At 65.3% G+C, this 56,536-nt stretch carries 54 protein-coding genes and 1 tRNA gene (2 of these 55 cut by a window edge); 25 read left to right on the top strand and 30 right to left on the bottom strand.

Annotation, left to right across the window (positions count from 1 at the left end):
* The 3 genes from ybaK to fumC all read right to left on the bottom strand — a co-directional run.
* Positions 1-413 carry the 5' portion of a Cys-tRNA(Pro) deacylase gene (ybaK, locus tag CEY05_RS25890; RefSeq protein ID WP_088600156.1) on the bottom strand. 79 nt of this gene lie to the left of the window's left edge, so the window shows 413 of its 492 coding nt (coding positions 1-413); its start codon is at positions 411-413; its stop codon lies off the left edge, out of view.
* 147 nt (positions 414-560) lie between these two features.
* On the bottom strand, positions 561-1,535 hold the full coding sequence (locus tag CEY05_RS25885; protein WP_088600155.1) for a tripartite tricarboxylate transporter substrate binding protein BugE: 975 nt from the start codon (positions 1,533-1,535) through the stop codon (positions 561-563).
* Between the two features lie 352 nt (positions 1,536-1,887).
* Positions 1,888-3,279: a class II fumarate hydratase gene (gene fumC, locus CEY05_RS25880; RefSeq protein ID WP_088600154.1), complete on the bottom strand. Its 1,392-nt coding sequence runs from the start codon at positions 3,277-3,279 to the stop codon at positions 1,888-1,890.
* Between the two features lie 158 nt (positions 3,280-3,437).
* On the opposite strand from fumC, the gene tsaE reads away from it, so the two are divergent.
* Together tsaE and CEY05_RS25870 are read left to right on the top strand one after the other, a co-directional pair.
* The gene (gene tsaE / locus CEY05_RS25875) at positions 3,438-3,959 is read left to right on the top strand and encodes a tRNA (adenosine(37)-N6)-threonylcarbamoyltransferase complex ATPase subunit type 1 TsaE (RefSeq protein WP_088600153.1); all 522 of its coding nucleotides are present in this window, start codon (positions 3,438-3,440) and stop codon (positions 3,957-3,959) included.
* The gene (locus CEY05_RS25870; RefSeq protein ID WP_143220652.1) at positions 3,905-5,296 is read left to right on the top strand and encodes an N-acetylmuramoyl-L-alanine amidase; all 1,392 of its coding nucleotides are present in this window, start codon (positions 3,905-3,907) and stop codon (positions 5,294-5,296) included. The genes tsaE and CEY05_RS25870 overlap by 55 nt, the downstream gene beginning before the upstream one ends.
* Positions 5,297-5,404: 108 nt before the next feature.
* On the opposite strand, the gene CEY05_RS25865 is transcribed toward CEY05_RS25870, so the two are convergent.
* Positions 5,405-6,070, bottom strand: a complete 666-nt coding sequence (locus CEY05_RS25865) for a VTT domain-containing protein (RefSeq protein WP_088600152.1) — start codon at positions 6,068-6,070, stop codon at positions 5,405-5,407.
* Between the two features lie 153 nt (positions 6,071-6,223).
* Here CEY05_RS25865 and mutL point away from each other — a divergent pair, with 153 nt between their 5' ends.
* Positions 6,224-8,572, top strand: a complete 2,349-nt coding sequence (mutL, locus tag CEY05_RS31845) for a DNA mismatch repair endonuclease MutL (protein ID WP_233161708.1) — start codon at positions 6,224-6,226, stop codon at positions 8,570-8,572.
* Positions 8,573-8,684: 112 nt separating this feature from the next.
* Positions 8,685-9,740, top strand: coding sequence for a tRNA (adenosine(37)-N6)-dimethylallyltransferase MiaA (miaA, locus tag CEY05_RS25850; RefSeq protein WP_088600151.1), 1,056 nt, complete (start codon positions 8,685-8,687; stop codon positions 9,738-9,740).
* A 112-nt stretch (positions 9,741-9,852) separates the two neighbouring features.
* Here the strand turns inward: miaA and purM are convergent, their stop codons facing one another.
* A complete protein-coding gene (gene purM / locus CEY05_RS25845; protein ID WP_088600150.1) occupies positions 9,853-10,902 on the bottom strand; it encodes a phosphoribosylformylglycinamidine cyclo-ligase in 1,050 nt (349 codons plus the stop codon).
* Between the two features lie 93 nt (positions 10,903-10,995).
* Here purM and hda point away from each other — a divergent pair, with 93 nt between their 5' ends.
* Genes hda through CEY05_RS25825 form a run of 4 tightly spaced genes read left to right on the top strand, consistent with a single transcriptional unit; the run spans position 10,996 to position 14,242 of the window.
* Positions 10,996-11,700: a DnaA regulatory inactivator Hda gene (gene hda, locus CEY05_RS25840; RefSeq protein WP_088600149.1), complete on the top strand. Its 705-nt coding sequence runs from the start codon at positions 10,996-10,998 to the stop codon at positions 11,698-11,700.
* On the top strand, positions 11,697-12,398 hold the full coding sequence (locus CEY05_RS25835) for an HAD family phosphatase (RefSeq protein WP_088600148.1): 702 nt from the start codon (positions 11,697-11,699) through the stop codon (positions 12,396-12,398). Before hda ends, CEY05_RS25835 begins: the two co-directional genes overlap by 4 nt.
* A 6-nt stretch (positions 12,399-12,404) precedes the next feature.
* A complete protein-coding gene (gene pcnB, locus CEY05_RS25830; RefSeq protein ID WP_088600147.1) occupies positions 12,405-13,763 on the top strand; it encodes a polynucleotide adenylyltransferase PcnB in 1,359 nt (452 codons plus the stop codon).
* On the top strand, positions 13,760-14,242 hold the full coding sequence (locus CEY05_RS25825; RefSeq protein WP_088600146.1) for a 2-amino-4-hydroxy-6-hydroxymethyldihydropteridine diphosphokinase: 483 nt from the start codon (positions 13,760-13,762) through the stop codon (positions 14,240-14,242). Before pcnB ends, CEY05_RS25825 begins: the two co-directional genes overlap by 4 nt.
* Before the next feature lie 123 nt (positions 14,243-14,365).
* Here the strand turns inward: CEY05_RS25825 and CEY05_RS25820 are convergent, their stop codons facing one another.
* Both CEY05_RS25820 and CEY05_RS25815 read right to left on the bottom strand, forming a co-directional pair.
* Positions 14,366-15,889 (bottom strand): fumarate hydratase, encoded by a 1,524-nt coding sequence (locus CEY05_RS25820; RefSeq protein ID WP_088600145.1) that lies wholly within the window; start codon positions 15,887-15,889, stop codon positions 14,366-14,368.
* Positions 15,890-15,999: 110 nt separating this feature from the next.
* Positions 16,000-16,767, bottom strand: a complete 768-nt coding sequence (locus tag CEY05_RS25815) for a crotonase/enoyl-CoA hydratase family protein (RefSeq protein WP_088600144.1) — start codon at positions 16,765-16,767, stop codon at positions 16,000-16,002.
* A 201-nt stretch (positions 16,768-16,968) separates the two neighbouring features.
* Between CEY05_RS25815 and glyQ the strand changes: the two genes are divergently transcribed.
* From glyQ to CEY05_RS25775, 8 genes are all read left to right on the top strand, one after another.
* Positions 16,969-17,880 (top strand): glycine--tRNA ligase subunit alpha, encoded by a 912-nt coding sequence (glyQ, locus tag CEY05_RS25810; protein WP_198952907.1) that lies wholly within the window; start codon positions 16,969-16,971, stop codon positions 17,878-17,880.
* A 26-nt stretch (positions 17,881-17,906) separates the two neighbouring features.
* Entirely contained in the window at positions 17,907-20,057 is a 2,151-nt protein-coding gene (gene glyS / locus CEY05_RS25805) for a glycine--tRNA ligase subunit beta (protein ID WP_088600179.1), read from the top strand.
* On the top strand, positions 20,054-20,593 hold the full coding sequence (gmhB, locus tag CEY05_RS25800; protein ID WP_088600142.1) for a D-glycero-beta-D-manno-heptose 1,7-bisphosphate 7-phosphatase: 540 nt from the start codon (positions 20,054-20,056) through the stop codon (positions 20,591-20,593). The genes glyS and gmhB overlap by 4 nt, the downstream gene beginning before the upstream one ends.
* A gap of 3 nt (positions 20,594-20,596) precedes the next feature.
* The gene (locus CEY05_RS25795) at positions 20,597-21,325 is read left to right on the top strand and encodes a 1-acyl-sn-glycerol-3-phosphate acyltransferase (protein ID WP_088600141.1); all 729 of its coding nucleotides are present in this window, start codon (positions 20,597-20,599) and stop codon (positions 21,323-21,325) included.
* Positions 21,312-22,352: a M48 family metallopeptidase gene (locus CEY05_RS25790; protein WP_088600140.1), complete on the top strand. Its 1,041-nt coding sequence runs from the start codon at positions 21,312-21,314 to the stop codon at positions 22,350-22,352. Before CEY05_RS25795 ends, CEY05_RS25790 begins: the two co-directional genes overlap by 14 nt.
* An 82-nt stretch (positions 22,353-22,434) precedes the next feature.
* Positions 22,435-22,830, top strand: a complete 396-nt coding sequence (gene gloA, locus CEY05_RS25785; RefSeq protein ID WP_088600139.1) for a lactoylglutathione lyase — start codon at positions 22,435-22,437, stop codon at positions 22,828-22,830.
* A gap of 1 nt (position 22,831) precedes the next feature.
* On the top strand, positions 22,832-23,365 hold the full coding sequence (gene def / locus CEY05_RS25780) for a peptide deformylase (RefSeq protein WP_088600138.1): 534 nt from the start codon (positions 22,832-22,834) through the stop codon (positions 23,363-23,365).
* A 29-nt stretch (positions 23,366-23,394) separates the two neighbouring features.
* The gene (locus tag CEY05_RS25775; protein ID WP_088600137.1) at positions 23,395-24,621 is read left to right on the top strand and encodes a nucleoside recognition domain-containing protein; all 1,227 of its coding nucleotides are present in this window, start codon (positions 23,395-23,397) and stop codon (positions 24,619-24,621) included.
* A gap of 16 nt (positions 24,622-24,637) precedes the next feature.
* Here the strand turns inward: CEY05_RS25775 and pyk are convergent, their stop codons facing one another.
* Positions 24,638-26,080, bottom strand: coding sequence for a pyruvate kinase (gene pyk / locus CEY05_RS25770; RefSeq protein WP_088600136.1), 1,443 nt, complete (start codon positions 26,078-26,080; stop codon positions 24,638-24,640).
* 125 nt (positions 26,081-26,205) lie between these two features.
* Here pyk and CEY05_RS25765 point away from each other — a divergent pair, with 125 nt between their 5' ends.
* Positions 26,206-27,513, top strand: a complete 1,308-nt coding sequence (locus CEY05_RS25765) for a glycerate kinase (RefSeq protein ID WP_233161707.1) — start codon at positions 26,206-26,208, stop codon at positions 27,511-27,513.
* Between the two features lie 17 nt (positions 27,514-27,530).
* Here CEY05_RS25765 and CEY05_RS25760 read toward each other — a convergent pair whose 3' ends face one another.
* The 4 genes from CEY05_RS25760 to CEY05_RS25745 are packed head-to-tail and all read right to left on the bottom strand — an operon-like array spanning position 27,531 to position 32,686.
* Positions 27,531-27,776 (bottom strand): hypothetical protein, encoded by a 246-nt coding sequence (locus CEY05_RS25760; RefSeq protein WP_088600135.1) that lies wholly within the window; start codon positions 27,774-27,776, stop codon positions 27,531-27,533.
* Positions 27,773-28,591 (bottom strand): 16S rRNA (adenine(1518)-N(6)/adenine(1519)-N(6))-dimethyltransferase RsmA, encoded by an 819-nt coding sequence (gene rsmA, locus CEY05_RS25755; protein WP_088600134.1) that lies wholly within the window; start codon positions 28,589-28,591, stop codon positions 27,773-27,775. Before rsmA ends, CEY05_RS25760 begins: the two co-directional genes overlap by 4 nt.
* A gap of 19 nt (positions 28,592-28,610) precedes the next feature.
* Positions 28,611-30,185, bottom strand: coding sequence for a peptidylprolyl isomerase (locus CEY05_RS25750; protein WP_088600133.1), 1,575 nt, complete (start codon positions 30,183-30,185; stop codon positions 28,611-28,613).
* Entirely contained in the window at positions 30,182-32,686 is a 2,505-nt protein-coding gene (locus tag CEY05_RS25745) for an LPS-assembly protein LptD (RefSeq protein WP_369825990.1), read from the bottom strand. The genes CEY05_RS25750 and CEY05_RS25745 overlap by 4 nt, the downstream gene beginning before the upstream one ends.
* A gap of 187 nt (positions 32,687-32,873) precedes the next feature.
* On the opposite strand from CEY05_RS25745, the gene CEY05_RS25740 reads away from it, so the two are divergent.
* The 3 genes from CEY05_RS25740 (at position 32,874) to CEY05_RS25730 (ending at position 35,545) form a co-directional block, all read left to right on the top strand.
* Positions 32,874-33,914, top strand: a complete 1,041-nt coding sequence (locus CEY05_RS25740; protein ID WP_088600131.1) for an aminoglycoside phosphotransferase family protein — start codon at positions 32,874-32,876, stop codon at positions 33,912-33,914.
* 18 nt (positions 33,915-33,932) lie between these two features.
* The gene (gene murU, locus CEY05_RS25735) at positions 33,933-34,634 is read left to right on the top strand and encodes an N-acetylmuramate alpha-1-phosphate uridylyltransferase MurU (protein WP_088600130.1); all 702 of its coding nucleotides are present in this window, start codon (positions 33,933-33,935) and stop codon (positions 34,632-34,634) included.
* A gap of 212 nt (positions 34,635-34,846) precedes the next feature.
* Complete coding sequence (locus CEY05_RS25730) at positions 34,847-35,545, top strand: DUF6776 family protein (protein WP_088600129.1); 699 nt, start codon at positions 34,847-34,849, stop codon at positions 35,543-35,545.
* Between the two features lie 108 nt (positions 35,546-35,653).
* On the opposite strand, the gene CEY05_RS25725 is transcribed toward CEY05_RS25730, so the two are convergent.
* From CEY05_RS25725 to hrcA, 12 genes are all read right to left on the bottom strand, one after another.
* A complete protein-coding gene (locus CEY05_RS25725; protein ID WP_088600128.1) occupies positions 35,654-36,202 on the bottom strand; it encodes a cytochrome b in 549 nt (182 codons plus the stop codon).
* Positions 36,203-36,335: 133 nt separating this feature from the next.
* Positions 36,336-37,292 (bottom strand): tripartite tricarboxylate transporter substrate binding protein, encoded by a 957-nt coding sequence (locus tag CEY05_RS25720; protein ID WP_158219429.1) that lies wholly within the window; start codon positions 37,290-37,292, stop codon positions 36,336-36,338.
* Between the two features lie 214 nt (positions 37,293-37,506).
* Entirely contained in the window at positions 37,507-38,505 is a 999-nt protein-coding gene (locus CEY05_RS25715) for a tripartite tricarboxylate transporter substrate binding protein (RefSeq protein ID WP_158219428.1), read from the bottom strand.
* 122 nt (positions 38,506-38,627) lie between these two features.
* Positions 38,628-39,563, bottom strand: a complete 936-nt coding sequence (locus CEY05_RS25710) for a tripartite tricarboxylate transporter substrate binding protein (RefSeq protein WP_255407787.1) — start codon at positions 39,561-39,563, stop codon at positions 38,628-38,630.
* A gap of 215 nt (positions 39,564-39,778) precedes the next feature.
* On the bottom strand, positions 39,779-40,666 hold the full coding sequence (locus tag CEY05_RS25705; RefSeq protein WP_088600124.1) for a tripartite tricarboxylate transporter substrate-binding protein: 888 nt from the start codon (positions 40,664-40,666) through the stop codon (positions 39,779-39,781).
* 293 nt (positions 40,667-40,959) lie between these two features.
* Entirely contained in the window at positions 40,960-42,087 is a 1,128-nt protein-coding gene (gene dnaJ / locus CEY05_RS25700; protein ID WP_088600123.1) for a molecular chaperone DnaJ, read from the bottom strand.
* 158 nt (positions 42,088-42,245) lie between these two features.
* The gene (gene dnaK / locus CEY05_RS25695) at positions 42,246-44,171 is read right to left on the bottom strand and encodes a molecular chaperone DnaK (RefSeq protein ID WP_088600122.1); all 1,926 of its coding nucleotides are present in this window, start codon (positions 44,169-44,171) and stop codon (positions 42,246-42,248) included.
* A 92-nt stretch (positions 44,172-44,263) separates the two neighbouring features.
* Positions 44,264-44,677 (bottom strand): co-chaperone YbbN, encoded by a 414-nt coding sequence (locus CEY05_RS25690; protein ID WP_088600121.1) that lies wholly within the window; start codon positions 44,675-44,677, stop codon positions 44,264-44,266.
* A gap of 12 nt (positions 44,678-44,689) precedes the next feature.
* On the bottom strand, positions 44,690-45,256 hold the full coding sequence (gene grpE, locus CEY05_RS25685) for a nucleotide exchange factor GrpE (RefSeq protein ID WP_088600120.1): 567 nt from the start codon (positions 45,254-45,256) through the stop codon (positions 44,690-44,692).
* A gap of 249 nt (positions 45,257-45,505) precedes the next feature.
* The gene (locus CEY05_RS31530; RefSeq protein WP_198952906.1) at positions 45,506-45,676 is read right to left on the bottom strand and encodes a hypothetical protein; all 171 of its coding nucleotides are present in this window, start codon (positions 45,674-45,676) and stop codon (positions 45,506-45,508) included.
* Positions 45,677-45,728: 52 nt separating this feature from the next.
* Positions 45,729-46,811 (bottom strand): ferrochelatase, encoded by a 1,083-nt coding sequence (hemH, locus tag CEY05_RS25680; RefSeq protein WP_088600119.1) that lies wholly within the window; start codon positions 46,809-46,811, stop codon positions 45,729-45,731.
* A 57-nt stretch (positions 46,812-46,868) separates the two neighbouring features.
* Positions 46,869-47,873 carry a heat-inducible transcriptional repressor HrcA gene (hrcA, locus tag CEY05_RS25675; RefSeq protein WP_088600118.1) on the bottom strand — a complete coding sequence of 335 codons (1,005 nt, stop codon included), beginning with the start codon at positions 47,871-47,873 and terminating at the stop codon, positions 46,869-46,871.
* A 118-nt stretch (positions 47,874-47,991) separates the two neighbouring features.
* Here hrcA and CEY05_RS25670 point away from each other — a divergent pair, with 118 nt between their 5' ends.
* Positions 47,992-48,891, top strand: coding sequence for an NAD kinase (locus CEY05_RS25670; RefSeq protein WP_088600117.1), 900 nt, complete (start codon positions 47,992-47,994; stop codon positions 48,889-48,891).
* Positions 48,892-48,904: 13 nt separating this feature from the next.
* The gene (gene recN / locus CEY05_RS25665; RefSeq protein WP_088600116.1) at positions 48,905-50,548 is read left to right on the top strand and encodes a DNA repair protein RecN; all 1,644 of its coding nucleotides are present in this window, start codon (positions 48,905-48,907) and stop codon (positions 50,546-50,548) included.
* 27 nt (positions 50,549-50,575) lie between these two features.
* Here recN and fur read toward each other — a convergent pair whose 3' ends face one another.
* Positions 50,576-50,995 carry a ferric iron uptake transcriptional regulator gene (fur, locus tag CEY05_RS25660; RefSeq protein ID WP_088600115.1) on the bottom strand — a complete coding sequence of 140 codons (420 nt, stop codon included), beginning with the start codon at positions 50,993-50,995 and terminating at the stop codon, positions 50,576-50,578.
* Positions 50,996-51,155: 160 nt separating this feature from the next.
* Here fur and CEY05_RS25655 point away from each other — a divergent pair, with 160 nt between their 5' ends.
* Positions 51,156-51,704, top strand: coding sequence for an outer membrane protein assembly factor BamE (locus CEY05_RS25655; RefSeq protein WP_088600178.1), 549 nt, complete (start codon positions 51,156-51,158; stop codon positions 51,702-51,704).
* 25 nt (positions 51,705-51,729) lie between these two features.
* Positions 51,730-52,521 carry a 4-hydroxy-tetrahydrodipicolinate reductase gene (dapB, locus tag CEY05_RS25650; RefSeq protein WP_088600114.1) on the top strand — a complete coding sequence of 264 codons (792 nt, stop codon included), beginning with the start codon at positions 51,730-51,732 and terminating at the stop codon, positions 52,519-52,521.
* 154 nt (positions 52,522-52,675) lie between these two features.
* Here the strand turns inward: dapB and murB are convergent, their stop codons facing one another.
* Entirely contained in the window at positions 52,676-53,842 is a 1,167-nt protein-coding gene (gene murB, locus CEY05_RS25645) for a UDP-N-acetylmuramate dehydrogenase (RefSeq protein WP_143220648.1), read from the bottom strand.
* A 51-nt stretch (positions 53,843-53,893) separates the two neighbouring features.
* Here murB and CEY05_RS25640 point away from each other — a divergent pair.
* Positions 53,894-53,969: transfer RNA gene (locus tag CEY05_RS25640), tRNA-Gly, on the top strand.
* 142 nt (positions 53,970-54,111) lie between these two features.
* Here CEY05_RS25640 and CEY05_RS25635 read toward each other — a convergent pair.
* The 4 genes from CEY05_RS25635 to CEY05_RS25620 all read right to left on the bottom strand — a co-directional run.
* Positions 54,112-54,927, bottom strand: a complete 816-nt coding sequence (locus CEY05_RS25635) for an HpcH/HpaI aldolase/citrate lyase family protein (protein ID WP_158219426.1) — start codon at positions 54,925-54,927, stop codon at positions 54,112-54,114.
* Between the two features lie 31 nt (positions 54,928-54,958).
* Positions 54,959-55,276 carry an NIPSNAP family protein gene (locus CEY05_RS25630; RefSeq protein WP_088600111.1) on the bottom strand — a complete coding sequence of 106 codons (318 nt, stop codon included), beginning with the start codon at positions 55,274-55,276 and terminating at the stop codon, positions 54,959-54,961.
* A gap of 29 nt (positions 55,277-55,305) precedes the next feature.
* The gene (locus CEY05_RS25625; RefSeq protein WP_143220646.1) at positions 55,306-56,256 is read right to left on the bottom strand and encodes a tripartite tricarboxylate transporter substrate binding protein; all 951 of its coding nucleotides are present in this window, start codon (positions 56,254-56,256) and stop codon (positions 55,306-55,308) included.
* Between the two features lie 63 nt (positions 56,257-56,319).
* On the bottom strand, positions 56,320-56,536 hold the 3' portion of the coding sequence (locus tag CEY05_RS25620) for an SMP-30/gluconolactonase/LRE family protein (RefSeq protein ID WP_088600109.1). Its footprint extends 677 nt past the window's final position; the window shows 217 of its 894 coding nt (coding positions 678-894); its start codon lies beyond the right edge, outside the window; it ends in the stop codon at positions 56,320-56,322.

The following is a 56,536-nucleotide window of genomic DNA, read 5'->3' as shown; positions in this document are numbered from 1 at the left end:
CCGCGCCGGCCGCCGTTGATGTAGACCCGCGGAATATCCAGGATGCTCGCTTCCACCCACACCGGCATGCGCTTGCGCGTGCCGAAGGGTGATGTGCCGCCGACCTGATACCCCGAATGGCGTTGCGCCGTATCAGGATGGCAAGGCGCGATTTTCTTGGCGCCGGTCTGGCGCGCCAGGTTCTTGGTGGACACTTCGCGGTCGCCGTGCATCACGATGATCAGCGGGCGCGCGGCCTCGTCTTCCATGATCAGCGTCTTGACCACGATGTGCGGGTCGACGCCCAACTGCCGCGCCGATTCCTTCGCGCCGCCGTGGTCGACGTAGTCGTAGGGATGTTCGGTGAAGGCAACCTTGTGCTGCCGCAGGAATTGCGTGGCAGGCGTTTCGGAAACGTGACGGGCTTTGCTCATGGCCCGGATTTTATGCCGACGCCGCCCGCAAAGAAAAAGACCTGTGCAGTGCACAGGTCTTCCCGATCGCGGGCACAGCGGACCGGCACAGCCGGTTCGCCAGTGCCGCCCCCTGGGGGGCCGCGCCCCGCGCGGTACGGGGGACTTTTATTCCAGCTTGATGTTTTGCTGCTTCACGACGTCCTTCGCCCAGTCGAACTGCTGCTGGATCTCCTTGGCGAATTCTTCCGGCGTGTTACCCGACGGCGACGACCCCTGCTCGTCCAGGGCCTTGATGACCTTGGGATCCTTCAGCGCGATCACAGCGGCGTCACGCAGCTTGTTGACGATCTCCATGGGCGTGCCCTTGGGTGCCAGCAAGCCGTACCATACCGGCTGGTTCAGCACCGGGAAGCCCACTTCGGCGAAGGTCGGCACATCCTTCATGTTGGGGATGCGCTGCGGCCACGCCACGGCCATGGCCTTGAGCTTGCCGGCCTGGATCTGCGGCATCGACGAAGGCAGGTTGTCGAACAGGATCTCGACCTGGCCGCCCACCGCGTCGGCCAGCGCCGGACCCGAACCCTTGTAAGGCACGTGCACGATCTTCGTGCCGGTCGCCATCTTGAAGGACTCGCCCATCAGGTGCAGCACGCCGCAGGTGCCCGAGCTGCCGTAGGAATATTTGTCCGGGTTCTTCTTCAGGACCTCGACGAATTCCTTGAAATCCTTGGCCGGGAACTTGGGATTGATCGACACCACGTTGGCGGTGTTGGCGAAGTTCGTGACCGGCTGGAAATCCTTGATCGGATCGTACGGCAGGTCATTGGGACGGCATGCCGGATTGACCGCCATCGTGGATACCGTGGCGATCGACAGCACGTAGCCGTCCGGCGCAGCCTTGGCACCTTCAGCGGCACCGATGGCGCCGCCCGCGCCGCCCTTGTTCTCGACCACCAAGGGCTGCCCCAGTTCCTGGCTCATGCGCTGCGTGACCAGACGGGCGATGATGTCCGTCGAACCGCCAGGCGCGAAAGGCACGATCACGCGGATGGCGTGCTCGGGATAGCCCTTGGCGTGGGCGCCGGTGGCGGCGAACGACAGTCCCAGGGCAATGGCCGCGGCCAAAGTACGCTTGTTCATTCTGGTAAATCCTCCTAAGTCTCCAACCCGCCCGTTTGCGGGCCGATCTGTTTCCGGATGCGAAAAATAAGAATTGCTTTTGGCAGGCGCAGTCCTTCACAAATCGAAGAATAGCAGCATTCGTTTACATCAGATATCGAGGAAATCCCGGCACACGCATAACAGGGATAGGCCGACCAGGGGGCATGCCGATGCCATTTGGCCCGCGCAAGCCAGCACCCGCCGGCGGTGAGCCTGGTATTGAAAAGGCCGCTCCCCTTGCGGGGAGCGGCCTTGTTCGAGACACGCGGCGAGCCAACGCCGGCACGGGCCGGGCGGCGGCGCCGAATGCCCGGCGCCTGGCGCCGGGAACCTACCGTTTCGCGTTCGTCATGTCCGCGGGCACGACCCACTGGTTGAACTGCTCTTCGGTCAAGTGCCCCAGCTTCAGCGCCGATTCCTTCAGCGACAGGTTTTCCTTATGCGCCTTCTTGGCGATCTGGGCAGCCTTGTCGTAGCCGATGTGCGGATTCAGCGCCGTCACCAGCATCAGCGAACGATCCACCAGTTCGGCGATGCGTTCGTGATTGGGCTCGATGCCCTTGGCGCAATGCTCGTCGAAACTATGCATGCCGTCGGTCAGCAAGCGCACCGACTGCAGGAAGTTGTGGATCACCAGGGGCTTGAACACATTCAATTCGAAATTGCCGCTGGCGCCGCCGATGTTGATGGCCACGTCATTGCCCAGCACCTGGGCGCCCAGCATCGTGATGGCTTCGCATTGGGTCGGATTGACCTTGCCCGGCATGATGGAGCTGCCCGGTTCGTTTTCCGGAATGCTGATTTCGCCCAGGCCCGAACGGGGACCGCTGGACAGCCAGCGCACGTCGTTGGCCAGCTTGATCAGTCCCGCGGCCAGCGTCTTCAACGCGCCATGCGCGAACAGCAGCGCTTCATGCGAGGCCAGCGCCTGGAACTTGTTGGGCGCGGACACGAAGGCGGCGCCGGTGTCGTGCGCCAGTTGCGCCGACACCTTGACGCTGAATTCCGGATGCGCATTCAGGCCGGTACCCACGGCGGTGCCGCCGATGGCCAGTTGATGCAGGCCCGGCAGCGTCGCGCGAATCTGCTGTTCGGACAGGTCCAGCTGGGCCACGTGGCCGGACAGCTCCTGGCCCAGGGTCAGCGGCGTGGCGTCCTGCAAGTGCGTGCGGCCGATCTTGACGATGTCATAGAACTTGGCGCTCTTCTCCGCCAGCGTGGCGCGCAGCGCTTTCAGGGCGGGCAGCAGATGCTGTTCGACCTGCACGGCGGCAGCGACGTGCATGGCGGTGGGAAACGTATCGTTGGACGATTGGCCGCGGTTGACGTGGTCGTTCGGGTGCACCTTGCGGCCCTCGCCGCGCTCGCCGCCGAGGATTTCCGAAGCGCGGTTGGCCAGCACCTCGTTCATATTCATATTGCTTTGCGTGCCCGAGCCCGTCTGCCAGACCGACAGCGGAAACTCATCGGGCCACTTGCCGGCGATCACTTCGTCCGCGGCGGCCACGATGCCCTTGGCGACGCCGGCATCCAGTTCGCCCAGCTCGGCATTGACCTGCGCGGCGGCACGCTTGAGCCGCGCCATCGCGTTGACCAGCGGCACGGGCATTTTTTCGGTCGAAATAGCGAAGAATCGCAGCGAGCGCTGAGTCTGAGCCCCCCACAGATGGTCGTCGGGAACCTCGATCGGTCCGAAAGTATCTTTTTCGGTGCGCGTTTTCATGGCGGTACAGCTCCGTTCTGATGCCTCTGGCATGCCGCAGGCACGCGGGGGGCAGGGTTGGTAATCGACCGGGCAAGAGGCGTGAAGACGCGCAACCGAATGGGCGCGCCTCGGCCCCTACCTATAATTCCCATGTTTTTACCACTCGCCCCGCCACCATGTCCGCCCCCATAAGCCTGACCGTCCATCTGCCCGACGAGCTCGCCACCGAAAACCTGGCGCGCCAGCTCGCGCCCCTGCTCGATGGCCGCTCCGGCATCGTCCCGGCCGGGGGACGCATACACCTGTCCGGCGAGCTAGGCGCGGGCAAGACGGCATTCACCCGCGCCCTGTTGCGTGAAAGCGGCATAAAGGGGCGGATCAAAAGTCCCAGCTATGCCCTGCTTGAAAGCTATAAAGTTTTTAACTTATACTTCTATCACTTTGATTTTTATAGATTTAGCGATCCGCGCGAGTGGCTGGACGCAGGTTTTCGCGATTTATTGCGGGACGATGCGGTCGTTTTGATTGAATGGCCGGAGAAAGCGGAGGGTCTGCTCTCCCCTCCCGATCTGCAAATTTCCCTGGATTACGCAGGCCAGGGACGCGACGCCACGTTGACGGCTTACTCCGCTAAAGGGCAACTATGGCTGAACGCGATCGTCCTGAACCCGGCGCCCCCGCCACCCGCAGCGCCATGACCCGCCGCCGCCTCATCGGGGCGGCCGCCACTTTGATCGTCTTGCCGGTCATCCCCAGTTTCGCCCAGGCCGCGACCCTGCTGGCCGTGCGTACCTGGCCGGCGGACGAATACACCCGCGTCACGCTGGAGCTGGATAGCGAGCTCAAGGCGGAACAGTTCACCCTGGAAAATCCGGACCGCCTGGTGGTCGATATCGAGGGCCTGTCCATGAGCCAGGCCTTGAACGACCTGGCCGGCCGCATCCGCAAGGACGACCCCTATATCCGTTCGTTGCGCATCGCGCAGAATCGGCCCAATGTGCTGCGCCTGGTGTTCGACCTGAAGCAGGCCGTGGCGCCGCAGGTGTTCACCCTCAAGCCGGTGGCGGACTACCAGTTCCGCCTGGTGCTGGATCTGTATCCAAAGGTGGCCCAGGATCCCCTGCTGGCGATCCTGAAGAAGCAGCCCGCCGGCCCGGATGTGGACGATCCGCTGGCGCGCATCCTGGAAGATATTTCGCGCAACCCGCCGGGACCGGATTCGCAGACGGCGTCGATTCCCAAGCCCGCGCCGCTGCCCAATCCCGCGCAACCGCTGCCGCCGCCGGCGGTGGAGAAGCCTTCCACCAAGCTGGCGGGCCGCAAGCGCATGCTGACCATTGCGCTGGATCCCGGCCATGGCGGCGAGGATCCGGGGGCCAGCGGTTCCACCGGCCTGCGTGAAAAAGACGTGGTGCTGCGCATCGCGCATCGGCTGAAAGCGCTGATCGATGCGCAACCCAATATGCGCGCGTTCCTGACGCGCGACGATGATTACTTCGTGCCGCTGCATGTGCGTGTGCAGAAGGCGCGGCGGGTGCGGGCCGACCTGTTCGTGTCCATTCATGCGGATGCCTGGATCAAGCCCAGCGCCAGCGGCTCGTCGGTCTTCGCTCTGTCGCAGCGCGGTGCCAGCAGTTCGGCGGCACGCTGGATGGCGGACAAGGAGAACGCCGCGGATCTGATCGGCGGCGTCAACCTGGGTTCGCATGACGAGCAGGTCGCCAAGGTGCTGCTGGACTTGTCCACCACCGCGCAGATCAACGATTCGATCAAGCTGGGTTCGGTCTTTTTGCAGGAGATCAAGAAGATCAACCATCTGCACAAGGACAGCGTGGAACAGGCCGGTTTCGCCGTATTGAAGGCGCCGGACATTCCGTCCATCCTGGTGGAGACGGCCTTCATCAGCAATCCCAGCGAAGAGTCGCTGCTGAAGTCGTCCCAGCATCAGGACAAGCTGGCGGTGGCCATGTTTACCGGCATCCAGCGGTACTTGACGACGAATCCGCCGCTGGCGCGGGTGAGCGACGCCACGTAGGTGAATGACCACTGCACCGGTAATTCAAAAGGGGCTCCCTGGATAAACCAGCGAGCCCCTTTTTATTGATGTGGCAAGGGCCTCGGCGTGCGCTTGAGCCCTGTCCTGCTACGCCTGATAAGGCGGAGTCTTGGCGGCGGCTTTCTTTTTGCGGCGGATGATTTTCCAGATGCCGGCCAGGATCAGCGGCGCGATGGCGGCGCCCAGGCCGATCAGCACGATCAGGTTCAGGTGCTCCTTGACCATCGGGATATTGCCGAAGAAATAACCCGCGGTCACCAGGCTGAGCACCCACAGCAAACCGCCGGTGATGTTGAAAAGCTGGAACCGCGCCACGCTCATGTCAGCCACGCCCGCGACGAAGGGCGCGAAAGTACGCACCAGCGGAATGAAGCGCGACATGACGATGGTCTTGCCGCCGTGCTTCTCGTAGAACGCATGCGTGCGCATCAATGCGTCACGATCCAGGAAACGCAGGTTCGTGGAAAACACCTTCGGTCCGATCGCACGGCCGATGACGTAGTTCAAGGTATTGCCCGTCACCGCCGCGACCACCAGCAGTACCGCCAGCAGCACGGGATCGATATGGCCGGACGCGCCGAACGCCCCTGCGATGAACAACAGCGAATCGCCCGGCAGGAACGGCATGACGACAAAACCGGTTTCGGCGAAAACAATCAGGAACAGAACGAGATACACCCATGCCCCATACTCCGCGACCCAGACCCCGAGGGTCTGATCGATATGCAACACCATATTCAGTAAATCGAGCATGTGATCAGCTTCAGCAAAAACATTAAGGGTGACCCGGGAATATAGCCGACTGCGGCATCCAGCTAAAATCGATCGCAAACCCTGTGTTGCGGCAATACGCCGCAGCCCTTTCGCCTTAGCTCTCACGGCTACCCTGCCGCCCTGCCCAGCCCCATGTCCGATCGCCGTCCCATTGCCGCGTTGCCCGACCTCCTGATCAGCCAGATTGCCGCTGGCGAGGTGATCGAGCGCCCTGCCTCGGTACTGAAGGAATTATTGGAAAACGCCATCGACGCCGGCGCCCGCGCCATCGAGGTGCGGCTGGAAGGCGGCGGCATCCGAAGGATTGCCGTCACCGACGACGGCAGCGGCATTCCACCGGATGAGCTGCCCCTGGCGCTGCGGCGACATGCCACCAGCAAGATCGCCAATCTGCATGAACTGGAATCGGTAGCGTCGATGGGCTTCCGGGGAGAAGCGTTGGCCTCCATCGCCTCGGTGGCGCGTTTGACGATAACTTCACGCACGCGTGACAGCCAGAATGCCTGGCAGATCGACGGCAGCGGCGGGGAGGTAGCGCCGGCCGCGGGCCCCGCCGGCACCACCATGGATGTGCGGCAGTTGTTCGACGCCGTACCCGCGCGCCGTAAATTCCTGCGTGCCGAGGCCACTGAATTCGGCCACTGCCTGGATGCGATGGAACGCATTGCCCTGGCCTACCCGGGTATTGCCTTCCGGCTGTTCAACCAGGACCGCGCCCACCGCCAATGGCTGCCGACCGATCCCTTCCGCCGCATCCGCGACGTGCTGGGCGCGGAGTTTTCCGAGCACGGGCTGCCGCTGTCGCATGAGGTCGGCCCGGTATCGCTGACGGGCATGATCACGCGCCCCACGGCCGCGCGGGCGCGGGCGGATCGGCAGTATCTGTACGTCAACGGGCGTTTCGTGCGCGATCGCACGGTCAGCCACGCGCTGCGCGCGGCGTATGCGGACGTGCTGCATGGCGACCGCCAGCCGGCTTATGTGCTGTTCCTGGAAATCGATCCGGCCGCGGTGGATGTCAATGTGCATCCGGCCAAGAGCGAGGTGCGTTTCCGCGAAAGCGGCGCCGTCCATCGCTTCGTCACGCAGGCGGTCGGGCAGGTGCTGGCGCAGACCGGCGGCCACAGCGGTGTCGCCGGGGCCGCGGCTTCGGCCGGCGCCGGACACGCAGGCGCATCGGGCGGTACCGGCGCGCCGGACAGCGGTGGCAGCGCCGGGCTGGGCGCTGGCGGCGGCTTCCTGCGCCCTGCGCCCGGTAGCGCCAACGCAGGCAATGCCCCGCGCCCCCATTCGCAAGTTCCTTTCCGCTTGCACACACCAGCCAGCGGCGGCGGTGACTGGCAAACGCTGTATCGCCCGCTAGGCGGCGAAAACACGCCCGCGGCGAACGCTGGCCGGGGCGCCACACCCCCGGCCGGTGGCGACGCCGTGGAGAACCGGGCACCGGGGTCCGGGGCCCACGCGCGAGATCTTTCTTCAAGCAATCACTACGCGCCTGAAAACCAGGCCGAGGGCGGCGCGGATGGCGCGCGCCCAACGCATGGCTATTCGCCTGCCGAAGGGGGATACGGCGCTCCAGGCGCGGGCCATGCATTGAATGACGGAGGCTATTCCCACCCGTCGGCCAATGACGGTTTCGACGCCGCGGGAGGTGGTCAGACGAAGGGCCACCAGCAGGGGGCGCAGGACGGCGCCGCGGCCAGCCGCGCAAGCGGTTTCCGTTACCCGAACCTGGAAACGGCCATGGGGACAGGCCAGTCCCTGCAAATCTCGGAGCCGCCCGCCGGCCGGATGGACACCGGCAGTGGCTCCGGTGCAGGCTTGGACACGGGTTCCGCCGCAAGCGCGGGCGTGCGCGCAGGCGCCGGCACAAGCGCGAACTGGTCCGAAGACGATGAGCAGCCGCTGGGCATGGCCCTGGGGCAGTTGCATGGCATCTACATCCTGGCGCAGAACCGGCGCGGCCTGGTGCTGGTGGACATGCATGCGGCGCACGAGCGCGTGGTCTACGAGCAACTCAAGCGCGCGCTGGACCAGCGCGAACTGCCGCGCCAGGATCTGCTGGTGCCGGTGGTGTTCAACGCCCAGGAAAAGGACGTCGCGCTGGTGGAGGAATACCGCGACGAACTGATCGAACTGGGTTTCGAACTGCGCCCCGCCGGCCCCACCGCCATCGCGGTGCGTTCCGTGCCGGCGCTGCTGGCGCGCGGCGATGTCGAAACCCTGGCGCGGGCGATCCTGCGCGATCTCGGCGCGGTGGGCGTATCGCGCCTGCTGACCGAGCAGCGCAATGAGTTGCTCTCCACCATGGCCTGCCACGGGTCGGTACGCGCCAACCGCCGCCTGACCCTCGATGAAATGAACGCACTGCTGCGCCAGATGGAAGCCACGGAGCGCGCCGACCAGTGCAATCACGGGCGGCCGACCTGGACCCAGTGGTCGATGTCCGACCTGGACAAGCTGTTTTTACGGGGGCAATAGCCGCAGGCCGAAGCAGCGCCCGCCGTCAGCCCGGCCGCTGCCCGGATCTTCAGCCGGACCCCATGGTCGCTTGGCGAATTCGATACACACCCATTAAAGCCAGTCCTATTACATGGCTCATCTGCCCATCATCTGCCTCGCCGGCCCCACCGCGGCCGGGAAAAGCGCCGCGACGCTGGCGCTGGCCCGGCGCTGGCCGCTGGAAATCGTCAATGTGGATTCCGCCACCATCTATCGCGGCATGGATATCGGCACGGCCAAGCCCTCGCCTGAAGAGCAGCGGCATGTGCCGCAGCATCTGCTGGATATCCGCGACCCCGCGCAATCCTATTCCGCCGCCGAATTCCGCGCCGATGCACTGGCGCTGATCGCCGCCATCCATGCGCGCGGGCGCATTCCCTTGCTGGCGGGCGGCACGATGCTTTACTACAAGGCCCTGCGCGACGGCCTGGACGATCTGCCGCAGGCCGATCCCGTGTTGCGCGCCGACCTGGACGAGCGCGCCGCCCGGTCGGGGTGGCCGGCGCTTCACGCGGAACTGGCGCGGCTGGATCCCGTCACCGCCGCGCGGCTGGCGCCGAACGACAGCCAGCGCATCCAGCGGGCGCTGGAAATCTGCCTGCTGACCGGCCAGCCCATGTCGGCCCTGTTGGGCAAGACCTCCAGGGGCAACACCGAAGCCGAGGTCGAGTCCTTGGCAGGGACCGAGACAGGCGCGGGGGGCAGTGGCGAGCCCAGCGCAGCAGCGGGCGGCGGCGCCAAAGATGAACCTTCCTACCGCTATGTAACGATCAGCCTGGAGCCTTCAGACCGCCTGCGCCTGCACGAACGTATCGCGCAGCGCTTCGACGCCATGCTGGCGGCCGGGCTGGTGGACGAAGTGCGCGCACTGAAGGCACGGGGCGACCTGCACCCGGGACTGCCGTCGGTGCGCTGCGTCGGCTATCGGCAATTCTGGGACTATCTGGACGGCCAGGCCGACCTGGCCGAGGCCCGCGAACGTGGCATCGCCGCCACGCGGCAACTGGCCAAGCGGCAGATCACCTGGCTGCGAGCGCAGCCGGACAGGACCATCGTCGATTGCCTGGCCGGCGATGCGGTCGCGCAGGTCATTGATGCCTGCGCGCCGCTGCTGGATAAGGATGCGCATTCGGTCCAAGCCGGCTAGCCGGCGACAACCGAGGGCACCAGAGCCAGCTTCGGGAATACGAGGCCGGCCAAATCGTCGGAACAGGCCATCGAATCATCCCATCCGACGGCCCGGCCCGACCCACCGTGACTTACACCACCACCGTCTGCGGCGCGTCGCCCTGGCGGGCGACCACTTCACCAATGCGGTCCACCGTTTCACCCTGCGCGCGCAAGGTGGCGGCAATGGCGTCGGCCTGCGCCGCATCAACGACGATCACCATGCCGATGCCGCAGTTGAACACACGATGCATTTCCGTATCGGCCACGCCGCCATGCTGCTGCAGCCAGCTGAACAGCGGGGGCATGGCCCACGCGTCGCGGTGCAGCGTCACGGCCAGCTCGGGCTGCAGGATACGCGGCACGTTATCGAGCAAACCGCCGCCCGTGATGTGCGCCATGCCCTTGATGGCCGTGCCGTGCGCGGCCAGGGCGGCCAGCACCTGCTTGACGTAGATGCGGGTCGGCGCCATGACGACGTCCCCCAGGGGCTGCCCGTGGAAATCGTCGGTCGGCTTGGCGCCGGCGCGATCGATGATCTTGCGCAGCAGGGAAAAGCCGTTGGAATGCGCGCCGCTGGAAGCCAGGCCCAGCACCACGTCGCCGGGCTGGATCGACTTGCCGTCGATGATGGCGGACTTCTCCACCGCGCCCACCGCGAAGCCGGCCAGGTCGTACTCGCCGTCGGGATACATGCCGGGCATTTCCGCGGTCTCGCCGCCGATCAAGGCGCAGCCGGCCAATTCGCAGCCGCGCGCGATACCGCCGACCACGGCGGCCGCGGTATCCACCGACAGCTTGCCGCAGGCAAAATAATCGAGGAAGAACAACGATTCCGCGCCTTGCACGAGAATGTCGTTTACGCTCATCGCCACCAGATCGATACCGACGGTGTCATGCCGGTTCCATTCGAAGGCCAGCTTGAGCTTGGTGCCGACGCCATCGGTACCGGACACCAGCACGGGCTCACGATATTTCTTCGGCACTTCAAACAGCGCGCCGAAGCCGCCGATGCCGGCCAGCACGCCCGCGCGCATGGTACGGGCAGCCAACGGCTTGATGCGATCGACCAGGGCGTCGCCTGCGTCGATGTCGACGCCGGCGTCGCGATAGGTCAACGGGGCTTGGGGTTGATTTGTCATGAGAAAAACCGTCGGGTGTGTGACAATTGCAGGATTTTTTGGGTAAACCACCAGGATTTTACGTGAAGCCGCCAGCTTCGCCAGTCAGTCGTCATGAACCGCCAGTTGTTGCTATCCGTTCTGCCTGAGTCAGCGCCTACGCTGGCCAACTTCGTCGCCGGCCCCAACCACCCGGCGCTGGCGGCCGTGCGCGCGCTGGCACCGGGGCGGGCCCTGTATCTGTGGGGCGCGGCCGGCTGCGGGCGCAGCCACCTGCTGCGTGCGCTGGCCTCGGTTCCGGGAGCACGTTACATCACCGCGGGCATGGAAGCACGCGCCGCCCTGCCCGCCCTGGCCCAGAGCGACGCCCAGGCGGCCATGCCGCCGGTGATCGCGGTGGACGACATCCATCTCATGGACGACGCCGGACAGGCCGCGCTGTTTGCCTTGTACAATCGCTGGCGCGAATCCGCCGCGACCGGACGCGCCTTCGCCCTGGCCGTCGCGGGTGACCGTGCGCCGTTGGCGATGCCGCTGCGCGAAGATCTGCGCACTCGCCTGGGTTGGGACCTGGTGTACGGGCTGGCCCAATTGTCCGATGCGGACAAGCTGGAAGCGCTGGGCAGGCAGGCCGCCGAACGGGGGCTGCAATTGAGCCCGGAAGTGCTCAACTGGATGCTGACCCATTACGATCGCGACATGCGCCGGCTGGCCACCCTGCTGGACGCGCTCGACCGCTACTCGCTGGCTACCCGCCGGCCCATCAACATCTCCCTGCTGCGTACCATGCTGGCAGATCCGGATACACATACGAAATGAGTTCTGCCCGTCGCCTGGCCCTGTTTGACCTGGACCACACCCTGCTGCCCCTGGACAGCGATTACCAATGGGCCGATTTCCTGGCGCGCACCGGCCGCGCCGGCGACCCCGACGAGGCGCGCGCCCGCAACGAAGACCTGATGGACCGCTACAACCGCGGCGAGCTGACTGCAGAGCAGTCGGCCGAGTTCATGCTGGGCCTGCTGGCGGCGCATACGCCGTTCGACCTGGCCGCCTGGCATGAAGAGTTCATGGCGCTGGTGATCCGTCCCGCCATTTCCCTGCCGGCCGTCCGCCTGGTGCAATCGCACCTGGAAGCCGGCGACCTGTGCGCCGTCGTCACCGCCACCAACCGCTTCGTCACCGCGCCGATCACGCGCGCCTTCGGCGTGCCCCACCTGATTGCCACGGAAGCTGAATACGTCGAAGGCCGCTACACCGGCCGCATCGAGGGCGTGCCCAGTTTCAAGGAAGGCAAGGTGTTGCGCGTCAACGACTGGCTGGCCGGCATGGGGCTGGCGCTTGCGGATTTCTCCGAAACGTTTTTTTATAGCGACTCGGTCAACGACGTTCCCCTGCTGGAAGTCGTCAATCGCCCGATCGCAGCCAACCCCAGCCCGGCGCTGCGCGAGATCGCGCAAACGCGCGGCTGGCAGGTGCTGGACCTGTTCGCGCACATGGAAGATGCCAAGTCCTGAAAATCGATGATCACTGAAACCATAAGAAAATTCGTCGGCCGGCTCTTCCCGGCTCGCGGTCCCCTGCGGATATCGCAAGACAAGCACGGGATCGATCGCCGCAACGTTTCGCGGCACGCGATCAAAGTCTGTGAGGTGCTGCGCCAGCACGGCTTCGAGGCCTACATCGTCGGGGGCGCGGTACGCGACCTGATCGTCGGCATCGAGCCCAAGGACTTCGACGTCGCTACCAACGCCACGCCGGAAGAAATTCGTCCTTTGTTCCGCCGCGCCCGCATCATCGGCCGCCGTTTCCAACTGGTGCACGTCGTGTTCGGCCAGGAGATCATCGAGACCTCCACCTTCCGCGCCCCCGCCACGGAAGACCAGGAAACGGATGAGCATGGCCGCATCCTGCGCGACAACGTGTTCGGCTCGCAGGCGGAGGACGCGGCGCGCCGCGACTTCACCCTGAATGCGCTGTACTACGATCCGCTGTCCGAAGAGGTCATCGATTATCACAACGGCGTCGCCGACCTGAAGAAGCGCATCGTGCGCATGATCGGCGATCCCAACAAGCGTTACCGCGAAGACCCTGTGCGCATGCTGCGCGCGGTACGTTTCGCGGCCAAGCTCAACGGCACCATCGACCCGGCCACGCGCGAACCCATCCGCGTCATGGCCGAACTGATCGAGAACGTACCGGCCTCGCGCCTGTTCGACGAGATGCTCAAGCTGCTGACCTGCGGCCACGCGATGGATTGCCTGCGCCAGTTGCGCGCCCAGGGCCTGCACCACGGCGTGCTGCCCCTGCTGGACGTGGTGCTGGAGCAGCCCGGCGGCGAGAACTTCGTCGAACTGGCCCTGGAACGTACCGATGCGCGTGTGCGCGCCGGCAAGAGCATCAGCCCCAGCTTCCTGTTCGCCGCCTTGTTGTGGCAGCAGGTGGAATCGCGCTGGCGCCAGTTGTCCAAGGGCGGAGAGCAGACCATCCCCGCGCTGATCCAGGCCGCCGACTCGGTGCTGGAAGAACAGACGGAAAAGCTGGCCATCCAGCGCCGCTTCTCCTCCGACATGCGCGAGATCTGGTTCATGCAGCCGCGTTTCGAACGCCGCGTCGGCAAGAGTGCCTACCGCATGCTGGAGCAGCCGCGCCTGCGCGCCGCCTGCGACTTCCTGCAGTTGCGCGCCGCGGCCGGCGAATTCGACAGCGTGCTGGCGCAATGGTGGATGGACCTGGCCAATGGCGACGACATCACCCGTGCGCAGATGATCGACGAGGCTTCGCGCGCGCCGCGCGCCCGCGAGGAAGAACCTGCAGCTCGCCGGCGCCGCCGTCCGCGCCGCAAGCCCGGCGGCGCCCCGCAACAGGACAGCGCCGAATGACGGGCGGCGCCACGGCCTGGATCGGCCTGGGCGCCAACCTGGGCGATGCCGGTGCGACATTGCGCGCCGCGTTGCATGAACTGGCCGCCAGCGACGGCATAGCGGATTGCACGGCGTCGCCGTTCTATCGAACCGCGCCGGTCGATGCCGGCGGCCCCGATTACGTCAATGCCGTGGCGCGGCTGCGTACCACGCTGGCGCCCGAGGCGCTGCTGGATCTGCTACAGGCACTGGAGCAGCGCCATGGCCGCGAGCGGCTTTATCACAATGCACCGCGCACGCTGGACCTGGATCTGCTGTTGTACGGCGACCAGACCCTGCATGGCCCGCGCCTGACTGTGCCGCATCCACGCATGCATGAACGGGCTTTCGTCCTGCGTCCGCTGGTGGACCTGGCGCCCGGGATGAGGCTGGCGCAAGGCCGCGCGGCGGACCTGCTGGCGGGCCTGGGCGGGCAGGCGATCGAACGCCTGCCCTGAGCCGGTTGCCTGCTTCAGCGGACTACCCACCAGACTACGAGCCGGGCTACGAGCCGAAGCCCGGTCCGGACTACCGACCAGACTTCGAGCCAGGCTTTGGACCGAAGTATCGGCCCATCGTCATCACGCCGTTGCGACCGGGATCTTGCCGATGCGCGCCTGCCATTCCTTCGGGCCGGTGGTGTGCACCGACGTGCCCTGGGCGTCCACGGCCACCGTCACGGGCATGTCCTTGACGTCGAACTCGTAGATCGCTTCCATGCCCAGGTCGGCGAAGGCCAGGACCTTGGCCGAACGGATGGCCTTGGACACCAGGTAGGCGGCGCCGCCCACTGCCATCAGGTATGCCGAGCCATGCTTGCGGATGGCCTCGATCGCCACCGGACCGCGCTCTGACTTGCCGATCATGGCGATCAGGCCGGTCTTGTCCAGCATCATGTCGGTGAACTTGTCCATGCGGGTGGACGTGGTGGGACCGGCCGGGCCGACCACTTCGTCGCGGACCGGATCGACCGGACCGACGTAGTAGATGACGCGGTTGGCGAAATCCACCGGCAGGGACTCGCCCTTGGCCAGCATGTCCTGGATGCGCTTGTGCGCGGCATCGCGGCCGGTCAGCATCTTGCCCGACAGCAGCAGCGTCTGGCCCGGTTTCCAGCTGGCCACTTCTTCGCGCGTCAGGGTATCCAGGTTGACCTGCTTGGACTTGTTGTAGTCCGGCGCCCAGTGCACTTCCGGCCATTCGGAAAGCGACGGCGCGGCCAGGTGGGCCGGGCCCGAGCCGTCCAGCTCGAAGTGCGCGTGGCGGGTGGCCGCACAGTTGGGGATCATGGCCACGGGCAGCGACGCCGCGTGGGTAGGGAAGGTGGCGATCTTGACGTCCAGCACCGTGGTCAGGCCGCCCAGGCCCTGGGCGCCGATGCCCAGCGCATTGACCTTCTCGTACAGTTCGATGCGCAGTTCTTCCAGCTTGCTGCTGGGGCCGCGTTCCAGCAGTTCGTACATGTCGATGTCTTCCATCAACGACTGCTTGGCCATCAGCGCCGCTTTCTCGGCCGTGCCGCCGACACCGATGCCCAGCATGCCCGGCGGACACCAGCCCGCGCCCATGGAGGGAACGGTCTTCAGCACCCAGTCCACCAGCGAGTCGCTGGGATTGAGCATGGCGAACTTGGACTTGTTTTCCGAACCGCCGCCCTTGGAGGCCAGCTGCACGTCGACCTTGTCCCCGGGGACGAGTTCGACGTTGACGATACAGGGCGTGTTGTCCTTGGTATTGCGGCGGGAGAACAGCGGATCTTCCAGCACCGAGGCGCGCAGGGGATTGTCGGAGTTCAGATAGCCGCGGCGCACGCCTTCGTCACAGAGTTCCTGCAGGCTGCGGCGGGTATCGAAACGCACGTTCATGCCGACCTTGAGGAAGACATTGACGATGCCGGTATCCTGGCACAGCGGACGCTTGCCCTCGGCGCACATGCGCGAGTTGGTCAGGATCTGGGCAATGGCGTCGCGCGCGGCCGGGCTTTCCTCGCGCTCGTAGGCGCGCGCCAGGTGGCGGATGTAGTCGACGGGATGGTAGTAGCTGATGAACTGGATCCCATCGGCGATCGACTGGATGAAATCCTCTTCCTTGATGGTGACGGTCATGGCAAGGGGGCAAAGTTGTTAGAAAGGAAAACCGGCGGGATTGTAGCCCCATGCCCGACGCGGGCCGGGGCCACCTGATACGCCGGGAATCCCCTGCGGCTATCCGCGGATTACTTGCCCGTCCAGACGGGCTTGCGCTTCTCTGCAAAGGCGGTGGCGCCTTCTTTGGCGTCGGCGGACGTGAAAATGTGCGCGATCAACGGCCGTTGGCGGTCGAACATGCCTTCCTGCTCCCAATCGCCCGACTGCGCCACGATGCTCTTGGCGGTCTGCACGGCCAGCGGGCCGTTCTCGACGATGGCCCGCGCCAGCGTCAACGCGCCCTCCAAAGCCTGTCCCGGCTCGGTCAGGCGATTCACCAGCCCGTACGCATGGGCACGCTCGGCCGTCAGCATGTCGCCGGTCAGCACGATCTCCATGGCAATGTGATACGGCAGGCGGCGCGGCAGGCGCACCATGCCGCCAGACCCCGCCACCAGCCCGCGCTTGACTTCCGGCAGGCCGAAATTGGCGTTGCGCGCCGCCACGATGAGATCGCAAGCCAGCGCCATTTCACAACCGCCGGCCAGCGCATAGCCTTCCACGGCGGCGATCAGGGGCTTCTTGGGAGGTGCTTCATTCAACCCGGCGAATCCCCGCCCGGGAATCAGCGGACGCTCGCCGCTCTGGGCGAAGGCCTTCAGGTCCATGCCCGAGGAAAAGGTATTGCCGGCCCCGGTCAGGATGCCGATGCGCACGTCCGCCCGGTTGTCCAGCTCATCCAGGGCGGCGGCCATCTCCTTGGCGGCGGCCAGGTTGATGGCGTTACGGGCGTCGGTACGGTTGATGGTGATGATCTGGATGCCGTCGGCGACTTCCACCTTGATCAGGTCGGACATGAGTTAGCTCCTCGTTGTAAGTAATCTGCGGGCGGGCCGCGGCGGGGTCCAGGTCCGCTGCACGGGAGCATGCGCCTCCCCGTCGAGCTACCGGTACACCCTTGGGCCGACCGCCCTGAATTCCGCATAATACGTCCCTCGGCCGCTCCAGTTAAAATGCCGGGTTTGTCATCGACAGCCGGCAGTCAAACGCCCCGCCCTATGCTCACTTTTCAGCAAATCATCCTCAAACTCCAGGAATACTGGGACAAGCAGGGCTGCGCGCTGCTGCAGCCCTACGATATGGAAGTGGGGGCGGGTACGTCGCACACCGCCACTTTCCTGCGCGCCATCGGCCCGGAACCCTGGCGCGCGGCCTATGTGCAGCCTTCGCGCCGCCCGAAGGATGGCCGCTACGGCGAGAACCCCAACCGGCTGCAGCATTACTACCAGTACCAGGTGGTCCTGAAGCCGGCGCCGCCGGAAATCCTCGACCTGTACATCGGTTCGCTGGAAGCGCTGGGCATCGACCCGCGACAGCACGACATCCGCTTCGTCGAGGACGACTGGGAAAACCCCACGTTGGGCGCCTGGGGCCTGGGCTGGGAAGTCTGGCTCAACGGCATGGAAGTGACCCAGTTCACCTACTTCCAGCAGGTCGGCGGCCTGAATTGCAGCCCCACCACGGGCGAGATCACCTATGGCCTGGAACGCCTGGCCATGTATCTGCAGGACGTGCAAAGCGTGTACGACCTGGTCTGGACCGAAGGGCACAACGGCCGCCCCGTGTACTACCGCGACGTGTTCCACCAGAACGAAGTGGAACAGTCCACCTATAACTTCGAGTACTCCTCGGCCGACATGCTGTTCGCGCACTTCAACGACTACGAGTCCGAAGCCAAGCGCCTGATGGAAGTGCCGCTGGCCCTGCCGGCCTACGAGGCGGTGCTCAAGGCCGCCCACACGTTCAACATGCTGGATGCGCGCGGCGCCATCAGCGTGACCGAACGCGCCGCCTATATCGGCCGCATCCGCAACCTGTCGCGTGCCATCGCCCAGGCCTATTACGAATCGCGTGAACGGCTGGGCTTTCCCATGCTGGGAACGGCTCCGAAGACGGAGGCCGTGGAATAACGATGACGCAGCAATCGACGCCAACCATGAATGCCTCTCCCCGCCCCCTGCTGGTCGAACTGCTGACCGAGGAACTGCCGCCCAAGGCCTTGCGCAAGCTGGGCGAGTCCTTCGCCGAAAGCGTGCGCGCCACGCTGGCCGCGCGCGGCCTGCTGGCGCCCGCCTGCACCGTGGCGCCTTACGCCACCCCGCGCCGCCTGGCCGTGCGCCTGTCGGCCGTGCTGGCGCAAGCCCCCGACCAGGAATACAGCGAAAAACTGATGCCGGTGAAGATCGGCCTGGACGCCGACGGCAAAGCCACGCCCGCGTTGCTGAAGAAGCTGGCCGCCAAGGGCCTTGAACACATCGATCCCGCCACGCTGGCACGTGAATCCGACGGCAAGCAGGACGTGCTGGTGGCGCGCGGCAAAGCGCCCGGCGCGGCCCTGGCCGCCGGCCTGCAGGACGCCATCGATGCCGGCATCGCCGGTCTGCCCATCCCCAAGGTGATGAGCTATCAACTGGCCGATGGCCAGACCACGGTGAAGTTCGTGCGCCCTGCACACGGCCTGGTGGCGCTGTTCGGCGCCGACATCGTGCCGGTGGCCGCGTTGGGCCTGATCGCCGGCCGCAAGACCCTGGGCCACCGCTTCATGAGCAAGGGCGAGATCGCCATCGCCGACGCCGACAGCTACGTCACGCAACTGTTCGAGCAAGGCAAGGTCATCGCCGCCTTCGACACCCGCCGTGCCGAAATCCAGCGTCAGCTCGACGCGCACGCCGGCCAGCTGGGCGCCACGCTGGGCGACGATCCCGAAGTCACCGCCCTGCTGGACGAAGTGACCGCCCTGGTCGAGCATCCCACGGTCTACGTGGGCGAGTTCGAAGCGCAATTCCTGGATGTGCCGCAGGAATGCCTGATCCTGACCATGCGGCTGAATCAGAAGTACTTCCCGCTGTTCTCGCCCGCGACCGGCAAGCTGACGCATCGCTTCCTGATCGTCAGCAATATGCAGGTGGCCGATCCGGTCAACATCGTCGAAGGCAACCAGCGCGTGGTGCGTCCGCGCCTGGCCGATGCGCAATTCTTCTTCGTCACCGACCGCAAGACGCCGCTGGCCGAACGGGTCGAGCAACTGGGCAGCATCGTTTATCACAACAAGCTGGGCACGCAGCTGCAGCGCGTCGAGCGCGTGCGCGCCATCGCCCGCGGCATCGCCGCCGCGCTGGGGGTGGACCCGCGCAATGCCGACCGCGCCGCCCTGCTGGCCAAGGCCGACCTGGGCACCAATATGGTCGGCGAATTCCCCGAGCTGCAAGGCATCATGGGCGCCTACTACGCCCAGGCCGACGGCGAACCGGAGGACGTGGTGGCGGCCCTGCGCGGGCAGTACCGCAACCGCATGGACACGCCCGTCGATGCCGCCAGCCTGACCGCCGCCATCCTGTTCATCGCCGAGCGCGCCGAAACGTTGGTGGGCATCTGGGGCATCGGCCTGGCCCCCACCGGTGAGCGCGATCCCTATGGCTTGCGCCGTGCCGCCCTGGGCGTGATCAGCGCCTTCGAGCAACTGGCCGCGGGCGGCCTGCTGAAGATCAGCCAGAACGGTCCCCTGACCCTGGACGGCGTGCTGGACCTGGCCGCCGCCACCTTCGACGCCGGCCAGATCGCGCCGGCCGACCTGGAGAAGGCGGTTGCCGAGGTGCGGACCTTCATCTTCGAACGCTATCGCAACCAGTTGGTCGCCGATTTCGATCGCACCGCCGTGGATGCCGTGATTGCCCTGGCGCCGCCCCTGCACCAGGTGTCGGCGCGCGTGCGGGCGGTCACCGATTTCAGCGCCCTGCCCGAAGCCGCCAGCCTGGCCGCCGCCAACAAGCGCGTCGGCAACCTGCTGAAGAAGGCCGAGGACGGCATCGCCACGCTCGACGCGGCCCGCCTGTCCGAACCCGCCGAGCAGGCGCTGGCCCAGGCCATCGCCGACCTCAGCCCGCGTGCCCAGGCGCAGTTCGACGCCGGCGATTTCGCCGCCAGCCTGAGCACCCTGGCACAGGCTCGCGCCCCGGTGGATGCCTTCTTTGCCGATGTCATGGTCATGGCCGACGACCCGGCCGTGCGCGCCAACCGGCTGGCCCTGCTGGGCCAGTTACATGGCCTGATGAACAAAGTGGCGGACATTTCCAGGCTGGCCCAGTGAAACTGATCATTCTCGACCGTGACGGCGTCATCAACCAGGACAGTGACGCCTTCGTCAAATCGCCCGGCGAGTGGATCGCCCTGCCCGGTTCGCTACAGGCCATCGCGCGCCTGCGCCAGGCGGACTGGACCGTGGTGGTGGCATCCAACCAGTCCGGCCTGGGGCGCGGCCTGTTCGACATGGCCACGCTGAATGCCATCCACGCCAAGATGCGGCGCGAGGTGACGGTGGCGGGCGGCGCCATCGACGCCATCTTCCTCTGTCCGCATCTGCCGGAAGACGGCTGCGACTGCCGCAAGCCGCTGCCCGGCATGTACCGGCAGATCGCCGACCGTTACGACATCGACCTGGCCGGCGTGCCGGCCGTGGGCGACTCCTTGCGCGACCTGCAGGCCTGCTCGGCGATGGGCTGCGCGCCCTGGCTGGTGAAGACCGGCAACGGCATCAAGACCATGGCCAAGGGCACGCTGCCGGAAGGCACGCGCGTGGCCGACGACCTGGCCGCCGTGGCCAACATCCTGCTTGGGGAGGCTTGACCCTTGGCCTTCCTGCGTTCTCTGGTTTATCTGCTGTTCCTGTCCGTCACCGTCATCCCTTACGCCCTGGCCTGCATCCTGTGGGCGCCGCTGCCGCAGCACTGGCGCTACCGCCTGACGGTGGGCTGGCCCGGCCTGGCCGTCTGGGGCGCGCGCGTCATCTGCGGCATCCGCTGGCGCGTGCAAGGGTGGGAGAACCTGCCTGACGGGCCGGCCATTCTGCTGTCCAAGCACCAGTCGGCATGGGAAACCCTGTTTTTCCCTTCCCATATGCCGCGCGAGGTCTGCTTCGTCTACAAGCGTTCCCTGCATTGGGTGCCCTGCTTCGGCTGGGGCCTGGCGCTGCTGCGCATGATCGCCATCGACCGCAGCAAAGGGCGCGACGCCTTCGAACAGGTGGTGCGCCAGGGCAAGCTGCGGCTGGAAGAAGGCCGCTGGCCCCTGCTGTTTCCCGAAGGCACGCGCGTCGCGCCGGGCAAGACGGCGCGCTTCAAGATGGGCGGCGCGTTGCTGGCGTCGCGCACGGGCGCGCCGGTGATTCCCATCGCGCACAATGCCGGCGAATGCTGGCGGCGCAATGCCTTCATCAAGCGGCCGGGCCTGATCACGGTCAGCATCGGTCCCGCGATAGAATCGCAAGGCAAGACCCCTGAAGAATTGAACCGCGAGGTTCAGGCCTGGATCGAAGGCGAGATGCATCGCCTCAACCCTGAAAGGTATGGCGCGGAATAATCAGCTCGAATTGTTGTTCAACGCGCCGGCACCCGCTGCCGGCGACGTGGGCGAGCGCTCGCCGCTCGAAGCGCATACCGATGCCGGGGGTCTGGCTGGTGCCGATGCAGGCGCCAGGCCCGCCGCACCGGCGCCCGCATTGCTTGAGCCCGGTACCGGCCCGGCCGCCTCGTCACCCGGCACGCCTGCGCCCAGGAACGGCGGCCCGGGACCAGGCTTTTCCCTGGCGCCGTCCAGCCCCCTGCTGCAAGTTCCCACGCCTTGTCCCCCCACCCTGCCTGACGGTGCGCGCTGGCGCGTGGTGCAGGCGCCGCAACAAGCCATCGGCTTCGTCCTGCAGCGTTCGCGCCGCCGCAGCATCGGTTTCGTCGTCACGGATGACGGGCTGCGGGTGACCGCGCCCAATTGGGTGACCTTGAAGCAGATCGACGAGGCGGTGCTGGAGAAATCCCGCTGGATCCTGACGAAGCTGCTGGCCTGGCACGACCGCAAGGAACAGATGGCCTTGTCGCAGACGCGCTGGCAGCCCGGGGGCGCCCTGCCCTATCTGGGCAAGCGTATCGTCATCAGCCTGGGCTCGCACGACCGCCATGCCGCGCTGGCCGGCGACGCCGACGCCCCGCTCGATGGCGACCTGCTGCGCCTGGCCTTGCCCGCCGATGCCGACGGACCGCGCGTGCGCGACGCCGCGCAGGCGTGGCTGCAACAGCGCGCGGGCGTCTGGTTCGGCGCACGCCTGGGACATTTCCTGCAGGTCAGCGGCCTGAAGATCAAGCGCTGGCGCCTGTCCTCGGCGGCCACCCGCTGGGGCTCCTGCACCAGCGATGGCCACATCATGCTGAACTGGCGCCTGATCCATTTCGCGCCCGCCATCATCGATTACGTCATTGCCCACGAGCTTGCGCATCTGCGCGAGATGAACCACAGCAGCAACTTCTGGGCGGAAGTCGGCCACATCCTGCCGGAATATGAACAGGCCCGCGACATCCTGCGCCGCCACGATCCGGCATCGCTGCCGACCTTCTGACCCGCTCGCCGTCGCCCGCGCCGGCCCGTGGGTTTATCATCTGCTGGTCCTACAATACCGCTTTGCACAAGGAGCATCCCCCATGCGTATCCTCCATACCATGCTGCGCGTCGGCAATCTGGACAAATCGATCGAGTTCTACACCAAGGTCCTGGGCATGCGCCTGCTGCGCAAGAAAGACTACCCGGACGGCAAGTTCACGCTGGCCTTCGTCGGCTACCAGGATGAGGCCGAAGGCGCCGTGCTGGAACTGACGCACAACTGGGACACCCCCAGCTACGACATCGGCAACGGCTACGGCCACATTGCCCTGGAAGTTGCCGACGCCTATGAAACCTGTGACAAAGTGCGCGAACTGGGCGGCAAGGTGACGCGCGAAGCCGGCCCCATGAAGCACGGCACCACCGTCATCGCCTTCGTCGAAGATCCCGACGGCTACAAGATCGAATTCATCCAGCGCAGCGGCCGCGCCGATTGACATGATCCATCAGATCCTCAAGATGGGTGACCCGCGCCTGCTGCGCGTGGCCGAGCCGGTGCAGGCCTTCGACACCCCTGAACTGCACGCCTTGATCGAAGACATGTTCGAGACCATGGCGGCGGCGGGCGGTGTCGGCCTGGCCGCACCGCAGATCGGCATCGACCTGCAGCTGGTGATCTTCGGTTTCGACAGCAGCGAGCGTTATCCGGATGCGCCGGCGGTGCCCCGCACCATCCTGTGCAATCCCGTCATCACGCCGCTGGGCGACGAGATGGAGGAAGGCTGGGAGGGCTGCCTGTCCGTGCCGGGCTTGCGTGGCCTGGTGCCGCGTTATCGCCACATCCGCTATACCGGTTTCGACCCGGCCGGCACGCCCATCGAACGCGAGGCCGAAGGTTTCCATGCGCGTGTCGTGCAGCACGAGTGCGATCACCTGATCGGCCGGCTGTATCCGACCCGCATGGCGGACCTGACCAAGCTGGGCTATACGGAAGTCCTGTTCCCGCATCTCGATCCCAACAGCGACGACTGAATGGCCACGACCGCCCCGAGTCCGCACGCATGCTGAACCGGCTGTGGCTGGCATTCTTCGTCGCGGGCGCGGGCGCGGCCCTGGTGCGCTGGGCAGGCGGCGAACCGCAAGTGTTCGCCGCCATGATCGCCGCGCTGTTCGACATGGCGCGCCTGTCGGTGGAAATCATGGTGCTGCTGTTCGGTACCTTGACGCTGTGGCTGGGCTTTCTGCGCATCGCCGAACAGGCCGGCCTGGTGACCAGCCTGGCGCGCCTGCTGGGCCCCCTGTTCGCACGCCTGATGCCGGAGGTCCCGCGCGGCCACCCCGCCATCGGCCTGATCACCCTGAATTTCGCTGCCAACGGCCTGGGCCTGGACAATGCCGCCACGCCCATCGGCCTGCGCGCGATGCGTGAATTGCAATCGCTCAATCCCACGCCCGAACGCGCCAGCAATGCCCAGATCCTGTTCCTGGTGCTGAATGCCTCGTCACTGACGCTGCTGCCGGTGACGATCTTCATGTTCCGCGCCCAGCAAGGCGCCAGCGACCCCACCCTGGTATTCCTGCCGATTTTGCTGGCGACCTGCGCGTCCACCCTGGCCGGCCTGCTGGCCGTGGCGGCGTGCCAGCGCCTGCGCCTGCACGACCCCGTGGTGCTGGCCTGGCTGGGCGGCGCTGCGCTGCTGCTGGGCGGTTTCTGCGCCCTCCTGGCAGGTCTTTCCGCCAGCGCCATCAACGCGCTGTCCTCGCTGCTGGGCAACCTGACACTGTTCGGCATCATCATGGCCTTCCTGCTGGTCGGCGCATGGAGAAAAGTTCCGCTCTACGACAGCTTCGTCGAAGGCGCGCGCCAGGGCTTCGACATCGCCCGCGACCTGCTGCCCTATCTGGTGGCCATGCTGTGCGCGGTAGGCGTGCTGCGCGCGTCCGGGGCTCTGGAGTTCGCCCTGGATGGCATTCGCTGGCTAACCCATGCGGGCGGCCTGGACACGCGCTTCGTCGACGCCTTGCCTACGGCCCTGGTCAAGCCCTTTTCCGGCAGCGCCGCGCGCGCCATGATGCTGGACACCATGTCGCACTTCGGCGTGGACAGCTTTCCCGCCCTGCTGGCCGCGACCATGCAGGGCAGTACCGAAACTACCTTCTACGTTCTGGCGGTGTACTTCGGCGCCGTCGGCATCCGCCGCGCGCGCCACGCCGTGGGCTGCGCGCTGCTGGCCGATCTGGCCGGGGTGCTGGCCTCGATCGGCGTGTGCTACTGGTTCTTTGGCTGAGGCCTTGCTGCTTCGCCTACTGCACCTGCAACAGCTTCATCCCGTTGGTGCCGCCGCTGTCGCGGTAGAAATCGCCCTTGGTCAGGACGACCCAATCGCCGGCCTCGACGCGGCCACGGCGCTTCAGCTCGCCGATGGCGGCATCGCTGAGGTCGGCGGGATCGTAGGCGGACGGATCGAAGGGAACGGTCGACACGCCACGGAACATCGCCACGCGGTTCTGCGTGAACCCATGCGGGCTGTAGCAATAGATGGGCACGCCCGAACGGATGCGCGACATGATCAGCGGCGTATGGCCGCTTTCGGTCAAGGCGATGATGGCCTTGATGCCGGGGAAGTGATTGGCCGCGTACATGGCCGCCAACGCAATGGTCTCGTCGCAGCGGGAGAAGGTCTCGCCCAGGCGGTGATGCGAATGCGTCGAGGTCGGGTGCTTTTCCGCGCCCAGGCACACGCGCGCCATCGCCTCCACCGCTTCCACCGGATAGTCGCCGGACGCGCTTTCCGCCGACAGCATCACCGCATCGGTGTAGTCCAGCACCGCGTTGGCCACATCGGAAACTTCCGCGCGGGTGGGCACGGGGCTGGAGATCATCGACTCCATCATCTGCGTCGCGGTGATGACCACCTTGTTGAGCGTGCGCGCGTGCTGGATGATGCGCTTCTGGATGCCCACCAGCTCCGCATCGCCCACTTCCACGCCCAGGTCGCCGCGTGCCACCATGACACCATCGCTGGCGCGGATCAGCGCATCCAGCGCCTCGTCGTCGGCCACCGCCTCGGCCCGCTCGATCTTGGCGATGATCCAGGCATCGCTGCCCGCGGCGCGCACCAGATCGCGTGCCTCATCGATGTCCGAGCCATAGCGCGGGAACGACACGGCGATATAGTCCAGCTTCAATTCGGCCGCCACCTTGATGTCGGCACGGTCCTTGTCGGTCAGGCTGGGCGCGGACAAGCCGCCGCCACGCCGGTTGATGCCTTTGTTGTTCGACAGCGGGCCGCCCACCATCACCGTGGTGTGCACCGAATCGATGTCGACGCTATCCACCCGCAGCACCACGCGGCCATCGTCCAGCAGCAGCTCATCGCCCGGCCGGCAGTCCTGCACCAGTTCCGGGTAATCGATGCCGACCACGTTCTCATCGCCTTCTTCCGAGGGATGGCTGTTGGACAGCGTGAACGTCGCGCCCACGCGCAGCGTCACCTTGCGGTTCTTGAAGCGCGCGATGCGTATCTTCGGTCCTTGCAGGTCACCCATCAGGGCAACGAAACGCCCCTGCTTTTCCGCGGCCTCGCGCACCAGTTGCGCGCGCTGGCGATGATCGTCCGATTCACCGTGCGAAAAGTTCAGCCGGGCCACATCCATACCGGCACGCACCAGCGCTTCGATGCGTTCGGGACTGGACGTGGCGGGCCCAAGGGTGGCAACGATTTTGGTGCGACGCAGCACTGCCATGGTGGATCCTCGTGTGGTTGGGCAAGCGTCATATGGTACGCCTACATGCCTGCGCGCTCTATGACGGCGCGCGGGTATGATGACGCGGCTGGCACTTCCTCACCCACCGCGCACCGAGACCGCACGTGAAAATCGTCATCGCTCCCGACTCCTTCAAAGAAAGCCTGTCAGCCCCCGACACGGCCGCCGCCATCGCGCGCGGTGTGCGTGCAGCCTGCCCCGACGCCGAGATCGTCTGCGTGCCCATGGCCGACGGCGGCGAAGGCACGGTCGCCGCGGTATTGCAGGCGACCCAGGGGCAGTGGCGCAGCACGCGAGTGATCGATGCCCTGGGCGAGCCGGTCGACGCGGCATGGGGCTGGATCGAAGGTCGTCCGCAGGGCCCGGATGCGTTGCCTGATGCATTAACCGGCGCGTTGCCTGATGCGTTGGCAGGTGTGTTGCCCGTTGCGCTGGCCGATGCATTGGCGGATGCGCTGCCCGGTGGGCTGGCGGCTACTGGCTTGGCAGACACCGCGGCGCATGCTGCGTCAGCTGCCGCGCTGCATACCGCGGTGATTGAAATGGCCGCGGCTGCGGGCCTGGAACAGGTACCGCCGGCACGCCGCGATGCGCTGCGCGCCACCAGCCATGGCGTGGGTGAGTTGCTGCGGGCGGCCCTGGACGCCGGCGCACAACGCATCATCCTGGGGCTGGGCGGGTCGGCTACCAATGACGCCGGCGCCGGCCTGCTGACCGCGCTGGGCGTGCGCATCCTGGCCGCCGACGGCAGCCAGCTGGAGGCAGGCGGTGGCGCGTTGGCGCGGGCCGCCAGCCTGGACGTCAGCGGCCTGGACCCACGGATCGCGCACACCCGCATCGAAGTGGCCTGCGACGTCGACAATCCCCTGTGCGGGCCCAAGGGCGCCTCGGCGGTCTTCGGCCCGCAGAAAGGCGCTAGCCCAGAGCAGGTGGCTGAACTGGATGCTGCGCTGGGGGTGTTCGCCGACCTGTGCGCGCGCACCCTGGGCCGCGACGAACGCGATGCCCCGGGCGCCGGTGCGGCGGGCGGGCTGGGGTTTGCCGCGCATGCGTTCCTGGGCGCGCGCTTCCGGCCGGGCGTGGAGCTGGTGGCGGAATTGGGGGGATTGGCCGACGCCATGCACGGCGCCGACCTGGCCTTCACCGGTGAAGGACGGATGGACGAGCAGACCTTGCACGGCAAGACACCGGCCGGCGTGGCCCGCATCGGCAAGGCGGCCGGCGTACCGGTGGTGGCCCTGGCCGGATCGCTGGGTGCCGGCTATGAACGTCTGCACGAAGTCGGCATCGTCGCCGCCTTCAGCCTGGCGCCGGGGCCGATCACGCTGGAGCAGGCCTGCACGCGCGCGGCCGAATTGCTGGCGGACCGGGCCCGCGATGCGACGCGCCTGTTCCTGGCGGGACGGCGTTAAGCGTCAAGCATCAAGCGTCAAGGCGACGCCCGGGGCTCAACCACCAGCGTAAAAAAAAGGAATTTCTTTAGAAATTCCTTTTTCAATTTTTCGGAGATATCAAACCGAAGCAGTACATGGCGGAACGGCTGGCGCAGCGGCGCGAAACGTTGAAGCGACGCGCTGTGCTTGACCTCCGAATAGGAAAAAAAGGGGAATTCCTTCAGGAATTCCCCTTTTAATTTTTCCCAGGTATCCAGCCAGAAATCCCCGAGGGTAGTCAAGCATCCAGCTCGGCGCTATGGGGCCGTGACGGGCCCACCAGACCGGCGGCCTGCAAGGTGTCGGCCAAGGCGATGAAACGCTCGACCGGCACTTCTTCGGCACGCGCCGTCGGCGCGATACCCAGTTCGTCCCAAGGAATCACGGCAGCCCAGTCGCCCAAGGCGCGGCGCAGCATCTTGCGACGTTGCGCGAAGGCCTTGGCCACTACCTGCTCCAGCGCCGCTTCGCTGCGCGGCCGCGGGCGCTCGGCCGGCAGGGGCACCATGCGCACCACCGCCGACACCACGCGCGGCGGTGGGTCGAATGCCTCGGGCGGCACGTCGAACAGCTTGTCCATGCGATAACGCGATTGCAGCATCACCGAAAGACGGCCGTAATCGGCCGACGACGGCGTCGCCACCATCCGATCGATGACTTCGCGCTGCAGCATGAAGTGCTGGTCGCGCACGTGGTCCGCCGCCGCCATCAGATGGAACAGCAAGGGACTGGAAATGTTGTAGGGCAGGTTGCCCACCACCCGCAACCCCGTGCCGAAGCCGGCGAAATCGACCGTCAGCGCATCCGCCTCGACCACGTCCAGGCGCTCCGCCGGATACTTGTTGCGCAGACGCTGCGCCAGGTCGCGGTCGATTTCCACCACCGTCAAACGCGCCGCCTGTTGCAGCAAGGGCGCGGTCAGCGCGGACAGGCCAGGGCCGATCTCCACCAACTTGTCCTCGCGCGCGGGCGCAATGGCCCGCACGATCGCATCCACCACACTTTCATCGACCAGGAAGTGCTGGCCGAACCGTTTCCGAGCCTGATGACGCGTCATGAAACGCTCCCTCGCCCGCTCAACGGTTAGCCTTGTCGCGCTGCTCCTGCTTTTCCAGGCGATTGTCGATATAGGCCTGGTCATGCAGTTGATCCAGCCAGTCCTCAAACGCGGGTTCGGAACGGCGCTCGAACAGGGTGCGGCGCGCCTGCATGCGCTGCATCTCATCGGCCACGTCTTTCTCGCGGCGCTCCAGCACCTGGATCAGGTGCCAGCCGAAAGGCGACTGGATGGGTTCGCTGATTTCGTTGATCTTCAGGGTGTTCATCGCCGCCTCGAACGGCGGCACGGTTTCGCCCGGGCTCAACCAGCCCAGGTCGCCGCCCTGCGGCGCGGTAGCGTCCTGCGAGTTCTGCCGGGCCAGGGTGGCGAAGTCCTCGCCGCCCGAGACGATGCGCTGGCGCAGCAGCTCCAGGCGCTGACGCGCCTGCGCGTCATTGACCACCGCCGACGTCTTGATCAGGATGTGGCGCGCGTGCGTCTGCGTCACCTGCATCGGGCCTTGCGGCGCCCCGCCTCCCGGCGGCTGCTGCGGCATGGCTTGCGGCGCGGGTGCCGGTGCGGGCGCACCGCCGCTGGCGCGATCCAGCACCTTCAGGATATGGAAACCGTTGCCGCTCTGGATGATGCCGGACACCTGGCCCTTGGGCAGGTTGGCCACGGCACGCACGAACAGGTCGGGCCAGCCATCGAGCGGGCGTACGCCCATGGCACCGCCTTGCAGGGCCTCGGGGCCATCGGACGAGGCCGCCGCCACGCTGGCGAAATCGCTGCCACCCTTGACGCGGGCCAGCAGGTCCTCGGCCTTCTTGCGCAGCACGGCTACCTGCTCGGTGTTCGAACCATCCGGCACGCGCACCAGGATCTGCGCCAGGGCGATGCGGTCGGACTGCACGGCGGCAGCCTGCTGCTCAGGCGCCTCGGCCTGCTGCATGGGCGCACTGGCCGGGGCGCCGCCACGGCGACGCTGCTGCTCCTTCAGATACGCATCGACTTCCGCGTCGGAGATGATGATGTTCGCGTCCACCGTGCGGGCACGCAGGCGATCGGACAGCACTTCGTCGGCGATGTTGCGCCGATACGTTTCCCAGCTGATACCGCTCTTTTCGACTTCCTTGCGCAGCTGATCCATGGAAATCTTGTTGCGCGCGGCCACCGTATTGATGGCCTGATCGACCGTGGACTGGTCGACCTTGATGTTCATGCGCGCGGCTTCCTGGCGCTGCAGGCGCTGCATGATCAGGCGTTGAAGAACCTGGCGCTGCAGCACGTCCTGCGGCGGCAGCTGGATCTTCTGGCGGGTCAGGTCGCCCATGGCGGCCTGGGTCGCGTCGCGCACTTCGCGCAGGGTGATCACGTCCTTGTTGACGACCGCGGCGATGCCATCGGCGAATTGCTCGGGCGGCGGTGCCGGGGGAGCGGCTTCCGCCGGCGCGGGGGCCTTGCCACGCGAGGTTGCCGCTGGCTTTGCAGCACCCTTGGCGGGCGTATCAGCGGACCAGGCTGGCAACGGTGTCGCGGCATAAATCGCCACCAGGGCTGCGGACAGGACGCCGCGCCAGGCGGCACGGGGGGCAATCACACTACGCATCATTCGTACCTTTCAAAACTCGTCCCCGGCTGCGCGGGCGGCGTCGTCGGCTCATAGCCGGGGATATTTTTCTTCATCATCTTCAGCGGATCGGTACCCAGGGAGCCCAGGCCCGTCAGTTCAAGCTGGAAGAAGAAAGCGTTATTCACATCTGTTGCAGACACAGCATAGCGCTGGAATACGAAACGTCCCGTCCAGCAGCAATCGCCCTTGTACTCCAGACCAGCGATGGCCTGGGTTACTCGGCGCGTGGCCGGCTCACCCGTCTGCGGGTCAAGCACGCCATCTCCGCCGCGCATCGAATAGTCAACACGCCCCACGCCGGACCAACGACTGGTGAACGGCCACTGGAAGGCCAGGCTGATCTGGTTCTGCCCCGCCGGCAGGTAGTTGGTGAAACCGGTGATGGTCTGCGGATCGCGCTGGTAGCGGTACGACAGTGACACCGAAGTGGCTCGTTGCGGCGACCAGCGTGCGCCGATCAGGCCGCGCTCGAAGCGCGAATCGTAGGGATTCCACTGCGCTTCAACGTTCGTCGACAAGGTATCGGTCAAGGCCGCGCTGGCAGCGCCCAGATAGGCCGAGCGCACGTCGTCGCGGGGCTTTTCACCGGGCAGCGTCACCTTCTGGTCCTCGAAGTAGAACTGCTGTCCGAATGACAGGGACGCGCGTTCGAAACCGGTATTCGCGTCCAGCCAGCGCGTGGTCACGGCCGCGGTCAGCTGATTGGCATTGGCGATGCGATCCCAGCCACCCGAATACAGATTTTCTTCGAAGGCCTGCGAGAAGCTGAAGTCCGCCAGCGACGTATCGTAGACCGGCATCGTCGACTGATCCCGGTACGGTACGCGCAGGTAGAACAGGCGCGGTTCCAGCGTCTGGGTGGCGGCGTTGCCGAACAAGGTGGTGTCGCGCTCGAACGTCATGCCGGAGTCGATCGACATGATGGGCAGGGTACGCGAGGCGCTGTCGGGGTAGTTGTACGCGCCCGCACCGAAACCCAGGTTGTCGTTGGGATGCCAGTTGGTGTTCTGGTACTGCGTGAAGTTCAGCCCCACCTTGGGCGTGATGTACCAGCCTGGCCGCACGATGGGGTACGCAATCGTGGGATACATCTGCAGACGGTCGCCCTCGGGACCGTAGTGCGTGTCCATGAACAGCGGCCGCGAAAACCGGGTGGCCGTGCTGGTGTACTCCAGATCGAAACCGTTGAAGTCATAGCGCTGCCCGTTCACGGAGATTTCGGGCACCTTGTCATAGGGCGCCACGATCTCGTTCGAGTCGGGATCCTGCAGGGTCTGGTACTTATAGACCTGCACATACGTCTGCCAATACTTGTTGTTCCAGCCGACAAGACCTTGCCGCGGCAGATAGGTCTGCGAGGCGTCGTTCAAGCCCAGGGACGCGAAGTCACGGAAGTAATTGCCGTCCGACACACCCGACACGTTCCAGGCGGTGTAGAAGCCATTGCCCAGCGTCTGGAAATGCTTGGTGCTGTACAGATAGCGGTTTTCACCGGTCTGGCTGTCGTTGGACAGATAGGTTCCCATCAGGGAACCGCTATAGGTCGGACCGAGGTAACGGAATTCCGCTCCCAGTTGCTCGCCACGCTTGCTCAGGTAGCGCGGCGTCAAGGTCAGGTCGTAATTGGGCGCCAGGTTGAAGTAATACGGCACTTGCAGGTCGAAGCCGCTGCGGCTGGTCGACCCGTACGTGGGCGTCAGGAAACCGGACTTGCGCTCTTTCTTGACCGGGAAGGTCATGTAAGGCCAGGCCAGGATGGGCGTGTCCTTGAAATACAGCACGCCATTGCGCGCCATGCCTTCGTTTTCGTCGAAGTCCAGGTCGATCGAATTGGCCTTGATGTACCACGCCGGGTTGTCGCAGTTGCAACCCGTGTAGGTGACCTGCTCCAGCCGCATGGTGGAGCGGCTGAAGATATCCGCATGTTCCGCCTGCGCGCGGCCGCCGGAGGCGCCGAGCCAGAAATCGGGCTGGCTCAGGGCGCCCGTATTGGTGTCGACGTTGTAGCTCATGGCCGGGCCGATCGCCAGCGAACCATCGCGCAACAGGCGCGCATGGCCTTCGCTGGTGGCCACACCCTCCATGCGGCGGTACTTGATCGAGTCGCCCTTGATGATGGTGTCCATCCGGCGCACTTCGGCATTGCCCGTCAGCGTGACGTTGGAGTCGGGATCGCCGTTGATCTGGTCGGCCTGCAGGAAACCGGGCAGGTTGTCGCCGTCGACCCGGTGCACCCGCAAGCCGGTGGAATTACGCAGGCCGGAGCCGTCTTTCATCCCGAGCACCTGCACCGAGTTCGACGGGGGCGCGGCGGGGGCGGCCTTGGCCTTGGCTTTGCCATTGCCCTTGGCGGTCTGCTTGGACAGCGTCTTGGACGTTGCCTTGGTCAAGTCGTTGACGGACGAGTCCGCGGGAACTTGCGCCTGGGCGGCCGCGGCCGCGCCAGCAAGGAATAGGATCAACCACCGGACCATGCGCACGTATGAAGAAACCTGAAAAAATTGGGATGACGGTCAGGCACGGAACGACCCTGCGTTCCCTTGCCCACCGTGGGGGCCGGTCATCCGGCGAGCCGGTATTATAGAGAAGCCGCGTGGCGACGCGACTCCCCCGTAAAATGGTGCGATTCGCGATTAAAACAGCAATCTTCCTCCAGGTCGCCTCCTCTTGAATACAACACCCGATACCCGCCAGGACCAGATCCGTCAGTGGCTGCTCTCCCTGCCCGCCGATCTGGGCCTGGATGTCGCCTCCCTGGCGCCCGCCTCCAGCGATGCCAGTTTCCGCCGTTACTTCCGTCTGAACGCCGCCGCGGGCAGCCTGATCGTCATGGACGCCCCGCCCGAGCGCGAGGACTGCCGCCCTTTCATCCACGTCGCCGGGCTGCTGGGCGACGCCGGCCTTAACGTGCCGCGGATCCTGGCCCAGGACCTGGCGCAAGGCCTGCTGCTGCTGACCGACCTGGGCCGCGACACGTATTACCAGCGCATCCAGGCCGGCCTGCCGGACGCCGAGTTACAGACCCTGTATCGCCAGGCCCTGGCGGCCCTGGTGCGCGTGCAGCAGGCGGCCACCACTGGCCTGCCCACCTATGACACCCCGCGCCTGGCGGCCGAACTGGAACTGTTTCCGGAGTGGTACGTCGGCCAGCATCATGGCATGCAGCTGGACGCCACGACCCGCCAGTCCCTGGACCGCATCTTCGCCCTGCTGTCGGCCAGCAACGGCGCGCAGCCGCCCGTCCTGGTGCATCGGGACTTCCATTCGCCCAACCTGATGGTCTGCGATGAAGACCGTTACGGTCCGAATCCGGGCGTCATCGACTTCCAGGATGCCCTGGCCGGCCCCATCACCTATGACCTGGCGTCGCTGGTCACGGATGCCCGCACCACCTGGGAAGAGCCGCAACAACTGGATTGGGCTATCCGCTATTGGGAAATGGCGCGCGCCGCCCAGTTGCCGGTGGATGCCGATTTCGCCGATTTCCACCGCGCCTACGAGTGGATGAGCCTGCAGCGCAACCTGCGCATCCTGGGCGTCTTCGCCCGCCTTCACCATCGTGACGGCAAGGCCGGCTACCTGGCCCACATTCCGAGAGTGAACGCTTACGTTCGCCAGGTGGCGGCACGCTATGGCGTGTTCACGCCGCTGCTGCGCCTGCTGGACAAGCTGGACGATCGCCAGCCCGTAGTGGGCTACACCTTTTAATCCGGAGGGCAACCCACCGTGCGCGCCATGATCCTGGCGGCGGGCCGCGGCGAACGCATGCGCCCGCTCACCGACACCCTGCCCAAACCGCTGCTGAGCGTCGGCGGCGAACCGCTGATCGTCTGGCACATCCGCCGCCTGATCGCGGCGGGCATCAACGACATCGTGGTCAACCACGCCTGGCTGGGCGACCGCATCGAGGCCGCCCTGGGCGACGGCGCGGCATTCGATGCGCGCTTGCGTTACTCGCCCGAGCCGCAAGCCCTGGAAACCGCCGGCGGCATCGCGCAGGCCTTGCCGCAACTGGGCGACGCCCCCTTCCTGGTGGTCAATGGCGATGTCTGGTGCGATTGGGATCCGGCGGGCGCGCGCGGGCAGGCCAGCCAGTTGGCGGCGACGGGCGGACAGGCCTGGCTGCTGCTGGTGGACAATCCGGCGCATCACCCCGAGGGCGACTTCCACTTGCTGGAGAACGGCACCCTGGCCGCGGCGGGCGGGCGCCGTTTGACCTATGCCGGTATCGGCGTCTACCATCCCAGCCTGTTCGCGGGATTGGCGCCCGGCACGCCGGCCCGGCTTGCGCCTCTGCTGGTGGATGCCATCGGGCGCGGCACGGCGCGCGGTGCGCGGCACGATGGCACCTGGGTCGACGTCGGCACGCCGCAGAGGCTGGCGGACCTGGATGCCATGCTGACGCGCAAGGTCAGCGGGGCGCGCTAGATCGCAAGTCCGCGAGGGCCCGGCACGCGGTCTTCGCCACAGCGAAATACTTGGGAACGCTGAGTATTTCACAATATCAATGAGCGCAACGATGCTTGTCGAAGTGCCTATGCATAGGCCGTAACAGGTATCCTGTAGCGCCTCAGGCGGGCGCGGCTGGGGCACAGGCACGCGCTCGTTGCACGAAACGCAGGTTTTTTTGGACGGATGGGATGTTCGGACGGTCGCAGCGCTCGGTTTTCAAACCCTCGGTATATCAGCCCGGCAAACGCTCAAGGCGCATGCCGCGCTGGCTCGTGCTGCTATTGGTGGGCATCGGCCTGGGTGCCGGCGGCGTGCTGTTTTTGCAGACCAATTATGGCCCGCAACGCCTGACCATCGAACAGTCCGAGCAATTGCACAGCGAACTGAGCGCCGCCAACCTGGACCGCCAGCGCCTGCAAGGGCAACTCGACGAAGCCAGCCAGCAGCGCGACTCGGCACGCAGCACGCATGGCAAGCTGACGACCGACCTGGCGCAGGCTCAGCAGCAGATCGTCACCTTGAACAAGGACCTGCAGCTGTTCGAGGAAGCCATTCCGCCCGATCCGCGCGGCAGCAATATCGGCGTGCGCTCGGCCTTGCTGACACGCGAACCTGGCCAGCTTGGCTACCAGGTCCTGATCATGCGTGACAACGCCAAGGCGGGCGCCCCCTTCAAGGGCACGGTGCAGTTCGCCATCGAAGGCCGCTATCCGAACGGCCGCGTCGATACCATCGCCCCGGACGCCATTGCCCTGGACCTGGATCGCTACCAACACATGAGCGGATCGCTGAAGCTGCCGGACGGCTTCGTCGCCCGCACCGTCGTCATCAAGGTGCTGGACGGCACGCAACGCCAGCAGGCCATGCGCGTTTACTACGTGCGTTGACCTGGCAGCGCTGCCGCGGGACTGCAGCCGCGGCCAGCCGAAAAAATGGGACGCCGTCTTCAAGACGGGCGTCCCATTTTGCTTTCTGCCAGGAATCAGGAATTGGCCTCAGGTCATCTTGCGCAAGGTACCGTCGCGGCGGATGAATTGATGCCACAGGGCGGCCAGCGCGTGCAGGCCGATCAGGTAAAAAAGCGCGTTGCCGATGAACAGGTGCGCGGCCCGGACATCGGACCGCAGATCCGGATGCGCCCCCACCAGGGAGAAGGACCAATCGGTCCCCATCAGCATCACGGGACGTCCCGCCATATTGGTCATCAGGATCCCCAGCAGCGGCTGCGCGATCAGCACGATATAGAACAGCCAATGCATGGCGCGGGCACAGAGGGCCAGGAAACCGCCGCCCGCCTCCGCCGCCGGCACGCCGTGCACCAGCCGCCAGACCAGGCGCACCGCCATCAGCACCAGCACCGTACAGCCGGCCCAGATATGAATGCCGGTCCAAAGTGTGCGCGAATCACTGCCGCGCGGACCGCGTATCTCGATCGCCGTCAGGGCCAGGGCGACCAGCAGGAACACGAGCCAATGCAGGATAACGGCGGGACGGCTGTAGCGGGCGACGGGCTGCGCGGCCCGGTTTAGCGTTTCGACCTGCATGAGTACTCCTTGGCGAAATGGAAGGGAAGCGAGCCTGCACTTACCTGAGAGCTTGAAATGTATATCAGGTTCCCGGGCGGCGTGATGAATCAAGGCCGCATGCATCAGGTCCACCACGCCTGCCGATAGCGAATCAGCGCGGCGCCTCGATGTGCAGATCATGCAGCACCGCGGTCCATCTAGCGATTTCCTCGGCAATGAACAGCCGGACGTCTTCTGGCGTATTGCCGCGTTGCGGCAGGGAGAAAGCCAAATCCTCCATCACCCGGATCAGCGTGGGGTTGCCCAGGACCGTATTGACGGACCCGTTCAAGCGCGCGATCACCGCGGGAGGCGTGCCGCGCGGCGCCACCAGCGCATACCAGGTGCCGCCCTCCTTGCCGGGCAGGCCGTATTCCTCGATGGCGGGGACATCCGGCAGGGCGGCGATACGGCCGCTGGCCATGACCACGACCGGTTTGACGGCGCCGGACTTGATCTGGGCGAGAACGCCGGGAACCAGCGTGATCTGGATATTCGTGCGCCCGGCCATGAGGTCGACCAGCGCAGGTGCGCTGCCGCGATAGGCCACATGCGCGATATCGACGCCGGCTGATTTCTTGAACACCTCGCACAGAAGATGTTCCGTCGTGCCGATTCCGGCGGAGCCGCAGACGAGCTTGCCCGGGTGCGCCTTGGCAGCCGCGATCAGCCCGGGGACGTCATTGACCCGGGATTGCCTGTCCACCACCATGACCAGGGGCACCGTGGCCAGCATGCCGACAGGCGCCATATCCTCGACGAAATCGTAGTCGATGCCCGGGTACATGATCTTGTGCGTCGTGTTCGGCCGCGCGGCGAGGAACAAGGTGTAGCCATCGGGGGCCGCTCTTGCCACCGCGGCCGCGGCAATGTTGCTGGCGGCGCCGGTCCGGTATTCGATGACGACCTTCTGGCCCAGGTCCTCTGTCATATAGGCGGCCATGTGCCTGGCAATCAGGTCGGAAGCGCCGCCGGGGGGAAAGCCGACGACCAGTGTGATGGGACGTTGGGGATAGTCAAGCTCGGCACTGGCTGCCGCCGCAGCGGCGGACAGGGGGACGGCAGGCACTGAGCTCCCCGCCAGCAGCAACGCCGCCAATTTCCTTATTCCTGGGTTCATCTTCACCCTCCACAGTCAAGGACATCGAACCGGGAAGGGCCAACAGGAAACCGTTCCCTGCGCTTGGGTAGACGCGGCGGGGATACGGGTTCCGTTTTCTTACGACTTCTTTCAAGTCAGTGCGCGAATGAATGCGGCGAATGAATGCCGTGAACCGATCGACTCAGTGCAGCGTATTGATATTCCTGTCCATCAACACCGCGGTCCATTTCTCGGTCTCCTGCGCGATGAGTGCACGCAGGGTATCGGGCGTGTTTTCGGGCGGATGGGCAGGGATATAGGAAAGGCACTCCAGTCTTTCCTTTAGAACCGGCTGGGCCAGCGCCGTATTGAGGGCCCGGTTCAGCGTGGCGACGATGGCGCGCGGCGTCCTGGCGGGCGCCATCAGGGCATACCAGCCCTCTGCGTCGGCGCCGGCCAAGCCGAACTCATCGATCGCGGGGACGTCGGGCAGTGCGGCAACACGCTGGTGCGCCATGATGACCAGGGCCTTGATATTCCCCCTCCGTATCAGCGGCAGCGCCATCGGCAGCGGGAAAATCAAAAGGTCGGTACGCCCCCCGATGACATCGGCCAGCGCCTCCACGACGCCCAGATAAGGCGCACTCATCAAGCGGATGCCTACGGACTGCTGCAGGAAGCCGCCCAGCAGGTGGGAAGTGGTGCCTATCTCGGCGTAAGCGCAGGTATATCCGCCGGGAGGGTGTCTTGGGCTTGCGGGCATGATGATGTCATTCATGCTGCTCAGCGGGGTGTTCTTGCCGGCTACCACCACGAAAGGCATCTTCGCCACCAGCCCGACCGGCGTCAGGTCGAACGAGAAGTCGTAGTCGACATCGTCGTACATGAGGCGATGGAAAATATTTGACCGCCCGGCCAGGAAGATCGTGTAGCCGTCGCGCTCGGCGCGCGCCACCGAGGCGGCGCCGACGTTGCCGGCCGCGCCAGGCCGATAATCTAGAAGGATTTCCTGCCCCAGGTCTTCGCCCATATGCGTGGCAATCTCGCGTATGAGCATGTCGCCGCCGCCGGGCGGGAACCCGACGACGATGGTTATGGGCCGCTCAGGAAACGGCGCCGCCAGGCTGGCCGCCCTTGCCCCGAGGGAAGCTCCGTCACCGGCCGAGATCAGGGCGGCCAATTCCTTTTTCCCCAGTTTCATCCTCATCCCCCAAAAAGCATACCGTGCGCATCGGAGCCAGCGATTGCTGGAATCAGGAATCGCGTAGCGCGTGCGATTCCTCGCATGGGTAGACGAATGGCGCGAGGAGTTCCACGCTGGTGCTACTGGACGCTGCTGATGTCGCGCCGCTCCAGCACTTCCGTCCACTTCGCCGCTTCGTCGGCCATGAAAGCGCCGAGGGCTTCGGGCGTGTTGTTCGAGAGCGGAACGACGAAGCCTTGCGAGATCAGGACTTCCCGCAAACTGTCATTCGCCAAGGCATTGTTAAGGGAGCGATTCAAGCGGAGGATCACGTGCGATGGAGTTCGTGCAGGCGCCACCAGGGCAAACCAGCCATTGCCCTCGGCCTTCATGAAACCGAACTCCTCGATGGAAGGAACATCCGGAAGTTCATGCAATCTGGCCGAGGACATGACAGCCACACAGCGGACCTTATCGGATTCCAGATAAGGCAACGCCGAAGCCAGCGATGTGAACATGAAATCCGCTCGTCCACCGACCATATCCGTCAGCGCTGGTGCCGCGCCTTTATAAGGGAGATGGAGAAGCTCTATGCCGGCGGCCTCCTGCAGCGACTCGCACAACAGATGATTCGTCGTCCCGATACCCGTAGACGCACAGGTAAGGCTTCCCGCACGTTCTCTTGCCAGATCCATCGCGTCCTGCAGCGTCGTCGCATTGACGTGCTTGCCCATGACCAGAAGGTAAGGCATCTTCACGACCATGCCGACGGGAACCAAATCCTTGGCGAAGTCATAATTCATGTGGCCATACATTTTCTTGTGCAGCGTCACGGAACGGCCTGCCAGGAAAAGCGTATGACCATCCGCCTGAGAGCGCGCGACCGCCATGGCACCGATGTTACCCGCGGCACCGATACGATAATCGACGATAACCGGCTGCCCCAGGTCTTCGCTCATGTGCTTTGCGAGTTGTCTTACCAGGGAGTCAGCGCCGCCACCGGGCGGCAATCCGATGACCAGCGAGATGGGCCGTCTCGGAAATTCCCCGCTACTCTCCCCCGCCGACGCACCCATCGGCACCATGCTCCCCGCCACGACCGAGGCGATAAAATTCCTGGCTATTTTCAGTCCCATTTCCAGCCTCCCAATAAGCAGGCTCTCATCGAAGAACCACTGAGGCCCGCGACACGTTTCGGGTATGTAGGCCGTGGGTCGCCACCGGTTCCCATGAGCATGGCGCTTTGCCCATGCCCCGGGATCAGAGTGAATCAATGGAACAGCGCCTGGAATCACCCTGGCGCCATATAGCCGAGACGCGCGAGTCGCAGGCGGACGTCTTCGCTGGCCAGCACGGTATTCAGTGACCGGTTCAAGCGGGCGATGACGCCCTTGGGCGTGCCGGTGGGCACCATGATGGCGTACCAGTCGTCCACACCCATCTCGGCGAAACCGACCTCCTCTATCGTGGGAACGTCGGGAATCTCCGCGATACGCAGTTTCGAGGTCACCGCCACGGCGCACACGCGGCCCGACTTGATGTGCGGCAAGGCCGCGGACAAAGGTGTGAAAAGAAAATCGACCAGGCCCGCAACCACATCGCTCAAGGCCGCCGCGGAGCTTTGATAAGGAATGTGCTGGAAACGCATGCCCGCCGCCGTCTGCAGGATTTCGCACAACACATGATTGGTCGTTCCCATCCCCACCGACGCGCACACATAACGGCCCGGGCTGAATCGCGCGAGTTCAATCGCGTCCGGCAGATCACCGGCGGCAACGTGATTGCCCATGACCACGACAACGGGCATCGTCGCCACCATGCCGACCGGCTTGAGATCACGCGCGAAGTCGTAGTCCATATACGGGTACATCGTCTTGTGCAGCGTGGCCGCGCGGGTACTCAACAAGATCGTGTAGCCATCGGACCGCGCACGCGCCACGCGCGCCGCACCGATATTGCCCGACGCCCCAGGCTGATAATCGATGGTGACAGGCTGTCCCAGGTCCGCCGCGATATCCGCCAGCAGCGCGCGGGCGAGAATATCGGCACCACCTCCTGGCGCCGCACCCAACACCAAAGACAAAGGCCGCACGGGATAGCCCGCATCCAGGTCACCGGCCTGGGAGCCCGCGGCCCCGTCCGCGGCCGCCGAGGCCAAATCTCGTATTTCGTGATTCATTTCCGTCTTCCTTCCTGAATTCGCAGCGCCGCCAGAGCGTCGTCGTTCGACAAAGGCATGGCCAGCCGCCGCGCCAGCAGATCCGCGACAACACCGGCAATGCGGGATGCTCGTTGCGTGGGTAGATCCCTGGCGGCGACTAGTTCCGCGTACGGCGGGCCCGCGGAAAAAAAGACGGGGAAATGCGCCTAACTCGGATGGCCAAAAAAAAACCGAGCCAGGCAATATGCCCGGCTCGGATTCTGGTCACCCGGCCACGCCCCGAACAAATCAGGACGTGGCGGCGGAAGAAATCAGCTGAAGAATTCCTTCACCCGATCCGTCCACGACTTGCTTTGCGGCGAATGACGGTCGCCGCCATCGTTGAGCGACGCCTCGAACTGACGCAGTATCGTCTTCTGCTCTTCGCTCAGGCGTACCGGCGTCTCCACCACGACGTGGCAATACAGATCGCCCGGATAGCTGCCGCGCACGCCCCGTATGCCCTTGCCGCGCAAACGGAAGGTCTTGCCGGACTGCGTGCCTTCCGGAATGGAGATCTCGGCCTTGCCGCCCAAGGTCGGTACCTGCAGTTCCCCGCCCAAGGCGGCACTGGTGAAGGGAATGGTCAGCTCGCAGTGCAGATCATCGCCATCGCGCTGGAAAATCTTGTGCGGCTTGATGTGGATTTCCACATACAGATCGCCCGCCGGACCACCATTGACACCCGGCTCGCCATTGCCGCTGGAGCGGATGCGCATGCCTTCGTCGATACCGGCCGGAATCTTGACCTGCAGGGTCTTGTTGCGGCGAATGCGGCCAACGCCATCGCAAGCCACGCAGGGATCCGTAATTTCCTTGCCCGTGCCATGGCAGGTCGGGCAGGTCTGCTGGACGCTGAAGAAACCCTGTTGCATACGCACCGCGCCGGAGCCGCCGCAAGTGTGGCAGGTCTTGGGCGACGTGCCCGGCTTGGCGCCCGAGCCGTGGCAGGTATCGCACTTTTCCCAGCTGGGCACGCGGATTTCGGTATCGAATCCATTGGCCGCCTGTTCCAGTGTGATTTCCAGCGAATACTTCAGGTCGGCACCGCGATACACCTGCGGACCGCCACGACGGCCGCCCGCGGCGCCACCGAAGATCTCGCCGAAGATGTCGCCAAAGGCGTCGGCGAAACCGCCGCCCATGCCAGCGCCCATACCGCCCGCCGCATTCGGATCCACGCCCGCGTGGCCGTAGCGGTCATAAGCGGCGCGCTTCTGTTCGTCGGTCAGGATTTCATACGCTTCCTTGACCTCCTTGAACTTCTCTTCCGATTCCTTATTGTCCGGATTGCGGTCCGGATGGTACTTCATGGCCAGTTTGCGGTAGGCCTTCTTTATCTCATCATCCGTGGCGTTCTTGGCAACGCCCAGAATCTCGTAATAGTCACGTTTTGCCATGATATTCCAGAGGCGGGATTCGACGGGCGCCGCCCCGGTAGGCCCGGCTACCTGCCGAGCGGCCCGCAAGCCCGCCGTTTATACGATCGCGCCCGGCACCGGAAATCTCCGGGGCCGGGCGTATTTACTGACTTACTGAATTACAAGAAGATCAACCATCACTGGTCGCGCTTCACTTCCTTGAAGTCGGCGTCGACGACGTTGTCGTCCACCGGCTTGGCGTTGTCAGCCGCCTGTTGCGCCTGCCCGGCTTGCTGCGCCTGCATGTCGGCGTACATCTTTTCGCCGAGCTTCTGCGAAGCGGTGGCCAATGCCTGCACCTTGGCTTCGATGGCTTCCTTGTCGCCGTCCTTCAGGATCTCTTCCAGATCCTTGATGGCAGCCTCGATGCTTTCCTTTTCGGCAGCTTCGAGCTTGTCGCCATACTCCGTCAGCGACTTGCGGGTCTGGTGCACCAGCGAATCGCCTTCGTTGCGGACCTTGGCCAGTTCAGCAATCCGATGATCCTCGGCAGCGTTGGTCTCGGCATCCTTCACCATGCGCTGGATCTCTTCTTCCGACAGACCCGAGTTGGCCTTGATGGTGATCTTGTTTTCCTTGCCCGTGCCCTTGTCCTTGGCCGACACGTGCAGGATGCCGTTGGCGTCGATGTCGAAGGTCACTTCGATCTGCGGCGTGCCACGCGGCGACGGCGGGATACCTTCCAGGTTGAACTCGCCCAGCGCCTTGTTGCCGGCGGCGATTTCGCGTTCGCCCTGGAAGACCTTGATCGTCACGGCCGGCTGGTTGTCGTCCGCGGTCGAGAAAGTCTGCGAGAACTTGGTCGGAATCGTCGTGTTCTTGGTGATCATCTTGGTCATCACGCCACCCAGGGTTTCGATACCCAGGGACAACGGCGTCACATCCAGCAGCAGCACGTCCTTGCGGTCGCCCGACAACACCGAACCTTGAATCGCGGCACCGGCGGCCACGGCTTCATCGGGGTTGACGTCCTTGCGCGGATCGCGGCCGAAGAATTCCTTGACCTTCTCCTGCACCTTGGGCATGCGGGTCATGCCGCCGACCAGGATCACGTCGTCGATCTCCGACACCTTCACGCCGGCATCCTTGATGGCCACGCGGCAGGGCTCGATGGTGCGCTCGATCAGCTCTTCCACCAGGGCTTCCAGCTTGGCGCGGGTCAGCTTCAGGTTCAAGTGCTTGGGACCGGACGCATCGGCGGTGATGTAGGGCAGGTTGATTTCGGTCTGCTGCGCCGACGACAGTTCGATCTTGGCCTTTTCCGCCGCTTCCTTCAGGCGTTGCAGGGCCAGCACGTCCTTGGACAGGTCGACGCCTTGTTCCTTCTTGAACTCACCGATGATGTAGTCGATGATGCGCTGGTCGAAGTCTTCGCCACCCAGGAACGTGTCGCCGTTGGTGGACAGCACTTCGAACTGCTTTTCACCGTCGACGTCGGCGATTTCGATGATGGAGACGTCGAACGTACCGCCGCCCAAGTCATACACGGCGATCTTGCGGTCGCCCTTTTCCGTCTTGTCCAGGCCGAAGGCCAGGGCCGCGGCGGTGGGCTCGTTGATGATGCGCTTGACGTTCAAGCCGGCGATACGGCCGGCGTCCTTGGTGGCCTGGCGCTGGCTGTCGTTGAAATAGGCCGGCACCGTGATCACGGCTTCGGTCACTTCTTCGCCCAGGAAGTCCTCGGCGGTCTTCTTCATCTTGCGCAGCACTTCGGCCGACACTTGCGGCGGGGCAATCTTCTTGCCCTGGGCTTCCACCCACGCGTCGCCGTTATCAGCCTTGCTGATCTTGTAGGGCATCAGGTTGATGTCCTTCTGCACGGCCTTTTCGTCGAACTTGCGGCCGATCAGGCGCTTGACGGCGTACAGGGTGTTGCGCGGGTTGGTGACGGCCTGGCGCTTGGCCGGCGCGCCCACCAGGGTTTCGCCATCGTCCATGTAGGCGATGATCGAGGGGGTGGTCCGGGCGCCTTCCGCGTTTTCGATGATGCGGACCGAGGCGCCATCCATCACAGCCACGCAGCTGTTGGTAGTGCCAAGGTCGATGCCGATGATCTTGCTCATGATGGATTACCTTGAAGAATTATGTTTTGAAAAATGGGAAAGGAAATTTCGTTCCAAGACTAAGTGGTGACTACCGTTGACTTTTCAAGGGCTTATTGCTTATTGCCCGATCCCGCTGCCGGCTCCGCGGCGGCCAGCAATCGCCGCACCGCGTCGGCGAATTGCGGCAGGCCGGGCCAGCCGGAAATCCGTCCCAGGCGCTTGCCCTGGCGAAACATCATGAAAGCCGGTACGCCGTGCAGCGAAAATCGCTGCCCCAGCGCCACATCGTCGTACACATTGCATTCGAACCAGCTCAGGCCCAGGTCCAGCAAGGCGTCCTTGTGCAGCATGGCAGTCTGCTTGAACACGTTGCAGTTGTAGCAGTCCTGGCCCCACAGGAAGATGCAACGCAAGTCTTCGCCGGGCGCCTGCACGACCATGCGGTCGAAGCTGGCGCTGTCGACGGCACGCATGCCGAACATCTCGAAGACCTGCGCCGGATCGAAAACCTGGGTGCTGGACATGGACCTATCCGTTCAGCCCTGGCCGGCCGAAACCATCACCAGCGCCGGACGCAACACGCGATCGGAGATCAGGTAGCCCTTTTGCAGGGTCTGCACCACCGTGTTGGCGGGTTGCTCGGACGGGATGGAGGAAATCGCCTGGTGCTGGTGCGGGTCGAACTTCTCGCCCGCGGCCGGCTCGATCTGGATCAGGCGGTTGCGCTCGAAGGCGCTGGTCAGCTGCTTGAGGGTGCTTTCCACCCCGGCGCGCAAGGCCTCCAGGGTCTGGTCCGGCTGGGCCAGCGCGGCTTGCAGGCTGTCCATGACGGGCACCAGGCTCTCGGCGAAGGACTCGATGCCGAACTTGTGGGCCTTGGAGACGTCTTCCTGGGCACGGCGACGGATGTTTTCCGCCTCCGCGCGGGTGCGCAGCAGCTGGTCGTAGTGCTCGGTGGCCTTGGCCTGTGCCGCCGCCAGCTGGGCTTGCAGATCCAGCAGGGGATCGGCGGAAGCAGCGGCAGCAGCGTCAGCGGACGCGGGGGCCGCGGTGGCGGGGTCAATCTCGGGCCCTTTATCGGCAGGCTCGTTCTGTGCCGTCATAGGAAAGTTCCTCCGGGAAACAATTGGTGTTCGCGAACCAGTATGGGGATCAATGCCCGCGTTTCAAGCGGGGAGATTGAGGAAAGTGCGAAAAAAACCAACTAATGGGCGGAATGACCGGTCCGACGGAATAAACGGCTGATTTTCTTGAGATTCCTGGATGCCGCCGGCCGGGCGACTACCCCCACCCCGGCCCGGCGGCGGGGGCGGATCGGCGCGACTGGGGCGGATCGGCGCGACTGGGGCGGATCAGGACCGGCGGCGCGGCTCGGGGTCGACGGCGATGGGGTCGCTGGCGGGAAAAGTCTCCCTCAAGGCCTCGTCCAGATCCCGCTCCACGGTCTCCGCGGGAGCCGGCGGTTCGGTCGCGGGCGGCTGGACGGGCTTGCGGGGTTCGGAGGGATGTGCAGGCTTGCTCATGGTCGGCTCCCGTTGAAAGGGGGGAAGGTCCGACCATGGTAACGCCGGCCGCCTACTTCAAGGCCGGCCAGCCTTGCAGATTACGTTGCACCAGGTCGGCCAGGGCGCCTATCCAGACGCCATCGTCATTGACCGCCGGAATGTAACGGTAGCGCTGCCCCCCTTCCTGGAGAAAGGCGTCGCGGCATTCCTGAGCGATTTCCTCCAGGGTTTCCAGACAATCCGCCAGGAAACCCGGGCATACGACGTCCACCTCTTTCACGCCCTGGCGCGCCAGTTCGCGCAATGTCGGCTCCGTATAGGGCTCCAGCCAGCGGGCCGCGCCGAAGCGGCTCTGGAAAGTCACCTCGACCTGTTCCGGCATCAGGCCCAGGCGTTCGCGCAACAGGCGCCCGGTGCGCAGGCAATCCTGGTAATAGGGATCGCCCAGCTCGATCGAATACCGCGGCAGGCCATGGAAACTCATCACCAGCTTCTGCGGCCGGCCATGGTCGCGCCAATAGGACTCGATGCGGGCGACCAGGGCCTCCAGATAGCCGGCATCGTCATGGAAACGCTTGATGAAGCGCAGCTCCGGCTGGTTGCGCAGCCGGGCGGTATGGCGCGCCACCGCGTCCACCACCGTCGCCGTGGTGCTGGCGGCGTACTGGGGATACAAAGGCACCACCAGTATCCGTTCGCAGCCGGCGGCGCGCAGCCGGTCGATGGAGGCCGGAATCGAAGGATTGCCGTAGCGCATGCCCAGTTCCACCTCCACCTGCAGCCCGCGCTGGGCCAGCAGAGCGGCCAGGCCCTGGGCCTGGCGCTGGCTGTACACCAGCAAGGGCGACCCGCCGTCCATCCAGATCTCGCGATAACGGGGCGCCAGACGCTGCGGCCGGCGCCGCAGCACCATTCCGTGCAGGATAGGCTTCCACAGGTAGCGCGGAATCTCGATCACGCGCGGATCCGACAGGAATTCCGCCAGATAGCGCCGGATGGCCGCCGGGGTGGGCTCGTCCGGCGTACCCAGATTGACCAGCAGGACACCCGTTTTCCCGGGGCCCGACGGGGTCTGTTCAGCAAAGGGATCGTTTTGCTCGGCTTCCGGCAGGAAGCGTTCCGGCCAGATGTATTTGAACGCGCGCAGAAACACAGTCACCTCTTGATGAGCGCCGCGCCAGCACCCCGCGCGCTGGCGCTGGTGCTCGTGTTATTGGTTGTGGCTCAAGGCGTTGGACAACAGGCGGGCCGTGATGTCGACGATGGGAATGACCCGTTCGTAGGCCATGCGCGTGGGGCCGATCACCCCCAGCGTGCCCACCACCTTGCCATCCACGCCATACGGCGCGGTAATCACCGAGACTTCCTCGACGGGCATCAGCTGCGAATCGCCGCCTATATATATCTGCACGCCCTGGGCGCGGCTGGACACATCCAGCAGCATCAGCAGGTCGGTCTTTTTCTCGAACAACGAGAACATCTTGCGCAGACGGTCCATGTCGGACGCGATATCCGTCACTTCCAGCAATTTGCGCTCGCCCGAGATGACGAAGGAATCGCCCTCGTCCACCGCCTCGGCGCCGGCTTCGGCCGCTGCCTGCATCAGGCGGGAGATGTCCTCGCGCAGTTGCGCCAGTTCCGTCGCCAGCGTGCTGCGCACCGCGTTGAAGGACTTGCCGGCGAAATGGATATTGAAGAAGTTGGCGGCTTCGACCAGTTCATGTTCCGCGTAATCGCGCTGCACGAACAGGATGCGGTTCTGCACGTCGCCGTCGGGCGTGACGATGATCAGCAGCACGCGTTTGTCCGACAGGCGGATGAATTCGATCTGGCGAAACACCTGGGTCCGCTTGGGGGTCAGCACCACCCCGGCGAACTGGGTCAGGTTCGACAACAATGCCGCCGCCGCGTTGACCGCCCGGGTGGGCTCGGCGGCGGTGAGCATCTCGCCCATCATGGCGGGCTGCAATTCGTAACCACGGACCGCCAGCAGGGAATCGACGAACAGGCGATAGCCGCGCGGCGTCGGCACCCGGCCGGAGGAGGTGTGGGGGCTGTGGATCAGGCCGTTCTCTTCCAGGTCCGCCATGACATTGCGGATGGTGGCCGGAGACAGGTCAAAGACCTTGGACAGCGTTCGCGAGCCGACGGGTTGTCCATCAGCGATATAGCGTTCAATCAACGCCTTCAGTAGTGCCCGTGCGCGGTCGTCCATGGCGCTATTCTAAGGAATCTTTTTGCAACGGTGCCAATTTTGTCCAGCAAACCGAAATATGGCCCCATATAATCGACGAAAAATAGCTTTGATTTTTGATCCACCTCGGCGCTCGACCATGCATTTTCCCACCGTCGCTTTGATCGGCAGACACCAGGACACCGGCCTGGATGCGCCTTTGCGCGCGCTCGCCCATATGCTGACGCAGGCAGGCCGCGCGGTGTTGATCGAGGCCGACACGGCCCGCAATACGGGCCTGGAGGAATATCCGGTCGCCACCCTGGAAGAAATCGGCAAGCAGGCCTCCCTGGCCATCGTCATGGGCGGCGACGGCACCATGCTGGGCGTCGCCCGCTACCTGGCGCCGTTTGGCGTGCCGCTGGTGGGCGTCAACCACGGTCGCCTGGGCTTCATCACCGACATTCCGCTGGAAGATGCGCAGAATGCGCTGGCCCGCGTGCTGGAAGGCAACTGTGTCGCCGAAGACCGCATGCTGCTGCAAGGCAGCGTCATGCGCGGCGACCAGGAGATGTATTCGGCGTCGGCGCTGAACGATGTGGTGCTGAACCGCGCCGGCCGCGGCGGCATGATCGAAGTGCGCGTCGAGCTGGATGGCGTCTTCATGTACACGCTGCGCGCCGACGGCCTGATCGTCGCCACGCCGACCGGATCGACGGCCTATGCGCTGTCGGCCAACGGTCCCATCCTGCACCCGGGCATCGCGGCCATGCTGCTGGTGCCGGTGGCTCCCCAAACGCTTTCCAACCGTCCCATAGCCCTGCCGGTCACCAGCGAACTCAGCATGACCGTCACCGCGATGGGCCGTGTCGAAAGCGGCGCGTCCTGTCATTTCGACATGCAGACCTGGTCTGATCTTCAGCCAGGCGACCGCATCGTCGTGCGGCGCGCGCCGCACACCATCCGCTTTCTGCATCCCGAGGGCTACAGCTTCTTCACGACGCTGCGTCGCAAGCTGCATTGGAACCTGATGCCGCAAGGGACCGAGACTCCCGAATAACTCCCCCTCGAACATGCTGCGCACCCTGCATATCCGGGATTTTGTCATTGTCGACCTGGCCGATATTCATTTCGGCGCGGGATTCACTGTGTTTTCCGGCGAAACCGGCGCCGGCAAATCGATACTGATCGACGCCCTGGCGTTGACGCTGGGCGGCCGCGCCGACGCCGGCGTGCTGCGCGAAGGCGCCACGCGCGCGGACATCAGCGCGGTGTTCGACACCCCGGACCACCTGCGTCCCTGGCTGGCCGAGCGCGAAATCGAGGCCGAGGACGAACTGGTCCTGCGCCGCGTGGTCGATCCGCAAGGCCGCAGCCGCGCCTTCATCAACGGCGTGCCCGCCACCGTCGCGCAGCTGCGCGAACTGGGCGACAGCCTGGTCGACATCCACGGCCAGCATGCGCACCAGAGCCTGATGCGCGCCGACGCCCAGCGCGACCTGCTGGACACCCATGGCGGCCATGGCGAACTGCGCGGCACGGTGGGGCAGGCCTGGAAGACCTGGCGCGAACGCGTCAAGCAGCTGGAAGCCGCCGAACGCGACAGCGCGTCCCGCGAAGCCGAGCGCGAACGCCTGGCCTGGCAGGCCGGCGAGCTGGAACGCCTGGCGCCGCAGCCGGGTGAATGGGAAGTCCTGCAGACCGAACACAGCCGCCTGTCGCATGCGCAGTCCTTGCTGGACGGCGCCGCCCAGGCCATCGAGGCGCTGGACGGCGAAGACGATTCGGCCAGCAACCGGGTCAACGCCGCCCTGCATCTGCTGCAGCAGCAGTTGCGCCACGATCCGGCGCTCAAGGGCGTCTGCGAGGAACTGGAATCGGCCAGCATCGCCATCACCGAAGCCGTGTCCGACCTCAACAACTATGTCAGCAAGGTCGAACTGGACCCGGCGCGCCTGGCGCAGGCCGAGCAGCGCCTGGGCGATGTGTTCGAGACGGCGCGCAAGTTCAAGGTCGAACCGGAAACCCTGCCGCAACTGGCCGCCAGCCTGCGCCAGCAACTGGACGCCCTGCAGGCGGCGGGCGACGTCGACACCCTGCGCAAGCAGACCGAGGCAGCCCAGGCGGAGTACACCAAGGCCGCCACCAAACTGACGACGGCGCGCCGCAAGACCGCCAAGGACTTGAGCAAGCTGGTAACCCAGGCCATGCAGACCCTGGCCATGCAAGGCGGCCGCTTCGAAGTGGAAGTGGCGGCCGGCGCGGCCTCGGCGCAGGGCGATGACGTGGTCGAATTCCAGGTGGCCGGCCACGCTGGCGTGACGCCGCGAGCCCTGGCCAAGGTGGCGTCGGGCGGCGAACTGTCGCGGATTTCCCTGGCGCTGTCAGTGATTGCCAGTAGCGCGGCCCGCGTACCGACCCTGATTTTCGACGAAGTCGACAGCGGCGTGGGCGGTGCGGTGGCGGAAGTGGTGGGACGTTTGCTGGGTGAACTGGGCCAGCGCCACCAGGTCCTGTGCGTGACCCACCTGCCCCAGGTGGCGGCGCGCGGGGGCTCCCATTACCGGGTCAGCAAGGCCGAAAGCAAGGGTACGACACAGTCGCGCATCACGGAACTGGACGCGTCGGACCGGGTCGAGGAAATCGCCCGCATGCTGGGGGGCATCCGCATTACGGACACCACCCGCAAGCATGCGCGGGAGATGCTGGCGACCTGAGGGTGGCCAGCTACGGCCGGTGGTGAATCAACGGCGGCCGCTGCAGTCACTGCAGACGCCGTAGAGCACCATGGCGTGGGATTCCAGCGAGAAGCCGTTGTCCTTGGCCACCTTGTGCTGGCGCTTTTCGATGTCCACATCGGAAAATTCCACGACTTTTCCGCAGTTGGTGCAGATCAGGTGGTCGTGGTGGTCGCCATCGTTGAGCTCGAAGACGGCCTTGCCGCTGTCGAACTGGCTACGCGCCAGGATGCCAGCCTGTTCGAACTGGGTCAGGACGCGGTAGACCGTGGCCAGCCCGATTTCGACGTTTTCGTTGATGAGGGCGCGGTAGACATCTTCCGCGCTAAGATGGCGCTGTTCCGCCTTGCGGAAAATGTCCAGAATCTTCAGGCGCGGGAACGTCGCCTTCAAACCCATGGTCTTCAATTCGCTTTGATCGGTCATGGTGTGTTAATTTCCGCTGCGCCGACGCCGGAGGGGGGTTGCCAGCCCGCCGTGAACCGGCAAGCCGAGCCGCGCATCCGCTGCCAGCACTGGATTTGATTTAAACCTTTATGATACCGGTTTTGCCAGTATCCATTACGGGGGCCCGTTAGTGTCCACCATCGTCCGCATCTCTTCGCGCCGCCTGCAGGCGGGTTTTGCCGCCGCAACCATCGTTTTTGCGTTGGCCGGCTGCGCTTCTGGAAAATGGGGATTCCCCTATAAGGCTCCAGTACAACAGGGCAACTGGGTGACCAGTGAGCAGGTCGCCCTGCTGCAAACCGGTATGACGCGCGAACAAGTGCGCTTCGCGCTGGGCAGCCCCACCCTGACCAGCGTGCTGCACGCGGACCGTTGGGATTTCCCCTATTACTACAAGCCCGGCTACGGCAAGTCGCAGGAGCGCAAGTTCACCGTCTGGTTCAAGGATGACAAGCTGGTGCGCTGGCAAGGCGACGAACAGCCTGACCTGCAGCCCTTCCAGCTGGCCAACCAGGACGTCAAGCGCTCCGAGGCGGAAAACCGCCAGACGCTGGAAGATGCCCAGCGCGCCAAGAGCGAGGACGAAAAGGTGCGTGGCAACGTGACGGTCACGCCGCCCGCGCCGACGAACTCCAGCACGCCGGGAGCCATTCCCGTCCCTGGCTCGTCTTCGCCAACGCCTCTGTAAAAACGCCGTTCCGAAGGACATCGTTATGCGCATCGCAATCGCCGGCGCAGGCGGCCGCATGGGCCGCATGCTTATCGAAACCGTGCTCAACACGCCCGGCATGGAGCTGGCCGTGGCGCTCGACCGCCAAGGCAGCAGCGATGTCGGCACGGACGCCGGCGCCTTCCTGGGCCGCGCGACTGGCGTGCGCATTACCGACGACCTGGCCGCCCTCGCCCAGGCCGACTGCCTGATCGACTTCACCCGGCCCGAAGGCACCCTGGTCCATCTGGACGCCTGCCTGCGCCATAAGGTGAAGATGGTGATCGGCACCACGGGGTTCGACGATGCCGGGCGTGCCGCCATCCAGCGCGCCAGCCAGGACATCGCCATCGTGTTCGCGCCGAACATGAGCATCGGCGTGAATGCGACGCTCAAGGTGCTGGAGCTGGCCGCGCGGATCTTGAATTCCGGCTATGACGTGGAAGTTTTCGAAGCCCACCATCGCAACAAGGTGGACGCGCCGTCCGGCACGGCATTGAAGATGGGCGAGACCGTGGCCCAGGCCTGGGGCGTGAACCTGCCCGACGTGGCGACCTGGACGCGCGAAGGCGAAACGGGGCCGCGCGAGACCGGCACGATAGGTTTTTCCGTGGTGCGTGGGGGGGATATCGTGGGTGAGCACACGGTGTACTTCTGCGGGGCGGGCGAGCGGGTCGAGATCACCCATCGCAGCAACAGCCGGCAGGGTTATGCCCAAGGCAGCGTGCGGGCCGCGGGGTTCCTGGCCGATATGGATCGTGGGCTGTTCGATATGAACGCGGTGCTGGGGCTGTAGGCCGGGGCGCGTTCACGTTGGCCTGCGGCCTGGATGAAGTTTATTCAAGGGATCCCCAAGAGGATCCCTTGTCGTTTCTGCGGAGTCGCAGGGTCTGCCGCCGGGGCAAGGGTCCTCAGGTTGCGGAAGAGCCGGGATTCCCGCGCCCCATCTTTCATACGACGACCGGCTCGGCCTCCAGGGACACGCCGAAGCGTGACTGGACGTCGGCCTGGATGGCGCGGGCCAGGGCGAGGATGTCGGCGGCTTGCGCGCCGCCGCGATTGACCAGTACCAGGGCTTGGCGTTCGTGGACACCTGCGGGGCCCAGGCTTTTGCCTTTCCAGCCACACTGGTCGATCAGCCAGCCAGCCGCCAGTTTGTAGCGGCCATCGGCCTGGGGATAGGACACCAGGCCGGGGCAACGCGCGGCGAGCGCGTCGCGTTGCGCGGCATCGACGATGGGATTCTTGAAGAAGCTGCCGGCGTTGCCGATGCGGACCGGATCGGGCAGCTTGGCGCGACGGATGTCGCAGACGGCATCGGCAATGGCACGCGCGGTCACGGTGGCTGCGCCGACGCCGGTGCTGCTTGCGGTGGCGGTGGCGGTGCCTGCTCCTGTGCCCGATTCGGAGTTACCGGTCTCGATCCCGGCCAGCCCCGGATGGCGCTGCAGGTCCGGGTAGTCGAGCACCGGGCGCCACGGGCGCGGCAGGGCGAAGCGGACGGCGACGATGAGCCAGCGGCCGGCGGGTTCGTGCTTGAAGCGGCTGTCCCGATAAGCGAACCGGCAATCCGCGCGATCCATGTGCACGAGTTCGCGTCGCGTCACGTCCCAGGCGGTCAGGCTATCGAAGCGGCTATCCATTTCGACGCCATACGCGCCAATGTTCTGCACCGGCGCGGCGCCCACCGTACCCGGGATCAGGGACAGGTTTTCCAGGCCGTCCCAGCCTTGGGCCAGGCAGTACTGGACGAAATCGTGCCAGACCTCGCCACCGGCGGCTTCGACGATCCAGGCGTCGGCGCGCTGCTCGACCAGCCGCACGCCGCGCAAGCCCATGTGGGCCACCAGCCCGTCCACTTGCGCCGGCAGCACCATATTGCTGCCGCCGCCGAGGACCAACAGCCTGCCATGTCGCGCTGCCAGGTCCGACAAGGCCGGCAATTGCGCGGGATCGTCGATGCGCACGTAATGCGCCGCCTGCGACCGCAGTCCAAGCGTATTGAACGGCGTGAGATCGGCGGAGCGCGGGATCAACGCCGCGTGCGGCGCGGACACGGAGGCGGTGTTGTTCGGGAGAGACTGGGCAGTGCCGGACGAGGCCGGGGTGTTTGACATGTACAGGGTCACTTGTGCTATAGTTTCTTTCTTCGCTGATTTTACGCGAATGCGGGAGTAGCTCAGTTGGTAGAGCGCAACCTTGCCAAGGTTGAGGTCGCGAGTTCGAGACTCGTCTCCCGCTCCAGAATTTCGATTCGCAGTATTGCCCTGGCTTCCAGGGAAACTGCAAGTCGGTGGCAAGAGGGGCAAAATCTCATGATTTTGCCCCTTTTTGCATTCTGCCAATGTCTGCGGAATCCAACCCGCGGGCAAGGTTCATTTCCTGCCTATGCCGACGCATCCTGATGCGCCTGCGTGACCACGGCCAGTTGCCGCGCGGCGCCGCTGGCCAGGAAGCCCAAGTCCGTGCCCGTGGAAACGAAGCGCACGCCCAAGCGCAAGACCCGCCGCATGACTTCCGGCCGATTCGCGATGCCACCGGCCCCCACGAATTTTCCGTGAGACCGGGCGGCCGCCAGCACCCGCTCGAAGACAGCCACCACGACATCGTCGTCGCCATCGGCCCAGCCAAGTTCCGCGCCCAGGTCCCCTGCCCCGACGAAAAGCATGTCCACGCCATCCACGGCCGCGATGGCATCGACCGCGCCCAGGCCCGCCGCGCTTTCCACCATGACGGCGATGAAAAGGGATGCGTTCAATGCGCTGGCCGCCTGCGCGGCCGGGAAGCTCCGGTAATGCAATAGCGCTTGTCCCGAGCCCATGGAGCGCCCGCCCCTGGGCGGATACATGGCCGCGGCAACCGCGGCGCGCGCCTGGCTGGCGTCCTCGATGTGCGGCAGGATCAGGCCCATGGCGCAGCCATCGAGGACCCGGCCAATGAAGGCCGCATCGACACCGGGCACACGCACCAATGGCACCACACCCGCCTCGCGCGCCGCATGGCACAGCATGGCGGCCGTCTCCAGCGACAGCACGCTATGTTCGAGATCGACATAGAGCGTGCTGAAGCCCGCGCTGGCCGCGATCCGCCCTATCTCATGGCTGCGCGAGATACGCAGGCTCATGGACGCCGCCAGCTCGCCACGCGCAAGGCGTTCCTTGAGCGGATTTCGCGTCAAGGAAGACAGGTCATCGTTCGCCATGGTCATCCTGTCTTCATACGCTTCACAGGCTTCATATGTGGATGGGGCAGAACGGCGCCGGATTCAGTATCTTGACCTCCTGCCCCACGAACGTACCGCGGTTGCCGACCTTGAATGCCCGCCATGCCGGATCGTCGTCGAGCGCCTGGCGCCGTTGCTCGCGGTCGGCCAGGCTGTCATAGACCCAGATATGGACGACCTGGTTGAGCGGTCCGATGTCACTGACGAAGAACCCCAGCAGCCGGCCCAGGTACTTGCGCTGCAGGGGCAAGGCGTCCCGCTCGTAGCGGGCCAGGTACTCGTCCATGCGGCCGTGGACGACCGTGTAAGTGCGCTGTTCGAAGATCATGAATTGGATGCCTCTCCTGCGACTGCATTTCATTCCGTGCGGATGCCGGCCGCTTTCAGCCATGGCACCCAGCGGGCAAAGTCCGCGTCCAGGCGTTGCTTGAACGCAGCGGTATCCTGCGGATTGCTGAAACCGGCATCGGCCAGTTTCGCGGCGACGTCAGGCTGTTTGACGGTTTTCGCCAGGGCCTGCGCCAGCGCCTGCCGCAGCGCAGGCGCCACCCCCGCCGGCACGAAGATGCCGTACCAGTTGGTCATCAGCAGTTGGGGCATGCCCGCTTCCTGCGCGGTCGGGATGTCCGGCAGCAGCGGCGAGCGCCTGGTATCGAAAATGACCAGTCCCTTGAGCCTGCCATCCTGGATATACGGCTTGAGCACCGGCACGTCCGCATTCACCAGGTCTACGGTCCCCGCCATCAGGTCCACCAGCGCCGGCGCGGCGCCGCGATAGGGGATGTGTACCAGCGGCACATGGGCCGTGCGTGCGTACAACTCCGCGCCGATGTGCATCGTGCCGCCCACGCCGGTCGAACCGTAATTCAGCTTGGTCTGTGCGGCCTTGGCGGTCAGCTCCTTGAGCGTATCGACCCCCAGGTTGGGCCGCACCGCCAGCATGGTCTGCACTTCTCCCAACAGATAGACGGGCTCCACATCCTTGCGCGGGTCGCACGGCAGCTTCGGCGTGGTGCCGGCGCTCATCACCAGGCTGGATGTGGTCAGCAGGAGCGTGGCACCATCAGGCGCTGCCTTTGCCGCATAGGCCACCCCGACCGTCCCGCCCGCGCCGCCGCGGTTTTCCACGATCACGGACTTGCCGAGCGCCTGGCTCAGGCCCGGCGCGACGATGCGCGCAATCTGGTCAGCCGGGCCGCCGGCGGCGAACGGCACGACGATCTTGACGACCTCCGTCGCCAAGCCTGGCGCGGCCACCAGGCAACCGGCCGCGACAGCCAGGGCGCCCGCCACACGTTTGGCTTTCATGAACACGGCGTTGTCTCCTCATTTTATTTTCCTTGTCGTCATGCGCCGGCGCCGACGATCAGGTCATCCGCCGAAACGGGGCTCGGGCAGGCCGCGCACGCCGACATCCAGGGCGAGCACGGCGCCGGCCAGCGGCTCGGCCGCCTGCTCTTGCGGCGTAAACCGCTGTGAATGGCTCGTGATGAACAGCGTGGCCAGCCCTTCCCCGCCAAAGGCCGGGCAAGTGGGATTGGTGACAGGCAGCTGGATGACCCGATCGACGCGGCCGTCCGGCGCCAGC

The organism is Achromobacter sp. HZ34 (assembly GCF_002209485.1).
Taxonomy (GTDB): Bacteria; Pseudomonadota; Gammaproteobacteria; order Burkholderiales; family Burkholderiaceae_B; genus Bordetella_C.
This window is presented reverse-complemented; position numbering and strand designations above follow the sequence as displayed.

Bases quoted from the DNA above. Each gene is read 5' to 3' on its own strand.
- CEY05_RS25885 (WP_088600155.1), bottom strand. From the start codon at position 1,535: ATGAACAAGCGTACTTTGGCCGCGGCCATTGCCCTGGGACTGTCGTTC.
- fumC (WP_088600154.1), bottom strand. From the start codon at position 3,279: ATGAAAACGCGCACCGAAAAAGATACTTTCGGACCGATCGAGGTTCCC.
- tsaE (WP_088600153.1), top strand. From the start codon at position 3,438: ATGTCCGCCCCCATAAGCCTGACCGTCCATCTGCCCGACGAGCTCGCC.
- CEY05_RS25870 (WP_143220652.1), top strand. From the start codon at position 3,905: ATGGCTGAACGCGATCGTCCTGAACCCGGCGCCCCCGCCACCCGCAGC.
- CEY05_RS25865 (WP_088600152.1), bottom strand. From the start codon at position 6,070: ATGCTCGATTTACTGAATATGGTGTTGCATATCGATCAGACCCTCGGG.
- mutL (WP_233161708.1), top strand. From the start codon at position 6,224: ATGTCCGATCGCCGTCCCATTGCCGCGTTGCCCGACCTCCTGATCAGC.
- miaA (WP_088600151.1), top strand. From the start codon at position 8,685: ATGGCTCATCTGCCCATCATCTGCCTCGCCGGCCCCACCGCGGCCGGG.
- purM (WP_088600150.1), bottom strand. From the start codon at position 10,902: ATGACAAATCAACCCCAAGCCCCGTTGACCTATCGCGACGCCGGCGTC.
- hda (WP_088600149.1), top strand. From the start codon at position 10,996: ATGAACCGCCAGTTGTTGCTATCCGTTCTGCCTGAGTCAGCGCCTACG.
- CEY05_RS25835 (WP_088600148.1), top strand. From the start codon at position 11,697: ATGAGTTCTGCCCGTCGCCTGGCCCTGTTTGACCTGGACCACACCCTG.
- pcnB (WP_088600147.1), top strand. From the start codon at position 12,405: ATGATCACTGAAACCATAAGAAAATTCGTCGGCCGGCTCTTCCCGGCT.
- CEY05_RS25825 (WP_088600146.1), top strand. From the start codon at position 13,760: ATGACGGGCGGCGCCACGGCCTGGATCGGCCTGGGCGCCAACCTGGGC.
- CEY05_RS25820 (WP_088600145.1), bottom strand. From the start codon at position 15,889: ATGACCGTCACCATCAAGGAAGAGGATTTCATCCAGTCGATCGCCGAT.
- CEY05_RS25815 (WP_088600144.1), bottom strand. From the start codon at position 16,767: ATGTCCGACCTGATCAAGGTGGAAGTCGCCGACGGCATCCAGATCATC.
- glyQ (WP_198952907.1), top strand. From the start codon at position 16,969: ATGCTCACTTTTCAGCAAATCATCCTCAAACTCCAGGAATACTGGGAC.
- glyS (WP_088600179.1), top strand. From the start codon at position 17,907: ATGAATGCCTCTCCCCGCCCCCTGCTGGTCGAACTGCTGACCGAGGAA.
- CEY05_RS25790 (WP_088600140.1), top strand. From the start codon at position 21,312: ATGGCGCGGAATAATCAGCTCGAATTGTTGTTCAACGCGCCGGCACCC.
- gloA (WP_088600139.1), top strand. From the start codon at position 22,435: ATGCGTATCCTCCATACCATGCTGCGCGTCGGCAATCTGGACAAATCG.
- def (WP_088600138.1), top strand. From the start codon at position 22,832: ATGATCCATCAGATCCTCAAGATGGGTGACCCGCGCCTGCTGCGCGTG.
- CEY05_RS25775 (WP_088600137.1), top strand. From the start codon at position 23,395: ATGCTGAACCGGCTGTGGCTGGCATTCTTCGTCGCGGGCGCGGGCGCG.
- pyk (WP_088600136.1), bottom strand. From the start codon at position 26,080: ATGGCAGTGCTGCGTCGCACCAAAATCGTTGCCACCCTTGGGCCCGCC.
- rsmA (WP_088600134.1), bottom strand. From the start codon at position 28,591: ATGACGCGTCATCAGGCTCGGAAACGGTTCGGCCAGCACTTCCTGGTC.
- CEY05_RS25750 (WP_088600133.1), bottom strand. From the start codon at position 30,185: ATGATGCGTAGTGTGATTGCCCCCCGTGCCGCCTGGCGCGGCGTCCTG.
- CEY05_RS25730 (WP_088600129.1), top strand. From the start codon at position 34,847: ATGTTCGGACGGTCGCAGCGCTCGGTTTTCAAACCCTCGGTATATCAG.
- CEY05_RS25725 (WP_088600128.1), bottom strand. From the start codon at position 36,202: ATGCAGGTCGAAACGCTAAACCGGGCCGCGCAGCCCGTCGCCCGCTAC.
- CEY05_RS25715 (WP_158219428.1), bottom strand. From the start codon at position 38,505: ATGAAACTGGGGAAAAAGGAATTGGCCGCCCTGATCTCGGCCGGTGAC.
- CEY05_RS25710 (WP_255407787.1), bottom strand. From the start codon at position 39,563: ATGGGTGCGTCGGCGGGGGAGAGTAGCGGGGAATTTCCGAGACGGCCC.
- CEY05_RS25705 (WP_088600124.1), bottom strand. From the start codon at position 40,666: ATGAATCACGAAATACGAGATTTGGCCTCGGCGGCCGCGGACGGGGCC.
- dnaJ (WP_088600123.1), bottom strand. From the start codon at position 42,087: ATGGCAAAACGTGACTATTACGAGATTCTGGGCGTTGCCAAGAACGCC.
- dnaK (WP_088600122.1), bottom strand. From the start codon at position 44,171: ATGAGCAAGATCATCGGCATCGACCTTGGCACTACCAACAGCTGCGTG.
- CEY05_RS25690 (WP_088600121.1), bottom strand. From the start codon at position 44,677: ATGTCCAGCACCCAGGTTTTCGATCCGGCGCAGGTCTTCGAGATGTTC.
- grpE (WP_088600120.1), bottom strand. From the start codon at position 45,256: ATGACGGCACAGAACGAGCCTGCCGATAAAGGGCCCGAGATTGACCCC.
- CEY05_RS31530 (WP_198952906.1), bottom strand. From the start codon at position 45,676: ATGAGCAAGCCTGCACATCCCTCCGAACCCCGCAAGCCCGTCCAGCCG.
- hrcA (WP_088600118.1), bottom strand. From the start codon at position 47,873: ATGGACGACCGCGCACGGGCACTACTGAAGGCGTTGATTGAACGCTAT.
- CEY05_RS25670 (WP_088600117.1), top strand. From the start codon at position 47,992: ATGCATTTTCCCACCGTCGCTTTGATCGGCAGACACCAGGACACCGGC.
- recN (WP_088600116.1), top strand. From the start codon at position 48,905: ATGCTGCGCACCCTGCATATCCGGGATTTTGTCATTGTCGACCTGGCC.
- fur (WP_088600115.1), bottom strand. From the start codon at position 50,995: ATGACCGATCAAAGCGAATTGAAGACCATGGGTTTGAAGGCGACGTTC.
- dapB (WP_088600114.1), top strand. From the start codon at position 51,730: ATGCGCATCGCAATCGCCGGCGCAGGCGGCCGCATGGGCCGCATGCTT.
- murB (WP_143220648.1), bottom strand. From the start codon at position 53,842: ATGTCAAACACCCCGGCCTCGTCCGGCACTGCCCAGTCTCTCCCGAAC.
- CEY05_RS25635 (WP_158219426.1), bottom strand. From the start codon at position 54,927: ATGGCGAACGATGACCTGTCTTCCTTGACGCGAAATCCGCTCAAGGAA.
- CEY05_RS25630 (WP_088600111.1), bottom strand. From the start codon at position 55,276: ATGATCTTCGAACAGCGCACTTACACGGTCGTCCACGGCCGCATGGAC.
- CEY05_RS25625 (WP_143220646.1), bottom strand. From the start codon at position 56,256: ATGAAAGCCAAACGTGTGGCGGGCGCCCTGGCTGTCGCGGCCGGTTGC.